The following is a 57,267-nucleotide window of genomic DNA, read 5'->3' as shown; positions in this document are numbered from 1 at the left end:
CCGCGCGACAGAGCGATGCCGCCGATCCTGAACCGAGCGATCGTGGCGACGGTGCTCGATCGCGCGACGCCCGCAACCATCCCCGCCGCGCGCGCCACCAGGACGACACCAACCGCCGTGAAATCAAGTCATGTCAGCCTGCAGGGAGCGACGCCAATGGACTACGGCAATGGACCACCATTTCCAGTGGAGGCGAGCGGCATGATCGCGCCACCGACCGCACCGGCGGTGACGCCCGCGGGCTGCAGCTGCGGTGGCGGCCGGGCCGACGACGAGTCGGCACTCAGCGGCTTCGTCTACGCAATCGGCACCGTCGATGCCGTCTATCCCAATCTCGCGATCGAACGCGAGATGCTGGCTCTGTCCAAAGCTCTCGGCATACCGTTTCCAGCCAGTCGGGCTCCGAACATCGCGCCGACCGAGGATCGGCTATGGCAGCATGCCGTGCTGTCGGCGAACCGCAAGCTGACCCGCTATCTGGCCCGGCAATTGCGCTGGCGCCTCACCATCGAGGAATTGCCGGTGTTCGTGCTGCAGCCGAACGACGGCGGCTTCTACGACGACCTGATCGATGCGCTGAACCGACCGCTCCATGGAGCGCCTCCGGCTCCGCCATCGCCCCCTGCCGCCCGCGGCAGGCAACGGGCTGGGGAGAAGGCAAGCGAGATCGCGCGGGATATCGAGGCGACCAGGAGCCCCCTTGGGCCCGTCGAGGATCTGGACGTCGTGGTTGGGGTAGTGGGACCGCGCACGGCCGACGGCACCGTGGTGGCAGTTGATCAGCTATTCCAGACAACTCCGGCGCTACTAGCCCCTGCCTCATTGGTCGGTCTGCCGCAACTCGCGGACAATCATGGCCTGACGGATCAGGAGCGGGCCTGCAACTTCCTGGCCGCACGGTGCAAACTGGGGCTTCCGCACATCTCCGGCTACAACCTTTCCGGCGTGCGCGTGATGCCATCGCGACTCGGCATTGGCTTCGGGCGCATCATGAGAGTGATCTTCACTTACAGCAACGCCAACGGAGCGATCGAGGAGCACTTCGTGCGCGTCGACGTCACCCACGAGTTTCCGATGATCGTCAGTGAACTCCAGCGCTATCTCGAAAGAGGAGAGAGAACATGAGCACGATGCCCGTCATCGAAAACGACATGATGGACCTGTTCCGGCGCATGGGGAAACGGCGCGGGACGTACCGCGCGGTAACTGCCGCAGCGAAAGGCGTGACATTGCAGCGTAGCAAGCAGTGCCATTTCGTCGGTCAACGTTGCTTCGGAAGTCACGGTGAACTCGCGATATGTGACCAGAATTTGGACTGCATCATTGATCCCTTCCCCGGAGGCGATCCGCACCGGCTGTAGCCTGATGACCATATGCCGGCTGGACGGCTAGTCATGGCGTCATTGCCAGCGCGATCCGGACGGCGGAGAGCGGTCCTGCCTCCCGACGGACGACGGGAAGCATCCGTGCCCAATCGCGTCAACTCCAAGGGCGCCAGCGCAGAGATGGAGATCATGCCTGAGCCCTGCGATGAGACCATGCTACGATCGTGAATGCATCATGATCCCGCGCTGATATCACCACGAGCCGCCGACTGCCTTTGACTTGGCGCAGCCGCGCTACTGCGGCGGCGGTATCAACTGTATCTCACGACTTTTAAGTTGATCGATCGCAACCAGCGCAAGCTGGGCAGCGTGGCTCGTGGCCGTGGCCGTGATGCGGTTCAAGACCAGGGTTTGACCTGCGCCTGCCTTGCCAAAGGTGACGCGCGGCCCTGGTAGCCCCGCACCTGAAAAGACAAATCCGGACAGCGACGCCACCGCCGCGCCGCCGGCGGGCTCCATGGCAAGCCCGATCGTGACCTGATGGGTATCCTTGCGGCCCAGCGACCCGGTCGCCGTGGCACTGGTCGGTCGGAATCCGCTCTTGAATGGTGCGAATGTTACGCTCGGCGTCGCCGAAATACTGACATCGGTGATGAAGGTCAAATTGTCGGCGAGCGGCGGAGATTTGGCAGACGCTTCGGCTGCGTTTTTGCCGGGCGACAGGTTTTCGAATATGCTCAGCTGAAAGAACGTATAAACTGTGTTGTAGATACCGATCTGGCCGGCGACCGGATACACGTAGTTCGGACCAGTGATACGCTCATCGCAATAGCGCCGACCGAACTTGTCCGTATTCAGTCTCGTCAGCAGGAACGAGAACTCGTCCGTGATCGTGAAGGCTCGCTGGTTTTGGCGCGATCTATCAGCGGTGCCGCCCAATCCCAGCGTAAATGGATTCGCCCAAGGCCCCAGGAAGCTGGCGCCCGCGTTGAGCTTATCGGCTTCATACATGGTCAAATCGAATGAATAGGCGATCGCGGTGGAATAGATCACCGTGAATAGGTTCCGTATCTGCTTGTTTTCCAGTCCGGGAAACGCGGCGTTGGGATCGAATCCGTCCATCGCCTCCGGGTTTTCCTCGAACTGCGCCAACAGGCTTTGCGCCGTCGGATTTCTTCCCGGCCCGGCAAGCCGTTCGAGCCTTTCACGAATGACCCTCCGCGCCGCATCACGCGTTTCGCAGCGGATCTGCTTGACAATATCGGCGGTATCGAGCCCCGTGACGTTTTCGGGGACAGGATGAATGGCACAGCCGCTGATCAAGGATGCGGCTACCAGGGCCGCTGCACATCGCACGTACATTGCGCACTCCCCACACACCCATAGGATGCAATAGACTTTACATGCGCGCCAATATCCTGGCTGTATCCCGTCTGCAACACAGCCTGAGATTCAATGTCGACTAATATGCACCCCTGAGACGATTCGATCAGTTCAGGGCCTCACGTCGATCGGCGAAATCGCCTTCATGCGGAACGCCATCACATATGGGCCAATCTGGCTGTGCCAGGTCTTCATGTGCTGGGCCGGATTGTTGCGGGATATGTTGTTCTCTCTCATCGCCTGCTCGATCTGCCGGGCGAAGACCTCCTTGACGGCGACGGCCTCGAACTCGTCGCGCTTGCCCTTCTTGAAGGAGACTGACATGGCAGTGAAAAAGAGTGAGAAGAGGGCAGTGCGTCCGACCGCCGAACTCACGACGCTCGACGACGTCCTCTTCAAATGCACATACAATGTGCAGTGGCAATCCGACTTTTGCTTGGGATTACAGTGGCCGTGCGGGGTTGGAATTTCATAATTGAGTGCACTGTCGCTGTAGTCCGGCGGACCGGCTGACTGAAGCCAGACATGATCAAGATCACAACACGCCCATTGCGCGACACGCGACGCCTACAAGCGCATCCAGCGACGGATGTGCGGCACCGCTCCTGTTTCTCTCACGCCTGCTTTTCTCTCGCCTGCCTCCCTTACTCCTGCCTCTCTCATTCCGGGACTGAACATGCGCAAGCTTCTGGCGATCTTGGTGATCTCGTGCTGGGCGACTTTGGCTTACGCACAAAAGGCCGACCTCGTTGTCACGAACGCAAAGATCGTGACGCTGGATGGCGCATCGACGATCGCGCAGGCAATCGCAGTGCGCGACGGCAGGATCGTTGCGGTCGGCGGCAACGATGCCATGGACGGCCTGATCGGACCCGCGACGCGCCGCGTCGACGCGGGCGGTCGCACGATCATTCCGGGATTGATCGATTCCCATATTCACGCCGTGCGCGCCGGCCTCACCTACGCGACCGAGGTCAACTGGATCGGTGCAAAGACGATTGGCGAGGCGATGGAGCGCTTGCGCCAGGCGGCAAAGGCGCGCCCGGAATCTTGGATCATCGTGGCCGGTGGCTGGAGCGAATTGCAATTTGCAGAGAAGCGGCGGCCAACGTTGGCCGAGGTGCTGTCGGCCGTTCCCGACAATCCGGCTTACATCCAGCTGTTCTATTCGTCCTTGGTGATGACGCCGAAAGCGCAGCAAGCCCTCGGGATGTCCGCGGATCAGTTGCCGGCCGGCATCACCGCCGAACGCGCCACATCGGGCGACAGCACGGGCTGGTTCAACGGCGCCATCGTCAGCATCTCCGCGCTGTTCGATCGGCTGCCGAGGCCGAATTTCGAGGAGAATGTCGCCGGGACCCAGCAGTTCTTTACAGAGCTCAATCGTCTTTGAATTACCGGGATCGTGGATCCCGGCGGCTTCAGCATTTATCCGAGCCATTAGGCCGCTTTGCAAAAGCTGTGGCGCGAGAAATCATTGTCGGTGCGTGGTCGCCTTCAGCCTGTTCGCCCAGAATGTCGGCGCGGAATTCGAGGAGTATAAGAGCCTCACGCCGTTCCTGCCGATGGGATTCGGCGACGACATGCTGCGCTTCAACGGCATCGGCGAGCGCATCACCGGCGCCATGTACAACAACAACGCGCCCGACGCAGCCGCCAAGGCCAAATTCCTCGAGATCGTTCGCTGGGCCGCCAAACAAGGGCTGACGGTCACCATCCACTGGCAGGAGGACAAATCCGTCCATGAGCTGCTCGACCTCTATGAGGAGGTCAACAAGGAGACGCCGATCGCGCCGCTGCGCTGGTCCATCGCCCATCTCGACAACACCACGTCTGAGACGCTTCTGCGGATGAAGGCCCTCGGTATCGGTTGGACCATGCAGGACGCCATGTATCTCGGCGGCGAGCCGGGCCCACCTTCTAAGGTGAACAAGCAGCCTGTCCGGCAGCGGAACTGGCGTCTGACGCTTTGTGCTGGCCCGTTTGCCGATCGCGAGCCGATTAAAGATGCCGCTTTCCAGATCAACGAACGATTTGCCTTCCGCACGAAGGGGTAGAAGCCGTCGCTATCGCCCCGGCTCGCGTGCCAGTGTAAAGGCCAATCAACGCGAACCGCGCCACGTGCCTTAGAGGCCGCTTGTCGGTCTCAATCTTCCGCCCCTTGAGGGGTCCGACGTGAACCGTTTGCGTCTCACGGTAACGCCAACACGCCCAAAGAAACTTGGCGGCCTCGTTGCGAGTCAACCACCGCTCACGCGGCAGCCCTTTCTCCGGCAAAACCACGCGAACTATTCCGCGGTGAAAGCCTTCCTTGGCGTGATGATTGATCGCGGCCCGAAGGTCTTCTAGATCACGCCGCGCCCCACCATTGTTGCCACGGGACTTAGTATATGCCCGGCAATTGGCACCGTTGACCTCCGAAAGCGTCTTACCGCCCCACCATTTGTTCAGGCGCGCTATTCGTTCGTCAAACTTTGATTTGTTCGCTTGCGTGTCGCGGCGGTCGTCATCATAGATCGAAAGCACATCCGCGATGTCGATTTCTTCAATGTCCTTGAGGCGCCGCACCGGGGCGTACTTCTCCCCGATGTGCGCGGCTAGGCGCTCCTGCGCCTTTCTATCTTCGCCTGCAAAGCATCCTGTGGCGATATGTTCGCGACCATCGATGATGATCCACGATCCTTTCGCGATGACCTTGCCTGCCTCGCGCCGTTCCCTTCGCCAAGCGCGAGCCGCATGAAGCGACACTCGCGGTGCTAATGAGCGAACTATCCGGCGCGGGAATCGCGTTCACCGAAAAGGGCGTTGAGTTTCGGAAGTGGCCGCCAAAGGCGTATGTCCCGACGGGGATTGCCTTTGCCGTCGCCGGGGTCATCGTCGCCAGAGAGTCGAATGACGCGTCTGTCAGTCCAATGCTCAAAGGCCTGTTCGTTCATCTGGGTGGCCTTGATAACGTCCGACTTCTTGAACGTCTGGTTGGCCTTTGTACGGGCCATATCGCGGCCTCCGGTGGTTGGGGTTCTTATTGGATGAAAAAAGAAGCAGCCCGCGCGGTGACACGGGCTGCATGAAAGTTGGTCATTTGAAAGTTGGAAACAGGGATGCATCCTGAACGCAATCTCTATTCTTATAATACAGCATCACCTAAGGGTGGTGTCGACATCTAGGAGACGGTAGGCGTAGACGCCCACGGGTTGAAAGGATGGAGAGTGTTGGATACGTCAATCGATAACTTCAATATACCAGCTAGATGGTGGGGGGTGTAGACACCCAAGGTTCAGATAACCTCACGGGCCCGCGGGCTTGGTTCAGATACGACTTTCCGCGCTGTGGGCAGGGCAGGGACGGACGCGATGGTGTGAATGTCCCAACCATCGGCCATACTTCCCGGGGGGATTCGCCGCTCCGCTCAATGCGATCCAGCTTATCGTAAAACCTCGTGAGTTGACGTAGCGCCGCTAGGATCGTGGCTTGTCCGTCTGCGCTCGCTTGCCCACGATCCTTGCGGCCTTGATCAAAGCCGAGCATTTGCGCTGACCAGCAATCGATCATGACGCGCTTCAGCACCCTGAAACCGTCACCCAAAAAGTCTTCTGCGAGTGCGGCCACCTCGCGGGCGTGGATATATCGCTCGGTGGGATGGGTTACTGTCGGATCATCCGCGAATGGATCGTACAGCGGCTCGCCTTGCGCAATCGCTAGATGTATTCGGAATAGCTCCGCGTTGGCCCAATTTTTCCGGTTTTCAGATTCGTTGCCGCCCAACTCTTGGCGGTCTGCCATACCCTTCAACGGGTATGGCAATGGTTTGTTTTCGTTTGCGACAGGCGGGAGCCGGCCATTGTCATAGACATTTACTATCGTGTCGACAGGCGGCGGCTTGTCAGGGCGGAAGTTGACGCGGGGGCTGGTTCGCTTGCCGTCCAAGGAGACAACGTTTTGATCCTTCTGCCTTGGTGCTGGCGCTGTAATCAATTCGCCCGTGTCATGATCGCGCTGTAGAATTGTTTCTTCGGACCGCTCAACGCGGACCACGTCTGAAATCGTTCTCATGCTTTCCAATTCTTCAAATGACAAATCCCGCCGCCGTTGATCGCCAGTCGGGTCGCAATGAATCAAAATTTGGTCGTCGCTCGCCAACGCCTGCGTTGTGTCTCCTTCAATGCGCGACAAAGCGCTAGCCCAAGCGAGGCGTTGTCCGACTGGTTTTCTTGCCGCTGTCCCGGCGCTAGGCAGCGTTGATCCAGTCGACTAGAGCCTGGCGCGCCTGAGGATGTTCATAGGCGCTATGAGCAAGCGTCGTCAGTTGGTCCATTTTCTCGTTGCGAGGAAAATGGAAGATGTCCCAAGGCCCCCCAGGCGGAGTCGTCTCGGTGGTGATCTCAATCGCAAGAGGGGTCGACAGCGCTATAATCCATTGAGAAACACGACCGATTTCAAGATCCCGCGGCGGCATCGTGCCAGTGGTGAGGACGCCTACTACCAAAGTAATCCAAAGACAGAGATAGGACGCTCCATATAGAAGATTGTCGAACAGTCTGGTCTTGAGACCGCCTCAGGACCAATATCGACAGAGATACGAGAAAACCTCCAATTCGCAACAGTTGGGGCGACTCAAACGTCTGACCGCAACCACCGAATATGACCGCAAATGCCGGCAAGATCCAAAACGATTTTGGAATAGGCAACCCACGCCAAGGATTCTTAAAGAACTGCAAGTCTTTTGCCTTCGCGAAATGTGAGGAGAGGCGAACAGATGCCCATGCAAGGATCTGACCCGCCGCTAAGCTCGATGAAGCTTCATCTCCTGTTATCCGGATCGAGCAAAGTCGCATGCCCGCCGGAACATCCGCGGTTATGACTGCTGCCATTTCTCTCGAACGGCTAGCAACGAAACTGCTAAGGGCCGAAAGAACCGCCGCGATCAGGCTGCACACTAAGCTGGTGCCGAATAATATGGCGATCCACCAATAGATGCTTACTCCTGCCGAAAGCCCGGAGAGAAAGGAGATAAAACAGAAAACACCGATCAGTCCTCGCTGAAATGACTTGTCAGTGAGAAGCGAGCCATCACGTTCGCGGGCATGGAAGAATGGTGTTGCTAAACAAGCGATACCGTCAATTTCTACGTCCCTAGTGGCATAAAGCGCGACGTTCCCGCCATGACTGTGCGCGATTACGTACTGAAAGGCCTCAGGATACTGCTCCTTAAGCTCCTTGATGTGCTTGCTAAGAATATGGCTCCCAGCTAGGCGCGCGTAAATGTCGTTGCCCCCCGACCAATCTACCCGAGTGAACAACGTACTCAGGTGAAGTCCACCCTTCAGTTCGCAGGTGAAGTCGGAGAAAAGCTGGGTCCAAGGTGCGCCTTTGGCAAACGTGCCATGGACAAGGGTAACTACCATTTGAGGATGCATCGCAATGCCTCCCACCGCCTAGTGATAGCAAAAATGAATCAATCGACATCGTGAGGTGTAGCTGAATTCGTGACAAATTTCTAGGCTGTTTCCACTTAGAGCCATTTCAGTCCTGCACTCCCATGCGCGCTAGGATAGCCGGCTTATTCCAAGACAATAGGTTCAAACTACCCGCTAGGGGATGTCCCGATCGGTGTTGAACTACGTCGGGCCGACGTTGCCGGAGTGAATGTTACGCGGCCCTCGTGACGTGGGCAACGGGCTTGATCGTCATGCGATCGTGGTGAGCTTGAAGGGCCGCACGCAGAACCGACAATTGCTTATGCGCCTTCAATCGTCGGAAGCCCTTGTTGGCCTCGATCATGCCGGCCGCGACCCATCGCAAGGCCATACCGGCATCCCGCCAGCGTTTGACGTTGCGCGTGACGCGGCGAATGGTGCCCATCATGTTCTCGGCGATGTTGGTACAGGCGAGCGATCGACGAAGCTCCTTCGGCAGCTTCAACCGGACGACAGTCAGGATTTCGTCGAGGCCTTCGAGGATGCTGGCCGCTACGCCGGGCCATTGCTGGTCGAGTCGACGCGCGAGATTGCGGATCAATTTTTCAGCCTTGTCGGCGTCATCGAGCTCCCAGGCCTGGCGCAGCACCCGACGGGTGGCCGCATGATGTTCTTTCGGCAGGCGTTCCACGATGTTGCGCGCCTTGTGGATCTGGCAGCGCTGGATCGCAGCGGCCGAACCGAAGGTGCGGCGGATCGCCTTCGACAACGCTTTCGCGCCGTCGGCGATGAACAGTCTTGGCACCGTCGGGTCGAGCCCGCGCGAGACCAGGTTGTCCAGCAGGGCCTGAACCGTTGCGGCATTCTCGGTCGCCCCTTCCACCAGAGCCAGCGGATGCTTGTTGCCTTCGCCGTCAATCCCGATCGCGGCGACCAGCACGAGATCGTCGCCGAGATGCAGCCCATCGATTTGGACCACTAGAAGGTCGAGCGCGGACAGGTCGGCAGCCATGAAGTCGGCCAGCCGCGCCGCCGACAGCGCTACGAACCTCCGCGAGGCCGCCGACTTCGAAACCCCCGATCCGGGCGGTGCCGGCACGTCACCCTCGGGCAGCCGGACAGCGCGGCCGAACCGGCGCGTCGACACATTGATCAGCATCAGGTTCATCGCCCAGCGACCGAGCCAATCCTCCTGCGCCGCCGTTTCCCAGCTCGGGATCGTGACCTCGCGGCCGTCCACGCCCCGGGCCCGCGGGCGCTCGACCTCGATCTTGCCGCCGTGGAAGCCGATCCGTCCCCGCGTTCGGCCCCAACGGTGCGCCCGCCGCGCCGCGTCGCGACCGTGGCGCAGCCCGCAGGCCGCCGTGACATCCGCCTCCATCATCGTGCCGAGCGCCTCGATCCCTGCCGCAAGGCAGAACCGATCGAAGCTCGCCCGCACTTCTGCAAAAGCTTCGTCCACAGCCCCGGTCGCCGGCGAACCAGCCAGTGTGATATCTCTCGTCATGGCGTTGCTCTCCTTTGTGGAATCAGCACCCCGAGCCTACCGGCTCAAGGTGGGCAACGCCGACCTCTTCAGAAATTCAACAGAACCCGGGACATCCCCACCCGCTACATCGCTACACCCTAAAGGGTGTGTAGCTGATGTAGCAGTGGATGGTCGCGGTACATACTGATACGTACCGAGACATGTAGCACTATGTAGCCGTAATCCAGCATCGCTCGCCCAGTTCGCCCACCTGATCGGCTTTCATCAGGTCGCTTCGCGCCCTTAATAAGCGCTGCTTCAACGTATTGTCGGATACGGCGGGTTCCTTAGCCCTGGCGTCGGCGTAAAACTGCCCTCGCCATTCCTCCCGACTGACCGTCTCAACGCCATCAAGGAAGCCCCTAGTCTTACTGAGTCAGAAAGTCGCGATCTTTGATCCTGGAATTGCTGGTATTTTCGGGAGATTCGTTTTTCGGCATGGAGAGCTGGGATGGGTCACCCAAGATCGGACGGGAGTGAATCGCGGTTTGCGGCCTATGTCGAGGGGCTTGTGAGCGTGATCGGCCATGCAGACCGGGCGAAGCCGTTACGGGATTACTGCGTTGGTCTGATGATGCCATGCGAACGCAAGAGCGTGGAACCGATGGCGGCGATCACCGCGCCTGAACGGACAGCGGCGCAGCATCAATCGCTGCTGCATTTTGTCGGTGAAGGGCGCTGGTCGGACGAGAAGGTCTTGACCAAGGTGCGCGAGATGGTGCTGCCGCGGATCGAGCGTCATGGACCGATCGAGGCCTGGATTATCGACGACACAGGTTTTCCCAAGCAGGGCCGGCATTCAGTAGGAGTGGCACGACAGTATTGCGGCCAACTCGGCAAGCAGGACAATTGTCAGGTCGCGGTGTCGCTGTCGATTGCCAATCACCACGCCAGCCTGCCGGTCGCTTATCGCCTGTACCTACCGCAGGAATGGCAAGATCGCGCACGCCGGCGAAAGGCCGGCATTCCTGAGGACATTGTCTTCAAGACCAAGCCGCAGATCGCGTTCGATCAGATTCGTAAGGCCTGCGAGGCCGGCCTGCCGCGCGGCGTCGTGCTGATGGATGCCGGTTACGGTGCCAACACCGAACTGCGCACGGATATCGCAACGCTGGGGTTGAGCTATGTCGCTGGCATTCTACCGAACACCACGGTGTGGGCGCCGGGCATGGTGCCGCTGCGCGCCAAAAGATGGTCGGGCCAGGGAAGGCCGCCGAAGTTGATACGGCGTGATCGCCATCATCAGCCAATCTCGGTCAAGAAACTCGCGCTCGGCTTGCCGGCAAAGGCATGGCGCACGATCGCGTGGCGCGAAGGTTCGGCCGAGCAGCTCACCTCGCGCTTTGCTCGGGTGCGCGTGCGGGTTGCCCATCGCGATTACAACCTCACCAAGAGCCGCCCGGAAGAATGGCTGTTGATCGAGTGGCCGAAGAACGAGGCCGAGCCGACAAAATATTGGCTCTCGACCGTTCCCGAAAAGATCGCCTTCCATCGGTTGGTCGACCTGACAAAACTGCGCTGGCGCATTGAGCGCGACTATCAGGAACTCAAGCAGGAGGTCGGGCTCGGCCACTTCGAAGGGCGCGGTTGGCGCGGCTTCCACCACCATGCCACACTATGCATAGCGGCTTACGGATTCCTCATCTCCGAAAGGGAGACGATTCCCCCCTCAGCGCCTCGTTCAGCCGGGCTATTCCAAACGCCTGCCCTTCCCGAAGGTTACAAACCCAGAGGCTCCGCCGCTGCGCACCGAACGGCACATTCCAAACTCGATTGCGACGATGCGTCGACGGCTCGTTCTCGCCCTCGTCAGAAGTCTGTCGCGATGTCCATGTTGCGCAAGAGCGATCCTGCGTCCGCGATCGCGCAAAAATTTATGACGCAGTAAGACTAGCAGTCTGCTGAAAAACCTTGGAATGGAGAATTTTCATTTTCCGCCGGTCGTTTTTGGAGCGGCGCGGTAGAGTTGGATGTAATTTCGAGCTTGTTATTGAGTGTGCCCGGCGCGGGGTGGCTATGCGGCGAGCAGTTTGGGAATTCGGATCAGGTTATAGGCGATCAGATTAAGCAGGAAGTCGGCGGCGACGCGAGCGATGCCCCGATGTTTGGTCTTGCGCATGGTGCCATGCTGCTTGCCCCATCCGAAAATGCACTCGACCATCGCCCGGCGCGATTGCGACATGCCGTATCCCGGATGCCGCGTGGTTCGTTCGTCGATCGCGCTGTTACGGTTGTTGCCGGTTTTGGTGATGGCCTGGTTCTGTGTCACATGCGGCGTCACGCCGATGGCGCGAAGATTGGCGACATGATCGGCCGTATCGTACGCCTTGTCCTCACCAGCCGTGATGCGGCGACCTGCGGCTTTGCGTCTCGCCTTCAGCATGACCTCCGCAGCCCGGCGTTCGGCGGTGCCATTGGCATGCGTGACCCTGCCGGCCACCGCCAGCCCATGCCGGTTCTCCATGGTGGCGTGGCCCATATAGCAAAGCTTGGCCTCCCGTCCGGCCGCCTTGCGATAAAGCCTGCTGTCCGGGTCACTGGTGCTCGCATGGGTGTCGTTCTTGCGTTTCTGGCCATGGAAGTTGGCGCCGTCATCATCGTCGCCGCTGCCGTCCTTGGGGCGAAAACTCTTCTGCGAAGCCCAGGCTTCGATCAGCGTTCCGTCCACCGAAAAATGCTCGTCCGACAATAGCGGCTTGACCTGAGAATGGTTCAGAAGCCTGGTCATGAACTTCGTGAACACATCGCCGTTCTGCAGCCGCTCCCGGTTCTTGGTAAAGGTGGTCGGGTCCCAGACCGGATCGTCCGGCGACAGTCCCACGAACCAGCGATACAAAAGATTGTAGTCCAGTTGCTCCATCAGCTGGCGTTCCGAGCGGATGCCGTAGAACACCTGCAGCAGCAAGGCGCTCAGCAATTGCTCCGGAGGGATCGAAGGACGTCCCTCGCTGGCGTATAGCTTTCCAAGGCTGCGGTTCAAATCACTCAAAACATCCCGGACAAGTTCCCGGACCTTCCGCAGCGGATGGTTCGCTGGCACTCGCTTATCCGGCGCGATGTACGAAAACAGGCCGCCCTGATCCGTAAACCTGCCGCGCATGATCGTCTCCGCCGATTCGAGATGACGAAGTGAATCATCAAGTCCCCTCCCTGGCGAGGCGGTTTTTCAGCAGACTGCTAGAGCCGTCTGGGGCGCATTGACCGTGCTCTTGGATGGCCCGCTCCAGCGAGTCGAACGCCTTGCCTGCGTTGCCCTTGAGGTTGGAGCCATCATGCTTGGCCGGGTCCACCTGTACGACGACAGGCGCCGTCGTCACGTTGCCATCCGAGTCGGTGCCGAGTTCCACCGACTCCAACCGGAAGGATGTTACCGGTCCTTCCTCGCCATCATTGGCGCCTGTGCATGACAGAGTGAACACCTTCGATAGCCCGCTGACTTGAACGTTGACCACGAATGAGACATCGATCGCGCCGTCTAAATCGATTGCGCCTTTACCCCGATCCCCCTCCCAGCCGGAATGATGGATCGCCGCCACGTGAGCACCCGTGGCCCGCGTGAGTTCGTCAACTGATTGGACGTAGCGTTGCATGTCACGGCTCTGGTGCTGGTCTCCCGGGCCAAAGGTACGGGTCACGGTGTCCAAGATAATCAGCACGCACTTATATGTGCTCCTTTCTTCAAGCGCTCCAATGGTCGCCGCTAACGCCTTGGCGTCGATCGCGCCGGACGTAAGATCAAGCTTTCCGCCGACAACCGCGAACGGAATGCCAGAGACGCCATGCGTCTTGCGCCATGCCGCGACGCGTCGCTCTGTCAGCTTACGGCGTTCCGCGGCGAAGAACACGACGAGCCCTTGCTTGACCTTACGGCCATGCCACTCCCGGCCGGCTGCGATGTGACAACCTATGTCACCAACCAGAACGCTTTTCCCTGTCCCGGGCTTCGCGACAAACAAACTGAACTCACCGGCCCCTAAGACCCCTTGGAGGATTTCTTCCTTGGCTGTCGATTGGTCCACGTCGTCGAACCAAGTGATTGTGAATCTCTCTTTCAGGTCCGCTTTGACGGCGTCAGGCAACTGCAGCGTTTTTGGCCGGTTATCGTTCGCAACCTTGGCATACGCGTCGATATCAGCCTTCGCCACTTCGACTTCGGCGCTGAAGCGCGGATGGATTTCTGCAAGGTTCACCACTACTGTCTCCGCTCCATATCCACCGCGACACGAACCCCGTGCCACCTAACCAAGCTCTCGTAATACGCTTGGATGGTGTGGGGCGTGTCGTCGATCTCGAATCGCGCCAACTCAGCTTCATTCGACTCGAATGCCCAATCCCACGCCTCTAATGCAGTCTCGATATCGTTGCATTCGATCGTCTTAGCTTTGGCCAGTTCTTTGAGCGCCTTCCGGCTAACCGGCGCGATGTGACAAACGCCGGTACAGCCGGACTCGATCCAATCCATTGGATGCGCGTAAAGCCGAACCACCGGCAGGGTTAGGTTTTCGCGACCAAGCCACGATGCACGGCACGTCACGGAAGCGAAATGCATTTGGTCACTGATAACCAGCAGATCAATGAATCTGCCATCTTCCATAACAGGAACGGCTAGCTCGCGCGGGTGCTTTGGACCTATGTGGCTGGAGTCATAGATTACAAACCTGTACCGGCCGAGTCCGGGTGTCCAAACCACGCCGTACTGAATGACCGCGGCTTGCGGCGGAGGCGATGTGTCGACGCCATGTTCAGTGAACCATGTGAGTGCCGATGCCTTGTCAGAGCCCCTTTCCTGAAATTCGCGCTCAACTTCTTCCGCCGTTGGCAGCGTGTCGTCAAAAGTCGATTCCATTTACGCGGCAACGCTGCTCAAGGGCGACAGGTTCTGAACAAGCGCTTCAATGAAGAAGGCCAGCTCACCGGAGCGATGATAGAAACCAACCTGCTTCGTAGATTGATTGAGACCGTTTCTCCAAGTCCCTGATGCCCAGCTATAGTAAGGCTTGAGGACTTCCCATTGTGCATCTGTCATATTGGCAACGTCTGCGGCGAGTTGATCGAGCCAAGCGGCAGCGCGAGCGTTTCGGGGGTCATCTGGCCAACGGGCCGTGAGCGACTGCCGCCACGCCGATGCACGATCCAAGGTCTTCGCAATCGTCTCAATGCAATCGTTCTTTTCGTTCAACATCATTTTTAGCTTCTATTCTTGAGATGGAAAAGCCCGCCGCTAATCTGCGACGGGCCGGCATGTCATCAGTTCTGCAACTCTGAGATCAGCAACGTGACGTATGACTCGAAGTCGGCCGCGGCTTTCTGTCCGGCGAGGATGTCGCTATTGATGTGCCGGACGGCCAATTGAAGTTTAGGCGCAAACGGCTCGTACAGAGGTTCGATCTTGGCCCAATATCCCGACGAGATGTCTTCCGCCGTCCGAACGATCTGATCAAGGCGACCGGCTGTGGCCGTGTTGGTTGGATTGGCGGCGAGTAGCCTTGTGGACGCCGCGGTGAGCGTGCCGGTTAGAAATTTGATAAAGTCGATCTTGGCAGACATGGTTTCCTTCATTACCGGGCAATTCCGGTGGTGTGGCACGCGAACAATTCCGCCGCGTGCAGTTGCGGGTTTAGAAGCCTTGACAAGGAGATCACGAAAAGGAGATATCGGCTACGCTCAACCTCTGAGAGAAAGGCTTCGCAATCCAATTGAATGAAGGATTGGCGTCGCTCGATACAAAGAGGCAGAGACTCAAGAGCATCCTGCTGCAGAGGGGCACAAATGGCTATGGCTGCTAAGCAAATCGTACCTGCACTAGGATTAGACTCGTTCTCCTGTCCGCATGTTAACTGCGGAGCGATAGCACATCAGACTTGGTACAAACTCTACGCTACCGGCTACAGTGAAGATGGCAGACCTTGGCTTCCCGATGCAGAGACGATTGAGGAGTTTAAGAAGCAAAAGTTTGGTGCTGAGGCTATTGAACATTTTGAGCGGATGCTGCGGAGGGAAGTCTTTTTTGAAGAAGGAACAGGCACCTTGTATTCAAAAATGGGACTGGTGAATGTTGCCTTGAGCAAATGCTACAGTTGCAAAGGTATATCGATTTGGCGGGCAGACGAACTTATTTACCCTTTGAATCAGGTAGCGATTACGCCAAACGAAGGAATGCCTGCGGATGTAAGAGAAGATTTCCTTGAGGCAAACGAGATTCTCGACAAATCTCCTCGGGGCGCCGCCGCTCTTTTGCGTCTGTGTATCCAGAAGCTTCTTGTTCATCTCGGTGAAGCGGGCAAAAACATCAACGACGAGATCGGCAATCTTGTGCGAGGGGGTCTAGATAAGAGGATTCAACAAGCGCTCGATGTTGTCAGGGTTGTGGGGAACAGCGCCGTTCATCCAGGACAGATAGACCTACGAGATGACAAAACGACCGCGAGCAAGCTTTTCGGACTGGTGAATGTAATCGTAGAATCACAGATCACTCAGGCGAAACACATTGCGGATATGTACCAGAACGTTGTTCCGGACACCGTGAAACAACAAATCGAAAAGCGCGATTCTCCTAAACAATTAGAGCCACCCAAGCCCGAACCGTAGCCTCGTTTTTCCCTTTCGGGTGAAGGCTAACCTGGATCGGTGGCTGGATGACCGATGAGTTCATTTGGAAGGGTGTTGGTGCGACGCAGACCGCCAACCAATCAATAACCAATACTACGGCGCAACCAAACGCGAACAAACGTCCTTATTCATCATCAAATTCATCGGTATTTTCAGCATCTTCCGGCTTCCCCTTCCCGCTCATAACGGTCTGGTTGCAGGTTCGAGTCCTGCCGGGCCCACCAATGAAACCAAGTGTTTCCTAGATTTTTGCATCACATATCTGGACCACCGCACCAGAAACCGCACCAGATACGTGCGGCTTTCGTTCGCCGATCGGATGGCCGGCTTCGTGCGGACCTGAGGGCATGAGCAAGCAACTCGGTCGGAACCGGAAATCGGTTGAAGGAGGTGAATGGTTCCTCGTTTTTCCGGTCGACCAGGATTAGGCGCTGTCGGAGAGATGCTCGTCCGCACTCTGCCGCAAGATGCGGTTAGCCGCTGCGTTACGTAGCGGAGGATCCCAGACTACGCCCTTGTCCGACGGCGCGGTGAGCAGGATCGTCGTGCAGGGAAGGCCGGCCGCGTCGAATTTGCGTGCAATGAAGTCGCTTTCTGCCCGATCATGGCTCGACATGATCAGCTGGTATCCTTCTAGCTCTACCATGTTGCGCATGACATCAACAAATGCGGCTGTATGGATGATGTCGTTATGTTGGAGCGGATCATCGAGGAGCAACGCACGCCAAGTGGACCACGGATAGGCAGTGCTAGCTGCACACAGGATGCTGAAACCGTTGGCGGCAAGCTGGCCCTCACTCAACACCAACTGCGGCGGCAAGTCCTTTTGGGTCTCGATGGCATGCTCGACCTGATCGCGATACCGTAGCGCCATGCCGAAGCTGGTTGCGTCGACGCGGGTGTCGGCTTTGAATTGTATCGTTTCGCCCGGCGTGCTTAACATTGCTTCGTTGAAATCATCGATGACAACGTTGAGCGGATCCAGCACCCGACTGGCAAAGTCATCCGCCTCAGTTTTGAGCTCCTCGCTATAGCGACCGACGGCGAGGCGCGTCGCGGTGGTTAGCTTCACCGCGTCACGCGCGGCGTCCGCCTTCGCCAGCAGCCCGGCAAGATAGGCCGCCGGATCGGCCACGCCACTTTCGCCTCCGGCTTGACGCATCGCTTCCTCTACCTGGACAATCTCCGCATGCAACAGGGTGCTCTCGTTGTCTCGCGCAAGGACGACTTGGCGCTCGGTCAGCACGCGGAATTCACCGACTAGATCGGCAAGCGTGGCCGTCGCCTTGTCCAGCACTGCTTGGCTCGGTTGCCCGTCGAGCCCAGCCCGCGTCCATCGCGTCACCATTTCACGGGCCGTTGCCTCGGCGGCGTTACGCGAGGAGTTCGCTACGGCAAGTTCCCGCTCTGCCCTGGAGAGCTCCGCACGTAATCCTGCGAGCGCTGTCTTGGTCGCGGCGGCAGCATCAGTTAGCCGCGCGAGCTGGGCACGTGCGATTTCAAGCTCCTCCCGCCGGTCAGTCAGGCGCTGGTTGACACGTTCGAGCGAGCTCTCCGCCCACCCCCGCGCTGCGATCCGGTCAACACAGGCTTTGTCTTCGGCACGGAAGACATCAAGCCGACCCTGCGCTTGGTTTTCGCGCATGATCAGGTCCTCGAGTTCGGTCGCGAGCGTCTCACGTTGCTGGGCGTATTGAGCGGCGAGCGCGGCCAGCGGCTCAAGCTCTTTCACTGCGTCAGCGAGGACTGCTGCCGCGTTGCGAGCCTGCGCATGCACGATCGCATGCAAATCAGCCGAGTCATCGACTCCAAGAACCCGGGCCAATGCCGCTCTTGCGTCTGTGAGGGCATTCGCCGCCGCGCCAGCGTCGCGCTCGCGCTGTATGGGCGCATCGACGACAGACTGGCGCGCGTCTATCGACGTCGCGAGCCGGGCATGTTGCGCGCGCAGTCGCTCCAGTTTCTCGTCGGCATCAGCCAGTTGTCCGTCACTCGTTGAAGCCGCCGTCTCGACGAGCGACTTCAGCACTCCGGGCGCGAAGGGGGTGCGGCAGACAGGGCAGTTGGTGTCATCCTCGTGGATATGGCTCGCTAGTCCGGCAAGAGCCTCGCTGATCGCGCTCGCATGGCGGACCGCCTCGGCACGGGCTTGGACTGCTTCGGCGATCTCGGCCTCGAGGCTCGTGCGCTCTGCGATCTGCGAATCAAGATCGCGGCGCGCCGCCGCAGCCGCATCGCGTGCGGTCGCGAGGGCCGCTGCCAATCTGCCAGATTGCTCCTCGAGGTCCATCAACGTTGGCAACGACTTTAAACGCCCGCCCGTCGTTTCCGCTTCTTGGCGCAGTCTGGCGACGTTCGCCGCTGCGTCGCCTTGCCGGTTGATCGCAGCATCGGCCTGCTCGAAGACTGCGCGCTTGGCGGCTATCATCGTCCCGGCCTCGGCCACGTCCTTTTGCGCCGTATCGATCTGAGCAGCGAGCTGATCGCGCCGGGCGATATCCGCTCTCACATTCTCGAGGAGTCCGATCTCCTGCTCGATCTCCGCGATCGCGGCGGTTTGGTTCACGACCGCCTTGTCCGCAGTTTCCAAGCTTGGGGCGGCGCGCTCGACAGCTGCCTGGGCTTCGCTTGCGGATTGTCGCAAGCGAACGAGAACTGGGTGATCGATCCGGCCTTCTTCGCTGACCCGGGTATAGGTTACAGGCAAATCGTCGAGTGCGGCGAAGCTGGCAAGGCGGGCGGTCCCGTTGCGCAGCGCATCGCCCATACGGTCACCGAGCGCCGCCAGCCGGCGGCTGGTGCTTTCACCAGAAACCGGGTTCGCGCTCTCGCCGAGCAACCCGTCGAGCTCAGCTTCAAGGGCTTGGGTTCGCTCCAGCACTTCGCCGGGCGTTAGTGCGCCGGTCGCGCGCGCAGCCTGTTGCAGTCGAACGAGGCGCGCGGTCCAGCCTTGCCAATCAGCGATTTGACGCTCAATCGTGCTCACGCTGAGCCGTTCCTGCTCGAGCCGTCGGTTGAACGCGGCGACGACGGGACGTCCGCGCAATCCCGAACGAATTTGCGCCAGACGCTCCAACCCGCTCGGTCCTTTGATCGCCTGCCATTGATCTTGCGGTTCACGGCTCGTGAAGCGCTGTTGTGCGGCTTGTCCCAGGAAATGGGTGAGCGCGAGATATGTGCTCAGATCCTCGATGGCACGGCGGTCGGATCGCGCGAGCTTCGCAATGATCGAAGCCGTTGCCGTTGCTTTGTTGATGCTACGCTCGATGGGCTCGCAATCCGAAAAAGTCAGCACGACCTTGTGCGATCCGGCTTCTGCCCCGCGTCGTGTCAGATAATCACTCTCGACAAGCCTTTTTCTGCCTTTATTGAGATAAGGCGCGAATCGGCGGATCGTCCCAGTCAACCCCCACTCGATGGCGTCGAAGAAGCTGCTCTTTCCTAAGCCGTTCGTGCCCATAAGCAGAACCAAGCCGGGGGCCGCTGGTAACTCAACATCGAACACGCCGAACGTGCGGAAATTGTGGATGCCAATGCGCGCGAGATAGATGCTCATGACTGGCCTCTCCGTTCCCAGGCTTTGACGAGCGCGGCGACGATCTGATCAGGCGCCTTGCTATCGTCGAGTGCGATGCTTTGCCATTCGGCGGCGGTCGTCCTCGGCAGCCCCGGCGTGGTGGCGGCGGTCGAACTGAGCTGATCGAGCGCCACGTCGTCGAACTCACCTTCTTTTCGGATCCAGGGGCGCGCGAGAAAGGTGCGTTTGAGGAAATCTGCGAAGCTTTCGTCGTCGCGCTTCGGATCTTCCGGCCGGAGCCAAGCCAGCTTGCGTGCGACCCGGTCGTCCCGTTCCACCATCAGCGCTAGCGCGCGCCAGACCTCTTGGCGCTCGCTTGACCGAGGTCCCAGCAACATCAACTGGAGGTCGAGGGTCTCGTTGGGCGTCAGATACGACCGCGCGACAACGCATTGATTGCGATATCGCCGCAGAGTCTCTCGCACGGCCTCGAGCGCGGCAGTGTCGGGAAGAACCCCGAGTATGATGTTGAACCTGTTGATTCTGAGCGCGTGACACTCGGTGGGAAGGTCGGTGGGGCTGAGCGATGTTGCGGCAGACGTCCCGCCACTGAACGAAGTCGTGGCGAGCTTGCTCCGATCCTCGACCGCAAGGTCCAACCTTAGCGCTGCGTATCGCAGGCGATTGGCAAAATCGGCCAGGTCGGGCGAGAGAGTGGTTCGGTCGTCGCTCATGCCTCGGCTCCTTTCACGATGGCTCGCTCGAGCGACGAGAAGTGACGTGCCTCGATTGTCGCCAGCAACGCGGCAAGTTGGTCGGTGCCGGCAGCCACGGCATCGATAAATTCGCGGCTGATCCACATCATGACTGGCCCCGAGCCGTCCGTCTCACTCAGCGACGGCTGCTGGGTCTCGACCAGGGCAAAAGCCCGCTCCGCAATGCGGGCAACCTCGATGGCACCTTGGACCGACAGGATCACGAACTTGAGTTTGCCACATGTAGTTCGCTGCGCACAGCGACATGGCGGTTCCGTCGATACGATCAGCTGCGCACCCGTGACCAGTCCATTCGGGAGCCTCGCCCCGCTGGCGTAATAGATTCCCGGGCTTCCCGGGCTTGGGATCGGTCCTCTGCCACACGGCCGCAATTGCCAGCGAAATTGCCGTACCTCGAGCGATCGCGCCAAACTTCGTCGGGCCAACGAGAATCTGTGCGGCGTCGCGGTCACCGTCGTCGTCGATCGCACAAGTCAGAAGGCGCAGGAAGTGGTTGAGGAGCGCTGGATCATCCTCGAATGCCACGCGCCATTCCGCCCATGTGGCGCGCATCCCTTCCCTTAGATCTTGCGCGACTTGAAAGCCGATCCGATGGCCAGAATCCTCGCGGTTAACCAGGAAGCGTTCGAGATGGTCATTCAAACGCCCGAGCATCCAGCTATCGAGCACGGTATGAACCTGGCGGGCGAACCGCGCGGGGTCATCGGTGATTGGATCCTGGGCGCCGCCGCCGGGATTACCAGCAACTATCGCCGGCATAGCCATGCCTTCAGCGTGCGGTGAGTCAACGCTCAGACGAGCGACATGGTCGCGCCATTGCGCGGGCGCTGCGCGCAACGCCGCGCGCTTGGCATGGCAGGCGACGCGAAGGATTGCACCCGCTGCAGCGCCAAGGTCGGTCGGGGCATCGGGGAGGATGATCTCGAACGGCTGGTCATTGTCCCATGAACGCACCAGGTCTTGCGGCGTCGCGCCGCCGGACCAGCGGATACGGTCGCCCACGCGGCGCAGTTGCACGGTAATCGGCACATGCGGGGCGGCCTGCCGTTGAACGCGGCGCGACAGCGGAATATCTGCTGAGCGCGCGGCTTCGGCAAACATGTCGCGTGCGGCACGCGAAAGCTTGGGGACCAAGGTCGCATCCCCGTGACGCTCGAGCCATTCTCGATGCGTTTCTTCGAAGCCGGCGAGATGATCTGCGAACGGGCGACGCGCATCGTTGCGCAGTGGCCCGCGACGAATGATCACTGCGTCGGCGCCGATTATTTCGTCGTCCGTGAAGTTGGGCTAAGCGACTGAGCCAGAATCGCATTTGTCTTTGTAGACTGATTTGGGATTGCAGGGATTTGATGCTTCGGGCATCGGAAGCTTGCGATTTCATTTTCAGGATTCCGTCGAATCGCCAGTCATGATTCCGTGGTCGCATCGGAGGTGGCGATGCGACCGAAGAAGCACAGGACGACGGGATCGGGCGATCTGTTCCGGGCCAGGCTGGACCAGATCATCAACATGAAGCACGAGCTGGTTCAGCTCGCCGGCAAGGTCGATTGGGACTGGATCGACGGCGAGATCGCGCCGCTCTATAGCGAGAACGGGCGTCCGGGCATCGCGACCCGCTTCGTGATCGGGCTGCTCCTGCTCAAGCACATTTACGGCCTGTCCGATGAGGGTGTGTGCGAGCGTTGGGTCCACGACCCGTATTTCCAGTACTTCACCGGCGAAGAGTTCTTCCAGCACGCGTTCCCGCACGAGCGCTCGGACCTGAGCCACTGGCGCAAGCGGCTCGGCGACAAGCTGGAGCTGTTGCTGGCCGAGAGCCTGCGGGTAGCGCACGAGGCCGGCGCGTTGCGCAGCCAGGACCTCAAGCGGGTCACGGTCGATACCACCGTGCAGCCGAAGGCCATCACCTTCCCGACCGATGCCAAGCTGCTGCACGCGGCGATCAAGGGGCTCAACCGCCTGGCGAGGAAGCACGGGGTCAGGCTGCGGCAGTCCTATCTTCGCATCGCCAAGACCGCGGCAATGATGGCGGGGCGCTACGCTCATGCCAAGCAATTCAAGCGGCATCAGCGGCAGTTGCGCATCCTGCGCAGCCGGCTGGGCCGGATCATTCGCGATATCCGCCGCAAGATCGAAGGGCAGGCGGTGCTCGAGAACGCCTTCGCCCTCCCGCTCAGCCGGGCTTCGCAGATCCGCTCGCAGCAGCAGCGCCAGCGCGGCTGGAAGCTTTACTCCTTCCACGCCCCGGAGGTGGAGTGTATCGGCAAGGGCAAGGCAGCCGCGCCTTACGAGTTCGGTGTCAAAGCCTCCATCGTCACCAACAACCGCCGTGCTCCCGGTGGCCTGTTCGTGCTGCACGCCAGGGCGCTGCCCGACAACCCGTACGACGGTCACACCTTGCGCGACGTCATCGACCGCACCGAGACGCTCACCGGCTGTGCGATCGAGCGGGCCTATGTCGACAAGGGATATCGCGGCCACGACGCACAGAATCCCCGTCGCGTCTTCATTTCGGGTCAAAAGCGCGGCGTCTTCGGTGTCATCAAGCGCGAGCTGCGCCGCCGCTCCGCCATCGAACCCATCATCGGACACCTGAAGACCGATGGTCACCTCGGCCGCTGCTACCTCAAAGGCCGCGCAGGAGACGCCGCCAACGTCATCCTCTCAGCCGTCGGCCACAACTTCCGCCGCATCCTCGCCTGGTTCAGGGCTCTTTGGTGCCTGATCCTGACCGCCCTCATCGCTGCTGCCAGCGACCGATCACCGCTTCAACCGGGTTGTTAACGGACGACTATTTCGCCATCGCAATCGAGCCAGAAGCGTGCGGGCTCTGGGCAGGGCACAGGTGGGTCGCCCCGTTTGACAGACCTGTTCTGGAGATGGCGGAAGCTACGTACCGGATCTGCCCCGCAAGCCTTGATGGTGAGATAGGCTGCGATTCGGTTGAGCGTGGAGGTCGTCACCTCGAACATTTCGGCATGAAGCGTTTGCAGGACAAGGTGGACGCCCGGTCGCAATTGCCGAGCAACCGCGTCGACCAAACCGATTGCGCGCAACCGGTCCAGCAACTCCCCATCATATGCCGCGATGAAGTCAAAACGCTGCCCGGCGGCGTCAGCTCCTCGCGCACGCATGTCTATCGCGGTGATGATCGGCGAGATTTCGGCTATGCCGGGATGATTAGCGATAAGCCGGATCATCCCAGCGTGATTGAAATCGGTCGAGCCTGCCGCGACGAAGTCGATCAGCCCGCCGTCGCCGTTCCCGCTAATGAAGAACCGCGGCGCAGGCCGGCCCTCGAACTCGCCGACTGGGACGCCGGCATCCGACCAGTAGCTGCTGTTCTGGATGTTCGGAACCGTCTCCTGCGGCTCTAGGCCGAAGCCGATCGCAAGGAATACCATGTCAAAACGGTCAGTACGCTCGCGATCTGATCCCACCGGAGCGTTTAGATCGGTGAAGGCGAGCTCGTAGCCCGTGCCGGCCTGTCGTATTTCATTGACTCGGTGCCGTAGACGCTGCTCAAGCCGGTCTCCAACTCGGACCGCGATGTCCTCAAATTCGACAACCACGTCGTCACGCACCGTCCTGCACGTTCCGGCCTGCCAGTCCAGTATCGGGAGGTCAGCGACGGGATCGGTCGTGTCCAAGGCAGGCCAATCGTAGATATGAGGATCGAGGTTTCGGCGGTCGGTCGTCGACTGCAACGACAAAAGATTCCCCGCGCCCTCAAACAAGACCACTTGGCTCGCTGACGCCAGCACGGCGCCCGCCGCACACGTCAATCCCGCGGCACCAGCGCCGATGACCGCGATGCGTGGGTTGGATCGAAGATAGCCTTGATCGGCCAAGGCGTGAACTAGAGATAGGGCGCGTACCTGCTGCGCATAAAATGTAATACGACGGTCGTAGCATCCCAGAACGAACAGATGTGGACGATCACGAACCCGGGTACCCGCGATGACATCGAGTGGCAACAGATCAGCCATGAGGCTTGCCCGCTCGATCAGACGTCAGGAAAGGCATCTGCAATCCGCCGCTCGGTTCTCGCCATTTCGCCGCTGCAAGATATCCCCCATGCACAACGCTGCGTTGTAGTCTTTGCGGCCGTTTATGGATAGGGCAAGGATCGACTACAATATTATGAAGGAACGGCCACCTTAGGATTGGGGCGTCACCTTTCCTCAATACGTTCAAAGCGTCACTCCCAGTCCAGCCGCTCGGCGCTCTCGTCGTGGCGATGTGCTTGAGCTTCGTAACTGTCGGCTAGCGTGTCGAGAGCCTTGGCGGTATGCGGATGGTCAAAAGAGATAGCCGTCGACCAGTTTCGGTACTTTGCCGCCTCTTGGCGCTCAAGATTTCCGCCGTCGCGCGGCGATCGCATCGTAACGCCACGTCGATTGCTTTTGCCTATCAAGAAGCCATCGATCATTGGTTTGCTGCGAAAGAGATCGATCGCGTCGCGGACCGCTTCGTGCGGCCAGTTTCCGTCCGTACCAAACGGGGAAGCAGCCAACACGTTGCCAATCCGACTGTCGGCGATATCTTCCCGGCCCGCTGCTTTGGCGAGCGAGCGAGCTTCCTTGATCCACGTCTCTAGAGCTGTGGCGTCTATTGCACCATCGTCCTGAGTCCCAGGAAGACGATCCCACTCATCAAGCAACCGATAGGCCTGGTTTGCGACGGCGCGGGCCCGCTCGGGGTTTTCTGGCTCTGCGTCTACGACGCCGCTCTCTTCTTTTGCCTTGAACACAACGCTGAGCATTTCGACGAAGAAGGATGGCTGTTCTGAAAGCGCCTTCAGCAGCACCTTCGGCGGTCGGCGTGAACGGGTCAAAACCGGCAGGTAGGTCCACTCGACCCTGGCCAGCACCTTTGTGTCTACGTCGCTACGATTATCCAGCTGCTGGAGGATCTCTGCGACGTAGTGCTGGAACATTGTCGCTTCGTTCCTGTCGGCATCAGTTTCGAAGGGCTGGCTGGCCGCCTCGAGCAGGACCTCGAGGAGAAGATCGGAAGGAAGGTCAGTCTGATTGTCGCGTCCCGCTAGCGGCAGAGCGTGACGGGCACGTCCGACGGAGATCAGCTTGCGGATTGCAAACCCCACCTCCTCGGTGTCTTCGCTCATCCAGAACACTGGCGTTTGACGCCAATAAATCTCTTCGAGTTCTGCGCCAGCTTGGGCCGCTTGGTTCCAGGTCCACCGCGCGACCAGGGAGTGCGCGCAGTATTGTAAGCAATGCTGTGTCGCCCCAAGCCTGGTCCTTTGCCTTGGCAATCAAGGCCGCAGCCCAAGGCTCTTTTCGGTCCGCAAAGGCTGAAATGATGAGGCCGTGAGCGACCGCGCGTTCGTGCGCGTCGTCGCTGCGAATAGCCGCGACCAGCAGTGATTCAAGATCGAGCTCTGACAGGCCGTTATCATAGAGGGCCTTGCCAATGTAGCCAGCCGTTCCGACCATGCGTGAGAGCGCTCGGATGGTTGAAACCCCGCCTTCGGAGAACAAGGCTTGGGCAGCCCGGCGCCTCGCCAGATCGACGTCACGCTGTTCCGTCTTCCAGCCCTCGGCCGAGGGGTTTGGCAGGGCGGCTTCCTGTTCGAAGAGCCATGCGGCGCGCTCTATCGGATCAGCGGGCGCGAAGCGATCGTAGATTGCTTCGAGTCGGTCAAGCACCCCGCTAGGCATCGACCACTCGGCGTCCGGAAACTGCCGATGGTGATGGAGCACACGACGCAGCGTCGTCCATATTGTCGCGCGATCGGCCTTTTCTGTAATCTTCGGTTCGGCCACCTCCAGTGCCGCAGACCCACCTTCCGGGTCGGGCGACAAGTCGGCGAACCGCTCGAGCAGTGCCGTCCACCTGCCGGCGTCGAGGCCAACGTCAGCAAGTAGACGTTCGGTGATCGCCGCGGCCCCACGGCCGATGAGGTTCCAGGTAACGACCTCGCTCTCATCAACTGTGAAATCACGCCACAGCGGCTTTGGCGCCGGCGAGGAGGTATCGTGACCCTGCGGAAGGATGCTCAGCATAAGCCTCCACGCGGAGTCGCTCTCGTGTTTTCGAATCGAATCGAGCGCTTTTAGCCGCAGATCGAGCGGCGCAAATGTTTGTGGGATCCAGAGAAGGTGGATCTCGCGGAGGCTGTTGGCTGGCCGATTGGCATATTGTCCCGGTGGACTGTCGATGGCGTCTAGGCGAGCCAGGACATGGGTCACTCGAGGCATTAGTTCGGGCGACCAGGCCAAGGACTCCAGAGCCCAAAGCAGGTCTGATAGATGTTCCGCACCGAACATGCCTTCACCTGATCTACCGAACAGGGCGCGGATGGGCGGATCGTTTAGATCAAGGCTATCTTCAACTGCGCTTAGGAAAGCGCTCGGTGACGCCTCAGCCAGCAGTCGGAAATCCCGAGAGAGCGACCACCATCGTTGTTGAGTGGCGTTGGCCAGCAGCTTGGCAACGATATTGTCGGCGCGGCGTGCGGCGTCCGGGACAATGCTCACCTCGTCGCCCCACAGTGCGAGCAGGATCAGTACCTGTCCGATTCCATGACGCAACATTCCCGAATAGTCAGGATGAATTCCTCGAACGTCCGCCATCCTGCGCTCGTCGGGATCCATTTCGAATCTTGGGTCCGCAGAGCCGAGCACAGCGTGCGCAGCGTCTTCGAAACGTTTGATGTCGACGCTCGTGAGGTGCCGTGCGAGCCAAAACCATGCGTCTGGCGGCGACGCGATGCGCCAGGTTGAGCCGATCTTTTGCAGTGGGCTGTCGAACTTGCCGACGTAGGGGACTAGATCGCGGATGATAGCGTCATACGGCTGATCGGCGAGTTCGGATAGCCGAGCCCGATCGTGCTCAGCGTTCTCGTCCCAACCGCCCGCGAGTAGTGCCGCCAGCAATGCTTGGGGCGGTGTATCTTCCGCCCATTGGGGCTGGCGTCCGGCAGCTGCTGGAATACGACGACGCAGGACAGCCAAGTTGCGAGCACTGTCGCGCGCGAACGCCTCGGCACGAGGCTCAGTAATGCCTGCCGCAACTAGGGCGCCGGAGATCCCCTCGCGTGATGGTCGCGCGAGCGAGCGGACTTCGCCCCGGGAGATCGGTCGCTCGTCATAAGCTTGCAGCACAAAGTGTCCGCGTTCTGCTAGCGAGTGTGCCAAGCCGGGGTCTGGTTCAGTCAACACGATAATCAAGGGGGCTGGCGCGTTTGCTAGTGCCCGCGCAGCGGCCGCAGTCGTTGCCACAAGACAGCGGGCTCTGTAGGCGGCTGCCATATCCTCCGGCAGCATCGCGAGCGTGGCGTAAAAAAAAGCCACCGCCTCGTCGGTCGTGGTCGCTTGGATGGAGAAGACGGAAGGTCCACCGCGAAGCCAGCGGAGAACGTCAGCAGCGTCTTGGTCCCGATCACTCAGCACCAAGTCTTCTGTCAGAGGCCATTTGGTGGCGAGCGACCACTCTTCCCAAACTTCGTCGAGCTCGCGTGTGCCGTCCGGTCGTTTCCCCAAACGAACCGCCAGCCATAGTCCAATCGCTGGTGTTTGTTCGATCCAGTGAACAAGGTCATCGGCGTCATAGACGCGAACGTTGGCCCAGGCGCCCTCGGCCTCGCGGGTCTTCGCCCACTTATCCTTGCCCGGCCAGTGGCGCGGAGTGACGAACACAAAGGTCGCGTTGGCCGGATCCAGCGGCGCAGGTTCGTCAGTTCGCTTACGGTAGTCCTCTGTTGCCTTCTTCTCGATATCGCGGCGCTGGCTGCCGATCTCCCAGCCGGCATCGCCTTTCGGCACGTAGGTGCGTCCGATCTCGGTCGACGTCCGTCCGTCCCAGCCCGGGTGGCGAACGCCCTCGTCCGCGGGGAAACGGAGGTGAACCGTCGTGCCGCAAGTTGCGCGGATCAGATAGGCGAGAAGAGTCGGCAGGCTGACGGCACCGTCGGTCCGGTTCGCCCAGTCCGAGAGATCCTCCGCGCTCACCCAACGGATGGGTGCGCCAGGCCGTTCGGATGTGGTGATAATTGGGACCGCGGGCCCGATTACCGCTCCCGTTGGCAGGAACCGGATGCCAGCGCCTTCGAGTGCGGTGCGAATCGCTTGGGCGTTGTTGGCGACCGGGGTCCGTTGGCCCCTCTCAAAGTCCGCCACAGTCGAGGTCGCTACACCGGCTTGCTTAGCCAGGTCCTGTTGAGACCACGCCAAAAGAGCCCGGGCAGCCCGCACGTGCTTAGGAGTCAGGTCGGATGGGGAACTTTGTTGGGCCATGGTCATAAGAAATATATGACATCAGTTGAGTTTTCCCAACTGTCATTTTTTGTCGACAAATCTAAATTTTTGCCGACAATAGATAACAACATGGCTGGAAATCGTATGACCCATCGCGAGACCGCCCTTCGTCTCATCCGAGACCGCGGGATCGCGCGTGCCCGCGACTTCACGGCGGCGGGCATCCCGCTCAGCTACCTGAAGCGCCTTACCGACGCCGGCGATATCGTCCGTCTTGGACGCGGTCTCTACCAAGACCCTGAACGAGTCGGCGAAGACACCGCACACGATCTCGCGGAAGCCGCACGCCTTGTACCATACGGCGTCGTCAGCCTCGTTAGTGCGCTTCGCCGTCATGAGCTGACGACTCAGCTGCCACACGCCGTGTGGATGACCATACCACACAAGGCACGTACGCCGAACGCCCAAGGCCTGCGACTCGAGATCGTTCGGGCGACTGGAGATGTCCTGACGGCGGGGGTCGAGCACATCCGGGTCGAAGGCGTCGATGTGCCAATCTATGGCGTCGCGAAAACAGTTGTCGACTGCTTCAAACATCGCCGTCACGTCGGCGAGGACGTCGCAATCGAAGCGCTCCGAGACGCTCTGCGGCAACGAAGGACCACGCCAAGTGAGCTCATGAAGTACGCTGGCATCGACCGGGTTACAGCGCGGATCGAGCCCTACATCAAGGCGATGCAATGATGGCCAAGATTCTCAAGAATCCTGCCGCTTCAATCAGGGGACCGCCTGCTTCAGCATACCAAGCAACATGGTGACGTCTACCAGCGCATCCTGACGCGTTACGCGATCGAGCGCCTGCTCTTCCGCCTCAGCCTGACGGAAGCGGCCGAGCGCTATATGCTCAAGGGCGCGATGCTGTTCGTGACTTGGCCTGAACACGTCTTCAGGCCAACCGGTGATCTCGACCTGCTCGGCCACGGCGACCCCGAGCCCGGCGCCATCGTTGAGCTCTTCACCCGCATCTGTCAGGTCGAAGCGCCCGATGACGGCATCATCTTTGATCCGGCCACCCTCACGGTCGAGCAGGTGCGTGAAGATGACAAGTACCAGGGCGTTCACCTGAGCCTGAAGGGAGAGCTGGCCAAGGCAGTGATCCCCGTTCAGGTTGATATCGGCTTTGGCGATCATGTCTACCCACCGCCGGAGCGCAGGGTGTTCCCCTGCCTTCTGCCGAACCTTCCGGCGGCGAACATTCTCATGTACCCGCCCGAGACTGTGATCGCAGAGAAATTGGAAGCGATGATCCGCTTCGGGGCAGCGAATGGGCGGATCAAGGACTTCTACGACATTTGGGTCACGCTCCGCACATTCGGGTTCGAACTGCCCGAGCTGGTGGAGGCCGTCGGCGGTACGCTCCGGCGCCGAGAGACTGCTATCCCGACTGAGATGCCTGTCGGTTTGACCGGGGCATTCGCGGCGATCGCCGCCGATCGCGGTCTCTGGACTGGCTTTCTTCGTCGGAATCCGCCGACTATTCAGCCGCCTTCTTTCCCAGAGCTTCAGGTGGAATTGCAACGTTTTCTTGGCCCTGTGATCGCCGGTCTCGCGGTGCCCGAAGGTGCCAAGGGCCGATGGGACCCGGATGGCGGGGCCTGGAGTTGAAGGTGCCATTCGGCGTTTCCAACCAGGTCCGGTTCAGCGCGCGTTGGCAATGGATTTTACCAGCACTGCTGAACCGGCCGCGATCGTACTGCTCTGACGCGCTATCGCCATGTTGAGCTGCCGGACAGGGCGTTCATCGACTGTATGGTGCAGACTCACGCTCCCGTCGCCTTGGCCGACTCCAACAGCAACATCCGAGGCGATCGGAAGCCACATCTCCACGTTCGGATCGTTGAGGTCGGTGCGATCGTACCCGGTGAGTTTCACGACCGGCCGACTACCGATGATGAAGCTTTTCTTCGGCTGCGTAATGCGCAGTATGGCGATGCCGCGCCGTTCGAGCACCCGCATCACCTCCGCGCTGGGTTCTCCCAGTGTCTGAACTCGAACGTTGCGCAGTGTTCGAGCCTTGGCTTTGGGTGTCGCCAACGCTTCGATTTCGTCAAGTCGATGGGGCACAGCCTGGCGCAACTCGTCGAGTATTTCCTCGACCATTCGTAGCGCTTCGGCATCGGTGACGTTAGCACGTTGCGTCTCCGGAGTGCGCCGCCACTGGGTCAGGAAAAACATGTACCAAAGGCGCTTCTGCTCGAGTGAGAGAACAGGGAGCCGGCCCTCTCGTGTCGGTACCAGAATGGATTGCACAACGCCAACGGCTTCACTCTCGAGGAGCGAGAGGGCGCGCTCCATCGCCGGATCCTTGGTCCCGGTTTGAGAAAGCGTGCTGTACAGATGGTTCTGGTGGAACAACTCGCTCGGCCTTGCCCGCCGGATTGTGGCGGGCCGTTCGCGGTGGCGGCACCAGTGCAACCATCCATCCGAGTCCGTGAACCCATTCAGAATCATCTGCGGCACATAGTGATGGCGCTTGGGAACTGACATCGTGCCGGTCGCCCTAGGTGCTAGATGCGGCGGCCGGTGGCGCCATCAGCAAGTCGCTGTCAATTCGGCGCGGATCGAGAAACTCGGGCCGTCGGATTATGAACCGCCCCGGGTTTGCCGGAGGCCACTTGGTTTAAGTTATGCCGCCATGGCGGGGTGTTCCATCATGGCGTAGTAGCGTTGCTCGGCTTCGGCCGCCGGGATGTTGCCGATGGGCTCGAGGAGCCTTCGGTTGTTGAACCAGTCCACCCATTCCAGCGTCGCGAACTCGACGGCCTCGAAGCTGCGCCATGGTCCGCGCCGATGGATCACCTCCGCCTTGTAAAGTCCATTGATCGTTTCGGCGAGAGCATTGTCATAGGAATCTCCGACGCTGCCGACAGAGGGCTCCACGCCGGCTTCGGCCAGGCGCTCGGTGTACTTAATGGATACGTATTGGCTCATACCCCTGTCGCTATGATGCACGAGCCCGCCACGATGGACCGGCCGTCGATCATGCAATGCCTGCTCCAGCGCATCGAGCACGAAGCCTGCATGCGCCGTGCGCGAGGCTCGCCAGCCCACGATCCTGCGGGCATAGGCGTCGATGACGAAGGCGACGTAGACGAAGCCGGTCCAGGTCGCGACATAGGTGAAGTCGGAGAGCCAGAGGACGTTCGGCCTCGGCGCCTTGAACTGGCGGTTGACGTGATCCAGCGGGCATGGCGCGGCCTTGTCGCTGATCGTGGTCTTGACGGGCTTGCCGCGGATGACCCCTTGTAGACCCATGTCCCGCATCAATCGCGTCACGGTACAACGGGCAACATCGAACCCTTCACGCTTGAGCTGCCGCCAGACCTTGCGCACGCCGTACACGCCGAAGTTCTGATAGAAGACGCGCCGGACCTCGATCTTCAGCGCAGCATCCTGCCGGGCGCGCGCCGACAGCCTGGCGGGATCTCGCCGCTTGGCCATATGGGAGTGGTAGGTCGAGGGGGCGATCGGCAGCACCTTGCAGATCGGCTCGACCCCATGCGCCCCACGATGATCCTCGATAAAGGCGATCATGGCTTGGACCGGCGGTCGAGCTCCGCCATCGCAAAATAGGCGCTTGCCTTGCGCAGGATCTCATTGGCCTGCCGAAGCTCGCGGTTCTCTCGTTCGAGCGCCTTCAGCCTCTCGGCCGTGTCGGTCGGAACGCCGGCCCGCTGCCTGCTATCGATCTCGGCCTTCTTGACCCAGTCATGCAGCGTCTGCGGCGTGCAGCCGATCTTGGCCGCGATCGACATCACTGCCGCCCAGCGTGACGGGTGCTCGCTGGCGTGATCCAGAACCATCCGAACCGCTCGGGTCCGGACCTCGGGTGAAAACTTGTTTGTCGTCCTGCTCGTCATGGCTCCATCCTCTCAGGAGTTGGAGCCTCCGGCAAACCCGGGGCGGTTCACTTTACGCCGTACCGTCGAAAGCCGACCCGCCGGCGCTTACCGCCGGCCGCGACAATTTTGGTCCGAGCAGGAGGCGATCAATCGTGGCTGCGCTGACGCCGAGCACCAGCGCTTGGTCGCCTGATCGAGATTGAGCCGGCCATGCTGCTCCAGCGAAGGCAGCAACGTGGAAATCATGACCTTGAGCCGCTTGCCGCAGATCCGATCCGAAGCTTCCCACAGCGCCACCAGCGCATCCCTGACGGCGCCATAGGTCGGCCTTCGGCTGCCGCCGGGCCTCCGGCGAAATCGCGACATGGCTGGCAAGCGCCCGAACTGCGTGCTTGCGATGCCAGCCCGTCACCGCGCAAAGTTCGTCGAGAGTGCGCCCCTGATCTGCCCGCCCTGCAGATCGATAGCGGTCTACCACTGCCGCCGTGATCTCGCGCCGCGCACCCATGCTGGTCCGTCCTGCCATCGCGACACCGATCCGATTCGAAATCGCCCCCCAATCCTGACGGTCTGTTCTCCGGTAACGTTCCTGATGAGGCAATGCGGGGGCAAATTTGCAATCGATGACGTAATTGCGGTCAGCGCTCGGGGCACGGAAGCTCGGTTATCGTCGAACTCTCGCAATCAAGCGCTTCGATTGACACGAGATTCAGTTGTTCTGATACAGCGTGCGCCGAACGCTCGTAAGTCATCCATTTTATCGACAAGTGATTGCCGTCTGCAAGCACGTCTCCTGACTGGCGCTGCTGCCGTGAGGGCGAGAGCTGGATACTACCGGACTTGGTGGGTTTGGTGTTCCTCGATTGTCAGCTAAGTGCTTGGGCCTTGTTGGGAGACGCGCCTCCTGCGCGCCAAGTGTAGCCGGGCCGAAAGTGCGCCGGGCGGGAGAGACTCGATGGACTTCGATAGGATCGTGCTGCGCCGCACCGCTGTTGCGCTGGCCCTGTTTGCCTGTGGCACGATGGGTAGCGCTTTCGCCGACAATCCGCCGTCGGGCCCCGAGGCCACGACGCTGGCCGACCAGAAGGGCAGTCCCGGCGCGCGCGCCGGCCAAACACCTGGCACGCCGTTAGCGGCCGAGCAGCATCGCCTTCCGCCGGACTCCACCACCAGGCAAACGCTCGAGCTGCCGGGTCGGACGCTCGAATTCGCGGCGACCGCAGGTTCCATTCGCCTGCTCGACGACAAGGGCGAGCCGCAGGCCGACATCGCATACACCTCCTATCAGCTCGACGGTGGCGACCGCGCCACACGCCCCGTCACGTTCTTCTTCAACGGCGGGCCTGGTGCATCGTCGGCGTGGCTACAGCTCGGCAGTGCCGGTCCTTGGCGGCTGCCGATCAATGCCGACGAGGTCACACCATCGACCTCTCCGGAGGTGAAGCCCAATGCGGAGACTTGGCTCGATTTCACCGACCTCGTCTTTATCGATCCGGTCGGGACCGGCTATAGCCGCTTCGCAGCTACCGGCGAGGATGTCCGCAAGCAGTTCTTTTCCGTGGACGGCGATGTCAACGCGCTCGCTCTGGTGATCCGCCGCTGGCTCGAGAAGCACGACCGATGTTGTCGCCAAAATATGTCGCGGGCGAAAGCTATGGCGGTATTCGCGGGCCAAAGGTGGTGCGCCAGTTGCAGATGCAGCAGGGCGTCGGCGTCAAGGGCCTGATCATGATCTCACCCGTATTTGACTACGGCGAGTCTGGCACGAGTCTTCTTCAATACGTCGCAACGCTGCCGAGCTATGTCGCGACGGTGCGCGGAGCCAAGGGACCGGTGGAGCGGACCGATCTCGCCGACGTCGAAGCTTACGCGCGCGGCGAGTTCCTGACCGACCTCGTCAAAGGCAAGGTGGACAAGGAGGCGACCACGCGGCTGGCTGACAAGGTCGCCGCGCTAACTTGCATCGACCAGGCCGTGAGCCGCAGGCTCGCGGGCCGCTTCAATGTCGGCGACTTCCGCCGCGAGCTCGACCGCAACAACGGCTGGGTGGCCGGCCGCTTCGATGCTTCCGTCCGTGGCTTCGATCCCTATCCGGATTTCGGGAGCCTCCGATTCGGCGATCCCTCCCATCACAGGCTTCTGGCGCCCCTGACCAGCGCCGCCGTCGATCTCCTCACGCGCAAGCTGAATTGGCGGCCGGACGGCTCCTATGAGCTGAGCAACGCCGGGGTTCGGCGAGCCTGGGATTTCGGCGTCAGCCCCCCGCACTCTTTGTTTGAGTTGCGCCAGATCCTTGCGACGGACGCGAAGATGACAGTGTTGGTGGGACACGGCCTGTTCGACCTCGCCACGCCCTATTTCGCCTCGCAGCTTGTGCTCGATCAGTTGCCCGCCTTTGCTGCGGCGCCGCGCATCAAGCTCGCGGTCTATCCGGGCGGCCACATGTTCTACTCGCGTGATGCGTCGCGCCAGGCTTTTCGCGCAGAAGTCGAAGCGATGATGAAGCCGGTGGCGAAATAAAGTCACAAGTAAGCGCTCGGGTGTGTCGTATGTCACCGCTTTCTCAGCGGGAGACCGCAACTGAAATCCTAGCGCCAGCTTGCGATTTTTCGAGATTTTGGGCTGACCGGTCTTTGCCGGCTTCTTTAGCGGCGTCACCGGGGGGCAAATAGCCAGCTGGCAGTGCTCCACGCGCGCGGCCACGTTCTTCATCCCAGATTGCTTCTTGGCCAACTGAGCGCTTCCTCTTGGAAGCGCTGATAGTGAGAATCCATTCGGAACGCAGGAGCATCTGGTCTTTATCGGCGCGAGCCAAATCCAACGCGTGCGCGTTTCGCAGGATCGTGAGCGCGGATTTCAGGGGATCGTGAGCAGAGGTTTCAGACGATGGTGAGCAACGATTTCGCGGGATCGTGAGCAAGGTTTTCGGAGGCTTGCGCCGCTTCGGCCGACAACTCTACGGCTTAGGGATGACCTCGTCGTTAACGAGGAAGCCCAATGCCTACCCGAGAGATTGTCGATGCGCCGGATCAAGGAAGTCCTTCGGTTGAAGCATGTTCAAGGCGCACCGGAGCGGGCCTTCGCACGGAGCGTCGGCGTCAGCAACGGCGCGGTGTACGGCTATCTGAGCCGCGCCCGCTCTGCTGGGTCAAGTTGGCCGCTTCCGGAGGGGATGACCGATCCTGCTACTCGACCGTCTCGACGACACGCAGCTTTTCTTCCCAAACACGCTCAAGCGAGCGCGCCACAAGACGGTTCCGCTCGGCCTCGTAGCGGGCGCGCTCCACCCGAAGCGCCTGGCGCCCGAGCTGACGGCTCTCCTGTTTGCCCGCCGCCGCGAGTGCGATCTCAATCTGATCCGGCACCACGGCATCGAGGACCACCGGCTCAACCAGCGGGTCAACCGCCAAAGGTCCGGACTTCCTGGCAAAGTGCACTGCCTTGCTGATCCCGATCTGAACGGCAGCAATAGACCGGATAATCGGCATTCGGGCCCGTGTAGCGCATGCTCATGCGCCGTCCGCAACGGCCGCAGATCGCAATTCGTTGTAACAGGGCTGCTCCTTGCGCGGAACGCCAGAGTGTCCCGCCTTATAGGGGCAGACGTTATCTGCCAGTCGCCCCTGGTCGGCCATGAACTCCTCCCAGCTGACATAGCCTGCTGCTGTGATCACGCGGCCCAGATAGCGTTTGCGATCGGTGTTTATATGTCCAGCAATTCAGCTGCGATTTGATCTATCTCAACTGAACTTTCTTGGACTGCTATTTCACGGCGCGGGTGCAAGAAGATTGAAGCAATCACCGCCTTTTGCAAGAGCGTTGGCTGGAACGGTCGATCGGCGGAGCGACCCATTATAGGAATGAAGGCAGATCTCCGGAAGAGCGCGGACGACCAATCGCCGGGCTTGAAGCACTTCCGGAGAAGCGCACCGCTTTGGAACCAGCAAAAAGTAGCCGATCATCGGCGCCAGGCAGATATCAGCTAGCCAACTCATTGCCGTCTGCTCGATCAGAGACAAGCCACGATCGAAACTTCTCTTTCGCCTGTCACGTTTCAAACGCATTCACCGTGTGTTCGCTGTCACGATCGGCGCCAAGAGCAGGACGAGGCACATGAGCCCGGCTAGGACCCCAAATGCGGCCGGCAGTCCCACGTACTTGGCCAGGAACCCCATACCAGCCGGTCCGATGAGAATTCCGGCATAACCAATCGTCGTGATCGCGGCAATCGCCGGACCAACGGGCATCGCCTCCTGCGTGCCGGCGCGCCGGAACAGAATCGGGGCGACATTCGATAGGCCAAGACCAATGAGCAGCAAGCCGATCATGGCGATGACGGCTACCGGTGCGGCCAGCAGAGCTCCGAAACCTGCCAAGGCCAGTAGACTTCCGAACATAAGTGTCGCGCGGTCCCCGGCGCGTTCGACGACGGCGTCGCCAGCAAGGCGTCCCACCGTCATGGCTATGGAGAACAGTACATACGCTAAGCCGCCCTGCGTCTTTGGAGCAAGACCAGCGCCGACGACCAACAAGGCAGCCCAATCGAGCATCGCGCCTTCGATAAGGAAGGCGATCGCCGCAATCGTGGCTAGAAGGAGCACGATGGAACGCGGCAGAACGAACGACGGTCCCTGGTCCGCCTGCGCCGTTGGTACCAATCGCGGCCACGCCAGCATGATCGCGATCACTATCAATCCCGAGCAGACCACCGTCGAAACAAATGCGTCAATCTGCAGCGAGAGAAAAGCGGTCATGGCTGCAGACCCTACAAGTTCCCCAATGCTGAATTGAGCGTGGAAGCTGGACATCAGCGGGCTCCCCGCCGTGCGCTCCACCTCGATCGCATGAATGTTCGCGGCCACGCTCATCGAGCCTATCGAGGCGCCTAAGGCGAATAGCGCGACGCCGAACGCCAACCTGCTAGCTGTCGTGAGGCACGGCAGGATGAGCGCGAGACTAAGCCCACCCACAAGAATGATCAGCCTGACGCCGTAGCGGGCGCTCAAAACACTGGTCAGAAGCATCGCGATGATGGATCCAGCACCCAGGCAGAGCAATAGTAGGCCAAGCACGCCGTCATCGGCCGCCAGCCGGTCTTTCGCAAATGGTACGAGCGGGGCCCAGGCCCCGAAGCCAACCCCGGGAACGAAGAATGCAAGACGCGTTGCTAACCGCGAGGATGATTGACCAGCAGACGCCATGACAGGCACCTTATTGATAGACGACCCGCGGGCGCTGTACCAGCAACGGACTCCCGAGCGACAGAGAGTGCGCAGGTTCGGCGGTCGAGAGGACATCGTTTGTTGGCGCGATCCGCCATGCCGGACGGTTCAGCGCGTGATATCGGATCGCGTCGATCGTCACTCTAGTTCGATCCGCGACGACATCTTTGATTGCAAGTACGATGCCACCGCGAAAACGCACGTGACATCTCGATCCGAACTCAATACGATCGGGCAACTGTGCCGGCTAGGCACGGAGCGTTGGGAGCTCTCAACAAGCTTGTTACTTGCTGAGTGATGAGCGCGGTCGCGCACTGAAGGAGCACGAAGCACCCGAGTGCGCCTCGAGACCGCGTATTACGATTCCGTGGCGCCCTTCAGCGCGCCAACGCGGCCTCGCCTTTCCTAGTCATATCCGCGACAAATCAATATGGCTCAGTCGCAAAGATGACAACGAGATGAATTCCATCTGCCGACCCCAATCGGTCTCAATGCGAGGCGATGGGTTTGCAACCCGGTTACTCTGGGCTTGCGTAGCCTGCCAAAGCTTGTGGCAACCGACATCGCGGTGTAGACGCCGACATAAGCACTTTGATCATGGAAGGCACGCAGAGGCTTATGTGCCTGCTAGGCTCATCGTCTTTGTCAACGCCCCCGCCACTGCTCGCGATTGACGACTTCTTCATCGAATTGGCCGCGCACATGGACCGGCATTGATGCTTCTCCGTGTGCGGGAGGGATGCGCGGCTCGTTGCCCCAACGTCCATCGAGAAACTGCCCCGCCGAGATCGCGACCCGCTCCTCCGTAAACAGCGGACGAATCCGTTGCTTGGCCCGCCGCAACAAAGAAGCCCACAGCGTTGCGTATCCTCGACCGACGCTCCACCAATCATCAAGTCCCGAATCATGGTCGCCCATAGAGTCAGAACCACCCCGAAAATTGCAACTGTAGTGCTAGACACGGTGGCCAAATGCATCGAACTCCGTCCGGATCGCTTGTCCGGTGTTCGGTTACGCGCATATTCCCTCCTTCAAGAAGCATCAGTGCAAGATCGGCGAAAACGCCCTGCCCCAGAAGTCGTGCGTCATTTTCAGTCGGAATTGATCGCGGAAGCCCTGGTCGACGCGGGCTACGTGCGCATTAGTTTCGACCACTTCGCCCTACCCCGGCGATAAATCTTGCCGTGGCGAACGCGAGGGGCGGCTGCGTCGGAACTCCCAGGGTTACACGGACGACGCCGGCGAAACGGATAAAAAGAAAACAGTTTATCGATTTGGTTTTGAATTGCGCTACAGAGTTGGCAACGCGAGCAGTACATTGTCGATCAGCCGGGTCGAACCGACGTAGGCCGCGGCACAGAGCGCCGCCGGAAGCCGCAGCGGACTCGCGGCACGCTTCAGCGTATCACCATCGACAAGTTCAAGGTATTGCAGCCGATCAACTGTCTCAAGATGCCGCTTGGCGATCGCAATCAGCTTGTCCACGTCGCGCGCTCCTGAGCGGAACTCATCCGCCGCGGCGAACAGCCCACGACTGATGGCAACGGCTCGCCGACGTTCTTCCTCGCTGAGATACCGATTGCGACTGCTCATCGCGAGCCCGTCCGGTTCCCGAACGGTTGGCACGGTGACGATCTCGATGGGAAGATTGAGATCAGTTGCCATGCGGCGCACCACCGCGCATTGCTGAAAATCCTTTTGCCCGAAAAACACGACGTCCGGATGCACCATGTTGAACAGCTTGCATACGACGGTTGCGACGCCGCGAAAATGCCCCCGCCTGAAAGCCCCGCATAGTGGCTTCCCCAATTCGCCCGGTTCGACGAAGGTCTCGAATTGAGCCGGATAGACTTCCTGCGCACCCGGCGCGAAGACAATCGCAACGCCGACATCGCGGCACAATTTTTCATCGCGCAGGAAATCGCGAGGATAGCGGCTGAGATCCTCGTTTGGTCCGAACTGAGTCGGATTGACGAAGATGCTAACGACGGTGACGTCGCATTGCGCTCGGCTCGCCTTGACCAGGGCCAGATGGCCATCGTGCAAATAGCCCATTGTCGGCACGAGCCCGACGCGTTTGCCCGCGCTGCAAGCCTTCGCGAGCTCACGACGAAGCTCGGCGACCGTCATAATCGTCTGCATCATGGCACCTTACATCAGGTTGGGTTGGGAGGAGCCCAGTTTGCGATGATGTTGCCCAGGCTTTCAGGAAGCCGATAGGACTCTTGCGGCGCCGGGAACGCTCCACTGCGGACATCGGTAGCCCAGCGCGACAGCGCCTCCTGCAACAGCTGAAAACCATCTGCATAGGCGCGAACGAATTTGGGCCGATGACCTTCGGTCAGCCCCAGCACGTCATGGAATACGAGCACTTGGCCCGAGCACCCGGGACCCGCGCCGATTCCAATAGTTGGTATCGACAGCGATTCGGTCGCTCGCTGAGCCAGCTCGGCCGGAATGCCTTCAAGCACCAACGCGAAGCATCCGGCCTCCTGCAGACGGTGAGCGTCATCAAGCAGCCGCAAAGCATCATCGGCTTTCCGGCCCTGCACCTTGAATCCGCCCAGGATATTGACGCTCTGCGGGGTGAGGCCGAGGTGGCCCATGACGGGAATTTCGCAATCGACCAGGGCACGCACCATTTCCACGCGCTTGGCTCCGCCCTCGAGTTTCACTGCATCTGCGCCTCGCTGCAGGAACCCTCCGGCGTTGCGTATCGTCTCCTCCGGACTGAGGTGAAAGCTAAGAAACGGCATATCGGCCACGAGCAGGGCACGGGGCCTTGTGCGCGCAACAGCTTCGAGATGATGATTCATCATCGCCATGCTGACTGGCAACGTGTTGTCGAATCCGAGGCAGACATTGCCAACACTGTCGCCGACAAGAATGATGTCGACGATGGGGTCAGCGATGCCTGCCGTAACCGCATCGTAGGCGGTGGTCATGGCGACACGCCGCCGCTCCTGCTTCCACCGCTGCAGGATTGGAATCGTGATCCGCTCAACTGACACTTCCGAAGCGTGGCTCATTTTCGATCCGTTCCGTCAGATGGCCTCAGGTCGATTTCGCAGCTCGAAGCGATACTGATTTGATCTCACCTGGTCGCCTACGATTTTGAAGCCACGGCCCTGCGAGGTTCCCGCGTCACCGAATAAGCTAGGCGAACGGTAATCCGATTCTTGCGACCGAAGCCGTTGAGTATTGTGCGCATCCCCGGGGGACCACCCTTTTTCTATGGCGGACGAGTGAAAACTGTCAACCATGAAAGGGAAACATACGTCTCCAAAGTAGCGGGCGCGTGCATAAAAAATCCAATGGTCGCCCGACCATCAAGCAAGAACTCCCCAGATTCAAACTGTCATTTGGAAGCGCCTTGCGTCACGCTGGGCCTCAGGGCGCGCCGATGCGATCATTCTGACGCAATTTGCGTGCGGCGTTGTCTTAACCGCAACTCCTGCATGTCGGACTGGCTGGCTCTGCCCCGGAGGCAATACTCTACCCGAGCGAGTTCGTTTCCGAGTCTCATCAAGTTCAACTGCAGCCAGAGGATTTGTTGCCGCTCACACCTGCTGCGCTGAATCAACGCTCCGGCATACTTCCCCATACAGAGCTGATAGAAATTGCGTACCATGCCCTGCTCCAATCCCTTCTCCAGGATACTTGGCATTTTCCAGCTCCCGAAACAGGCCTCGCGCTCACCCTCTGTTGTAGCGGCATATCGCGATCGATTGGCTCGATGAACCATTGCCTGTCGGCCGAAAATTGCGTTTGGGCGTAATTCCGCGATGAAATCCTTCAAACGAGCTCGGAGGGACCGCCCCGCCTTCGTCAAATGCAAGCATGGGAGTGCTTTCCAGCGCGGCAGATCGTGAAAGCTATGCAGACGCGCGTCTGCCGCCGCTAATTCGATGGCGTGTGGATAACCCGAGCGTACAGACTTGTCAGGCGAGCCGCTTAGAGGCGTCGCTGACCTGAGGCGCCGGTGCGCTGGCCGTCCGCTTGCTGCTCAATTCGCAGCAGCCATGGCACCCCAAGCGTCAGGCCATCGAAGCGTCGAGGGTTTGACACGGCCAGCCAAGTCATGCGATGCAAAAAGGGCTAAGCGGGGTTAAGGAGCAGTAGTGCGGTCGCAATCTAACGGCGGCCGCCATTGCGGGGTCGGCAGCTTCTGCTGCACACGTTCAAAGACCACTACTATTCGTCGAAGACACGATTTTTCGTAACAACACCCCGCATTCCCGTTGTGCGCCTTTTCGTGGCATCTTGTACTGGTTGTCAGCGCGATCGTTCTACCCGCCGCGCTAATGCGTAGGTCAGGTCGATACCGCAATACCTCCGTGCCCGATGCAGTGGCCATGCACTGACAAAATGACGAGAACTGGCAGTTGCCAGGATACCCCAGATACGGTCTTTGCAGACAATGAGCGTCCTGCCAAGCGGGTCGTAGGACGTACACTCGAAGGCGAGACAAAGCCAACTAGCATGGCAAGTGCTAGCAGCGACAAACAGCAGATTGCGCATGACTTGCCTCCGCTAGGCTTTGCTTAAGGATAGACCATCGAATTACATCTATTGATGTTGATCAAGCAAATGGCAGCCGCGCTTCCCTGGGCGATCGCATCCACCGAAGTACCAGCGCGTTGGGCTTTCACGCGCATGCAAGCGACGCGGTTCAAGTGAAGGCAGTCTAAGAGTGCTCGATCAGAACCGCGGCACCTGGGGCGGCCATTTTGCCAGAACTTCGGCGAAGGCGGAGCAGCATTTCAGCGACTTTCCGGAAGGGAGCGCAGCCTTCCGGTGCGATGCAGTTGCGCGCTGAAAGCGCCTCCAGGCAAGTATGTGCACCAGGTACTACCTTTTCTTCGTTGCTTCGCGACGAGCAGCGCCGCAACGATAAGCTCCTCCCAGGCGCCATGTATGGCTGAGACTATCGCCACGTTCCGCGATGAAAGAGTTTCACGATCGATCTCTCTGCGGTGATCAGCCGAAGAGCGGATTCAACCTTGAAGTCACGTGTCGATGTCAACGCTTCAGGGGCTGGCGGCGGCCTTCCCCCTTCTGTTTTATGACCCAGCCTGTATTCAACGAAAGAGCGCATTTTGCTGCAGTTCTTATGCGGCCATCCTGCAAGTGAGACCGTTTCGTGCACGAGATCCGCGCGAAGCTAATGACCGTCGACGGAAGCTTCTAAGTTGTCCTAGCGACTGATAATCAGGCGGTTCCTTACTTCGATGCAGAAATTCGTCTCAGACATGTCTACCTTGCGTAATAGCGGAGGAAGAATCGAGCTAAACACCCGCCAGCGCGATCGTGCAGGGAGCCTGCCGTGCAGTGGCATCTGAGCGGCTACCCGAGCCTTGCAGACTTTGCGATGGGGCTTCTGTCGCTTTGGGCGAAGTCAAACCGCAATGTTCGCGATTACCGACGGTCATCTATGATTCGACACATCGTATTCTTCACCGCAAAGGATAAGGCGCATGTCGACAAAATAGTCGACGGCCTTTCCGTTCTCGCCAAAATCCCGCACGCACGCCGGCTTGAGGTCGCTCGCAACCGCAAGAGCGACCGGCTTGGCAACGAAATTGACGTGATCGTCTACGGTGAATTCGACGACGAAGTCGAACTCGAAGCCTATAAAGCGCACGAGCTTTACCAGGAGTCGATCCGGCAGGTAAGACCGCTCCGAGAGCTACGTCTCGCGGCCGATTATAGCATGTCAACAGATGCGGAGCCATTTGGCAGGCCCTACCCGCGGGCGTAATTAACCTGGCAGGCACGTAGGGGTTTTTGGGTGCCCATGAGGCACGCCTTCGCCGGACGGGATTACAATCGGCCATGTATCGCTGAGCGACAGACTAATGCATGTATTGGAACTGCAGTGGATTGAGCCCGTCACAGCCATGCGACGCCTCGCGCATCGGAGGCACCTCACGTTCCTGGATAGCGCATCGAGACACGCGGTGCTCGGGCAGTACTCGTATGTGACGTGCGATCCCTTCAGCACTTACATAATCGCGGACGGGAGAGGTATTTGCAACGGAGAGTCCATTGTGGGCGATCCGTGGGCGGCACTTCGCGCTCTGCTAGCCAACTATCCGCAAATATATCGCGCCGATCTCCCGACATTCCAGGGCGGCGCCGCCGGCTTTTTTGGATACGAGCTGAACAGGACGCTGGAGCGATTGCCGGTGCCGACCATCGGGGGGCATCGCTTGCCTCAGGCACTGCTACATCTTTACGATGTCGTGATAAGCTTCGATCACCGCCATGATAGATGCTGGATCCTTTCTACCGGGTGGCCGGAGCAGGATCCAGTTCGCCGGCGTGAGAGAGCTCGCCAAAGAGCCGAAGAATTTGTTGGGCTGCTTACAGTCTCAGCCCCTCCTCCTGATTTTACACCAGGCGAGGCCGGCTCATGGCATTCAAACTTCAGTCGCCAGGGATACATCGCGGCGGTACAGCGCGTGATTGATCTCATTCTGTCGGGTGACGCCTTCCAGGTCAACATTGCGCAGCGCTTCAGCGCTCGCCTGGCGAACTCGTTCGACCCGATAGCCTTCTATTGTCAGCTGCGGAAAATGAATCCGGCTCCCTTTGCCGCCCTTCTTCGGTATGGCAAGCTCACCATTGCATCGAGCTCGCCCGAGCGTTTCCTAAAGCTTGACGGGCGACAGGTCGAAACGCGACCTATCAAGGGGACGGTGGCGCGTTCCGCTGATTGCGAGGAAGACCGGCGTCGCGCTGAGACGCTGGTAGATTCTGAGAAAGACCGCGCCGAGAACACCATGATCGTCGACCTCCTGCGCAATGATCTCTCGCGCGTTTGCACGCCTGAATCAGTCCACGTCCCGTCCTTATGCAATCTCGAGTCCTATGCCTCGGTGCACCATCTCGTGTCCGTCGTTACGGGTGAGCTAGTACACGGAGAGGATGCCGTGGGCCTACTTAGGGCCTGCTTTCCCGGCGGCTCAGTTACCGGGGCTCCCAAGGTACGCTCGATGGAAATTATCTTGGATATCGAGCGTGTGGCGCGAGAGGTGCATTGCGGGGCCATAGGCTACATAGGATTCAATGGACATATGGATGTAAATATTGCCATTCGCACCGTAACGATCGACGACGGCCAGGCCGTCTTCCATGCAGGTGCCGGGATAACGGCAATGTCCGATCCGGCCGCCGAATATGAGGAGAGCCTTGCAAAAGCAGAGCGCATTTTTCGCGCATTCATTGCTGAAGACGCCGGTGCATCTTGATTGTCATTATCGACAACTACGACTCTTTCGTCTTCAACATTGCGCGATATTTTCGCAAGCTTGGTGCAGCAACACGTGTCGTCCGGAACGACGCAATGGATGTGAGCGAACTTGCTGACCTCAGGCCCCGCGCGGTTGTCATCTCCCCCGGTCCGTGCACTCCAATTGAGGCTGGAATATCGACAGCCGTCGTTCGTGAACTTTCGGGTCAGGTGCCAATTCTCGGGATTTGTCTCGGACACCAGTGCATTGGGACCGTGTTCGGCGCACGCGTAACGCGCGCACGTCATCCTATGCACGGTCGGCCCTCGTATGTCACACATGAAGGCGGCGGGCTGTTCAAAGAACTACCGTCTCCACTTTGTGTGGGGCGCTACCATTCGCTTATCGTCGAATTGGATCCGTCATCTGCCCGTCACCTCACGGTGACAGCGCTCTCGGATGATGGGGAGCTCATGGCCCTCGCCCATCGCGATCAACCAACATATGGCGTGCAGTTCCATCCGGAGTCGATACTCACCCCGCAAGGGGACGTACTGTTCGCAAACTTCCTACGGCTTGCAGAGCTTTCTTAAGGCGGCCGTAGAGGACTGGTGCAGCCATAGCGTGGCGCTTCCGGTCGATCGCTGGCCCGACGACATGCGGCTGTCGGACATCGAGCCGCGGTTCATTTGCGGCGTCTGTGGCCCGGCTCGGCGCCGAGGTTCGGCCGAACTGTACCAGCGGACGGTATCATCTTCAAAGAGAGCCGGTCCCGGAAATCTGCACAGGACGGTAAGTGGAATTCTGCCCGACAGGAGCGAGTCGTACAGATTATCGAAGAGTTTTCCGACGACCGCCTGAAGAATTGGTGCATCCATTGCGGCGGCTGGCTGGCTGGTCAACCTCCATGGTTTCGCGCGGCGCGCGCCGCCGCAACAATAGTCTCCCTATCCGTCGAGGGAGGAGATGTCTGGTGATTTTGCTATCCCGGTTGATGGATACCCTATTTGGTCGGGCGGCCCGGTATTAGGACAAGGCGAACCAATCGCGCTGCCTGCCCGAGCCGCAGACCGCCAGTCTGCGGCACGCAAGCGCATGTCCCGCTCTTGCCACTTCCCAAGGAATCTCGTCGAGCTCGACGGCCACCTCCTCCGCGCTACGCAATTTATGCTTTCGGAGCGCTCCGAGAACCCGGCGTTCGATCGCCGCGGCTTCATAGCTCGGCTCGACATTGCCTTCTTCGAAGCGATCGCACCAGAGAACGTGGCCGCGCCAGACTATGAAATGACTTCGGCAGCCTCCGTCGCGCCAAACCGAGGGATATAGGCGAGCTGGCAGACGATGGCCCTGCTCGCATGCGAGTCGGTGCAGAGAAAGATGAAGTCGACGCCGGTCAGCTCGTCCGCGCTGCTCTGATCGACTACGTCGGCTCTCACGCCGTGCACCCGGGCCTTGGGCGAGCATGCCCGGATTTCCCTCTCCGCGACAGCTATCTTGGCGGCGCCAACGTCAGCCGCGCCGACTCCTGCCAGCCGGTTCAGGTTCGTGCTTTCGACCGCGTCGGGATCGATCAGGACGTAGTCGCGGACGCCGAGGCGGGCCAATTGTTGGATCAACACCGATCCCGTGCCGCCCAGGCCGATCACGCCCACCTTCAGCAAGGAGATCGCGCGCTGCCCGTCGGCGCCGAAAGCGCGAACCTGACGGTCGTAGCGAGCTTGATCGGGCTCCGCGGCTCCGCCTTGCGACAGCAAGACCAGTCGCTCACCGACTTCCCAGGTCGGCACCTCCTCGGTCGTGCCGATCCGGCGTGCGCGACAGCCGCCCGGGCCCGGCACCAGCGTCAGGTGATCGCCGGCAGGAGCCCGACGCCGCAGATAGTCGGCGAGCGCCACCTCGCCTTCGTCATCGACCTGGGAGAAGCGTGGATGCCCCGACTCGAAGGGATGCGTGTGCATGATCACCACGCTGCGGCCCTGGCCTTCGTCTCTTACGATGTCGAGACCACCGGTCTGAACAAGCGCTTCGACCAAATTCTTCAGTTCGCGGCCGTGAGGACGGATGTCGATCTCGTCGAGACCGAGCGGTTCGAGACGCGATCGAGGTTGATGCCTCAAGTCGCACCGTCGCCGAAAGCGCTGCATCTCACGGGAACATCGCTCGCGAACGCGACGGACATGTCTCGGCAAACCCACTACGACATGGTCTGCGAGATCGCCCGCGTTCTCTCGTCGTGGTCTCCCGCCGTATTCCTCGGCTTCAATTACATTTCATTCGACGAGGAGTTCCTTCGCCAAGCGTGCTACCAGCGCCTGCATCCGGTATTTCTGACCAACACGAACCAAAACGCTCGCGCGGACGTTCTCAATCTCCTGCGCGCCGCGGGAACGCTTCACCCCTCCGTGATCCGTCCCGGCGTTGGCACAGACGGCGCGCACGTCTACAAACTCGGCCCGATCGCCGCCGCCAACGGCATCGCGCCCCGCAAGGCGCGCGACGCCGCCCGCGACGTCGATGCGACGCTCGGACTATGCCGACTGGTTCGGAGCGGCGCACCCGAACTGTGGTCGGCCTTTCTCCGCTTCTCGTCCAAAACTTCCGTGGTCGATTTCGTCAGAGACGAGGAGGCTTTCGCCTACTTCGATTTCCGCGGCTCCTCGACGTCCCGGGGGCCTTCGATCGCATCGTCGCCAACCGCGATGAGGTCGCGCAGATTCGCAGCAGCGAAAAGGCGTCTCGATCTTAAAGTAGGCGAGGTTCTCAATCTCTTTAGCCATCCGGGCCAGGAACGCCGCGGACATCTGGTTCCGCTGGCCGGCGCATCCTGCACCATGATCGGAATTGCGATCTTGTCGGAGACGCTCTGATAGAAAGCGAAAATTCCTAAGGTTCCTCATCCCTCTCGACGACCTTCGGAGCGACGCTCTTCGTCGGAACGAAGCCGATCTGAAATCCGAATGCACGACCGATCTTCTGAAGCGTTTGCGACGTCGGGTTGGCTTGGCCGCGTTCGATGTCGGCCACCTGCCGTACGGTCAGCTTGAACATTTTCGCGAACTCCGGCTGCGTTAGCCCGAGCGCGTGGCGCATCTCCGCCACCGCGTGCGGCAGCCTCAATTCGCCGGACCGCGCCTTCGCGGCGACCGCGGCTCGGCGTTCACGTATCTCGTCTCTAGTCGGTTTGCGCCATCTGGACATGTGTTTCACCCCTAAGTGGGAACGTTCTTCAGCGCCGCCGCGCCATCCGCCATCTCTTCGTGCTTGACGATGACGTGCTCGATCACCGAATCCGGCACGCCGGCTCGCTTCGCCATTGCAGGAAGCATGCGGAGCGCGGCTTCCTTCGCGGCAAGCGCTTCCATCAGATCCTCCGCGGGGACCGCCGGCAATGCGACGGCCTCGCAGACTTCGCGCCAATCGGGATTAGTGTCCCGGTTGACCATCCTCATGCATTCCCAAATGGTCGCCCGGGGAATGGCGGCCGCATCGATCCTCATCGGCGCGAAGTCGAACAGCGGAGAAAGACGCACGGTACCGTCCGGAAACTTCCGCAGCGCGGTGTTGCGGCCATGATTGTCTGGATTTCCCATCGCGAGATTCAACATATCGCGCAAGATGTACTCGACCGTGTCCAAAAAAGGCTCCGCGGAGACGTCCTGTATCAATCGCAGGTACGTTTCGTGGCGGCCTCTCACGCCGAACTCCGCGATGCCGAGTGCCGAGATGAGGCTTTCCTGCCCGAACCGGACGAGACCGTCCTTTCCGACTTCGCGGTCGAAACGCGGAATCACGAGGACGCCGTCGCCATAGACGTCGGTCCCGTGCACGTCCAGTCCGAATTCCTTGGCGACCTGCGAGTAGCCGGCCTCCGCCTCGAGAATTCGTTTGTCGGTGGCCTCGCTGCTTCGCAGGAGCTTCGCGATGACGAACTCCCGCGCGTCCCCATCCTCGACCATCGAGTTCGGATACCAGAGCCCGTCCGCCGAACGCGTCATGGCCACTTTCGGCCAGTCGCCCTGAAGACCGTTGGATCCGGAGGCGAGCATCGAAAAGTGGTCAGCCACTTCCAGGAAGGTAGGATCGCGCGAAAGGATTGCATCCATCGTCACGCCTACCTTTCGCATCTTGCGGACGCGTTCGGCTTCGAGCGCGTTAGCTTCCTTGATGCGCAGATTGCCCACCGGAGATCCGGCCGACCTCTTGAGAAGTTCGATTTGAGAGGACGGGGCGTCAGGAGGAATCTTCAGGAATTCGGCGATCCGCTTCGCCTGCCGGCCTTGCGGAATCAAGTCCAGAAGGAAGGCAGGCCAAGTGTCCGCGGACCGGTCGTTGAGATCGATCGGAGCAACCACCGAGTAGGCACGAAGGTCCCGCACCGGCCTATCTTCGGCCAGTGGAATGGCTCCAAACTCCCCGAAATACTCGATTTCGTATCCGGTCCTGGAAGGCGATTTGTAGCCGCTATCCTCGTGGGCGAGGCTCACGATCGCCGCGTCGTGCCATTCCCTGTCGAAGTAGATCTGGATCGTAAGGTCCATGTTATCAATCCATTCTATGGGCTGTATAACTTAACTTCAGCGAGATATCAACCCAATTTAATGGGTTTATAAAAGCAAGTAGCGCCCTAACACGCCCCTTACAGTGGTATGATTGAAATAGACACGGAACTGATCCACTCCCTCGCTCTAGAGGTGCCAAAGATTTTTAGAAATCATGCAGGGGACGGGCAAGATGCGCTTCCTTGCCTTGGCTCCTGACCACCCATGCCACTAGGTAGCCGGCACTGAAGGTGGCGAACAGGATTCCTTGAAGCGTCGCGGCTACCGCTGAAGCGACGCAGCCGATGATGGCGCCGGCGTCGTTGCGAACTATATCTGTGGCTTATCGCCCCATTGCGCCGACCTCCGTTGAAGAAGCCCTTGCTCGTCTTTCTATTCCTTATCTTTGCGCCGATCGCAGCATCGGCAGCGCGCTACTTGTTAATCGGCGTGGGGTCCCGACGCCGATCGACGAGCTAAGCTGTTGATCTGCATAGCGGTGGCGGGGTCACTCTTGGGCTCTGACGCATATTCGATGATCGTGATTGTTTTTATGGCGCGCCAATCAGCCTTGCCTGAAGGAGATCGAGCTTAGCGCGCCCGTACATCTGCCGTTTGACCAGCTTGAGCTTAGTGATCTGCGCTTCCACTTGGCCGTTGGACCATGCTTGCGTAATAGCGGCGTGCACCGCGCCCTTATCGTTGGCGATTCCATTCGCGAACGAGGCAATGAGGCTCCGCTTGGATTCCTCAATCCAAGGTTCGAGCTCCATCTCGGCCTTTTTTCGGATCATCGCGTGGAAGCGGCCAACAAGAGCTTGGGCATCGGCCAGCATAGGAACGTTTTGTTCGATGACCGCAAGCGTGACGGTCTCCGCCCTGGTTAGGTGGTCGCGCTTCGTCGTCATCAGCTGCGCTATGGTCCTGGCGGCGGGCACCTTCTGCAATTGTTGATGGTTGATAGTCTCGGCACGCCGCCGTCGCGTCGCCCATTCCGCCACCACGCGCAGCGATCCCTTGAAGCCTTGTCCCTTCAAACGGCGCCAGAGTTCGGCACCGTTGCGACAGCCGCCTGACCACTGCGTGTCCAGGAACGGCAGATGCCCGTCCAGGGTGCTTTGACGGGTGCGGAACATATCCGTACCGCCGCCGCGGCTAATTTGGCGAACCAGATTGCGACTATGTCCTGTGCGGCGGACGATCTCCTTGAGCGGCACACCGTCGCTGACGAGAGCCGTAACTACGGCATGGCTGTCCTGGCGCCGCAGATAGCCCTGATAGCGCAGCTTTTCCGCACAGGTCAGCAATTCCGGGTCGATCGTCGTCGCTCCGATTGCGGTTCGGATTCTGTTCATGGAGCGTCGCACCGCATCAAGGAAGGCCGCGCTCGCATTTTCCATCAGATGCCAGCGGTCGGCGACTTGGATGGCGTTCGGCAGCGCCTTGGCTGCTGCCTCGCCGTATCCACCACCGCGATCTCGCGATACAATGTTGATCGCTGGGTGCTTCGATAGCCACGCCCGAACGGTCGCAGTTTCCCTGTCGGGCAGCAGGGTAACGATCCGCCGACGCTCCAAATCGCACACGATCGTCCCGTATCGATGGTTTCTCCGGAACGCCCAGTCATCGATGCCCACAACAAGCAACGGATCTGCCGAGATCGCCGCCCGCCGGCGGACCACCCGTAGCAAGGTATCGTTGCTGACAGGCAGCATGAGCCGCTTGGCGAAGGTTGCCGCCGGCCGGCCGCCGAGCGCCAACCCCAAGTGATGGACGATGTATTCCAACCGTGCCGTCCGGCGCCATCGAAGCGAGACGATGTCTTCTCCGAACCGCTCTGCGAATATCCGCCGGCGGCAATGCGGCACCTCACATGTGAAGCGCCGCGTGAGCAATCGGAGGCGCACCTTTCTGCCCGCTGATGGCAAATCGGCCACGTGCCGGATGTAACGGCTATGGATTCGGCGCGATGCTGTCGTGCACAAAGGGCACTGGGCCTCCGTAGCCTCTGACCGAACAGCCAGAATAACCGAATCCTCTGAATCACTTACGCCATCAAACACCAAACCACTCGGTACGAGCGATGAAATTCGAAAGCCTGTCCGCATGGCGCCGATTCTCCGTTGAAGAACCACAGTCGCCGGCGAACTTCATCAGAAATGAGTCAGAGCCACTCTTGGACGCTTAGTCACACCCAGCCTTCCACGAGGCGCTCCGCGCCATCGCCATCCGCTGCGTTCGGCAGCTGGTCGGCCAGCCGGCGCTCGTGGCCAGTGAATTCGCAAGCGCAAGGACGAGGAGATCTTCGGCGAGGGCCCACCGCATCGCGGCCGAAGCGATCCTCGACACCACGGTGCGCCTGGTAAACCGGCGAGCCCGCACAAGGCGGCCAATACAGACATTCAGGTCGCGCGCAAGCTCTGGACCCTGACGGTCGGCGAGCTGAAGCACACGGAGGACCACATGCTGCTGCTCGGCCGCAAAAACGCCATGGAGGGTCGCGACCTTCCTGCTCGAGACGGACACCCCGCACCGCGGCCGCCGGCCCGATGGCCGTCCGAGTGCGCCGTGACATCGGCGACTATTTCGGCCTCATCCTGGAGACGGTCTCGCGAGCGCTGTCAGAGCTCACGCCCAAGGCCTTCTCGGCTTCTCGGAGCGCGCCAGATCGTGCTGCGCAATCGCCAGCATTTGCCGGACATGGATGTCGGACTCCCGCCACGCCGCCGGTCGGTTCAGTTGCGCCGCCTTCGATTGGGAACAACGCCCCCCATGCGGTGACACAACCTGGCGTCATAACAAACCTGGTCAACCCTCTATGAACGACGACAGGGATGCTCTCCCATTCACTGGAAGTCCGCCGCACCTCGTGCGGAAGGCAACCGCTTTACAGCTTAGCCGGCGCCTCCTGGGGCGGATCGTCATCGGCAATCGCACGCCAGGCGGCGCCGTCGAGATCGTCATACTGGCCGCTCCGGAGCGACCAGAGGAAGGCGACGAGGCCTGCACCTCCGAGTGCCAGCGCCAGCGGGACTAGGATCACCAGGATTTCCATCACGCAATCTCCCGCGACGCGCTACGCGCCCGCAGCGAATTCAGCATGACCACGATTGACGAGCCGCTCATCGCGGCTGCTGCGATCAGGGGCGTCACGACGCCGCTGATCGCGATCGGCACCGCCAGGACATTATAAGCGATCGCGAGCCAGAGGTTTTGCCGCATCAGGCGCAGCGCCTTGCGCGCGGAATCGATGGCCGCGACGACCGGCGCCAACGGCCGACCGAGGAAGACGAGATCGGCGGTCGCCTGGCTGAGATGCGCGGCCGAGATCGGTGACATCGAGACATGAGCGGCCGCAAGTGACGGCGCGTCGTTCATGCCGTCGCCGACCATCAGCACCTTGGCGCCGCGCCGCTTCAATTCCTCGATCCGCGCGATCTTGTCGGCCGGCGTGACGCCGGCGCGCCACTCGGGAATGCCGAGAGCATGGGCCGCCGCCCTCACCGCCGGCTCGCGATCGCCGGAGAGAATTTCGACGCCGATGTTGCGCGCCTTCAGCGCCGCGATCACGGCTTGCGCATCCGGGCGGAGGCCCTGACGCACCGAAAGGATGAATTTTTCATTCCCCTTGCTGAAGGCCACGATGGACGCTTCGGGATCTAGATCGACACCGTCGCCGACCAAGGCCTCGGCGCCGCAGAACGAGGGACGGCCAAGGCGAATCTCGACGCCGTCGACCACGGCCCGCACGCCCTGCCCGGCCTCCTCAATTGCACCGACAATCGGTGATCTGGCGCCGGTGGCCTGCGCGACCGCAGCGGCCACTGGATGATGGCTCGGCAGTGCAAGTCGACCGGCGAACTCGAACATGTCCGCGGGGATGTCGGCCGCATTCGTCACCTCTAAATCCGGAAGCGTCAACGTGCCGGTCTTGTCGAAGATGACATGATCGGCTTCGGCCAGCCGTTCAATGGCGTCGCCGGAATTGAGCAGCACGCCGGATTTGAACATCGCGCCCGACGCCACGGTCTGCACCGTGGGAATCGCAAGCCCGAGTGCACAGGGACAGGTGATGATCAAGACGGCGACACCGGTCACGATCGCATCATGCCAGCCCGCGCCGGCGATGACCCATCCGAGGATGGTGAAGAGCGCGGTCGCATGCACCACCGGCGCATAGAGCCGCGAGGCGCGGTCGGCGAGCCGCATGTAGCGCGAGCGGGCCTGGTGCGCGTTGTCGAGCAACCGCGTGATCTCCGCGAGCAGCGTCGCCTCGGAGGCCGCGGAGACCTGTACCCGCAGCGTGCCCGAGATGTTCATCGATCCCGCATAGACCGGCGTGCCCTGCTCGGCCGTGATATAGAGCGTCTCGCCGGTGATCAGGCTCTGGTCGATCTCGGAGCGCCCCTCGATCACGGCGCCGTCGACCGCGCAGCGCTCACCGGGCCGCAACAACACGATATCGCCGGGATGAATCGCCGCCACCGGCACCTGCGTGATCTCGTCGGCCCCGACGAATTTCGCCGCGGTCTCCGCCTTCAGCGCTGCGAGATTGCCCGCGACCGCGCGGGTCCGCCGCCGCATGTTCTGGTCGAGGAAGCGGCCGACCAGCAGGAAGGTGAGCAGCATGATCGCCGCGTCGAAATAGGCGTGCTCGGCGTGATGGATGGTCTCGACCACGGACATGCCGAGCGCCAGGATCACCCCGATCGAGATCGGGACGTCCATGTTGGTGGTCTTGGCCGACAGCGCGCGCCAGGCCGAGCGGAAGAACGGCTGCCCGGCATAGGCCGCCGCCGGAAGTGCGATCAGCGCCGACAGCCAGTGGAAGAAATCACGCTGCTCGGGCAGCATGTCCGAGATGCTGCCGGACCACACTGGGATCGACAACATCATCACGTTCATGGTGGCAAACGCCGCGACGCCGAGGCATCGCAGCAGGAAGCGCGATTCCGCAACCTCGGTCGCCTCCGCGCTCTCGGTCTCGTAAGGATAGGCCTTGTAGCCGAGCTCCTTGAGACGATCGATGAAGCGGGCCGGATCGAGGGTGCCCTGCTTCCATTCCAGCGCGACGCGCCGGTCGGTGAGGTTCACGCGCGCCAGCGTGACATCGGGAATAGCCGAGAGTCCACGCTCGATCTTGGCCATGCAGCCGGCGCAGTGGACGCCTTCGACCGCGAGATCGATGTGCTGGAGGCCTTCGCCCGCAGCCCGAACATAATGGGAGAAATCGCGCGTCACCTGCATAGCGAAGCCCTCAGTTCAGGATCACGCGGCTGCGCGACAGGAACACGCGCATCCCCCGCGCCTCGCCCTCGATCACCAGATCCCACTGGCCCGGCGCGACGGCCGCGGCGTTGCCGCGATAGATGCCGATGCCGGCTTCGGAGAGCTCGACCGGAAGGTCGGCGCGCTTATCGGCCGGCCGCTCCAGGCGGCCACCGAATTTCAGCCCGGTCATCGGCCGGCCGCCGGCGTCGCGCGCCTCGACCTGGAGCGTCGCAGCGCCATCGGCGCGGCGCTCGATATGCGCGTTGACCTGCCATTTGCGCGCCACCTGGTCCTGCGCTGCCGAGATCTCCCGGTCATAGGTGAGGCCCGCCGCATACGGACTGTCGACATCGGTGCCGGGCAGCGTCGCGATCGCAAGCTTCGCCATGGTCACGTTGACGCCGATCACGACGCCGAAGAAGGCGACCAGAATCAGGAAGACCTTGGTTCGGGTCAGCGGCTTCGGTGCGGATGCCATGGCGGTCTCCTGATCTTATGGCGAGACGAAATTGTCGGTGGCGGAGGCAACTTCGCCGAGACCGATATCCGTGACGTGGAAGCGGACCGGGATCGATTTTTCCGGATTGCTGTCCGCGGGCGCGGTGACGAGCAGCCGCAGTTCGCTGGTGGAGTCGCGGGGGATCACGATCATCGGCCGGTCCGGCATCACGGAATCCACGCCGACGACATGGACCGTCAAATTGACCGGACCGTTCGCGTCGATCGCGATGACGCGGTTATAGCCGCTCTTATTGAGCAGGCGCACCGTATAGGCGTTGCGGATCGAGCCGTCGCTGAGCTTGACCGCAACCGGATTGCGGTCGTGCAGCACGTTGACGTCGAGCAGGCTGCGCGTTGCCAGCATATAGAGCATGATGCTGCCGACGGCTGCGATGATCGCGCTGTAGACGATGGTGCGAGCCCGGACGATGCGATGGACCGGCGTCTTGCCTTCCTGGCGGCGCTGGATGTTGATATCGTTGTCGTAGCCGATCAGGCGGGTCGGCCGGCCGATTTTGGTCATCACGTTGTCGCAGGCATCGATGCAGAGCCCGCACTGGATGCATTCGAGCTGCGCTCCGTCGCGGATGTCGATGCCGGTCGGACAGACTGCGACGCACTGGTAGCAATCAACGCAGTCGCCGGCGTGCTCACTGAGCGCGCGCAGCTCGGCGGCCTTCTTGACCGACGTCCGCTTTTCGCCACGGTCATAGCGATAGGTGACGTTGAGCGCCCATTCGTCGGTGAGCGCGGCCTGGATCCGAGGCCAGGGGCACATATAGACGCAGACCTGCTCGCGCATATAGCCGGCGAGCACGTAGGTCGTCGCGGTGAGAATGCCGACCCAGATATAGGCGATCATCGGCGCCTGGAAGGTGACGAGTTGCTTCACCAGCGTCGGCGCATCGTTGAAATACAGCACCCAGGCACCGCCGGTCCACCAGGCGATCAGCAGCCAGATCGCATGCTTGAGCACGATCTCGGAGATGCGCTCGAGCTTCATCGGATCGGACGACTTGTCCTTCTTCATCCGCTCGCGCCGGTCGCCTTCGATCAGGCGCTCGACGGCATAGAACAGATCCGTCCAGACCGTCTGCGGACAGAGATAGCCGCACCAGATGCGGCCGCCGACCGAGTTCATCAGGAACAGCGCCACCGCGGCCACGATCAACAGGCCGGTGAAGTGATAGACCTCCTGCGGCCACAGCTCGATGAAGAAGAAGTAGAAGCGGCTGTTGGGAAGATCGACCAGCACCGCCTGGCTGGGCGCGCCGAGGCCGCGGTTCCAGCGCACGAAGGGCAGGAAGTAATAGACCCCGAGGCAGAATGCCATGAGGCCCCATTTGATCCGGCGGAAGGTCCCGGAGATGCTCTGGGGATACACCTTCTTGCGGGCGGCGTAGAGCGGCCCGTAATCGTCGTCCGATGTGAGCTCGTTCGGGTTCACGGCCTTGTTCATCGCCTGACGTTCTCGATAGGTGCGATTGAACCTAGACCCGACGCCGCCGCGTCAATTGATCCAGCGCAAGCGAGCGTGTTTTTGTTCGCCCCGGTTTTTCGCCGATCCGCTATTTTCCGCCGCCCAGAGAGTGGACGTAGACCGCCATCGCCTTGATGGTGGCGGGATCGAGCCGTCCTTCCCAGGCCGGCATGACACCGGCGCGGCCATTGGCGATGGTCTCGACGAGAGTCACCTCGTCCGAGCCGTAGAGCCAGATCTTGTCGGTCAGGTTCGGCGCGCCGAGCTCCAAATTGCCCTTGCCCTCGTCGCCGTGACAGGCGACGCAATTCTCAGTGAAGATCTTTTCACCCTTGGCCGCG

The 57,267-nt window shown here is 60.6% G+C and carries 49 protein-coding genes, 7 pseudogenes and 1 other annotated feature (2 of these 57 cut by a window edge); of the genes and pseudogenes, 17 read left to right on the top strand and 39 right to left on the bottom strand.

All coding sequences use genetic code 11. From position 1 onward, the window contains the following. Positions 1–1,125 carry the 3' portion of a S8 family serine peptidase gene (locus ACVWW3_RS38395; protein WP_456651254.1) on the top strand. It extends 735 nt beyond the left edge of the window, so 1,125 of the gene's 1,860 nt are visible here — the last part of the coding sequence; the start codon falls outside the window, past its left edge; the stop codon is at positions 1,123–1,125. After that, complete coding sequence (locus ACVWW3_RS38390) at positions 1,122–1,361, top strand: hypothetical protein (protein WP_456651255.1); 240 nt, start codon at positions 1,122–1,124, stop codon at positions 1,359–1,361. The genes ACVWW3_RS38395 and ACVWW3_RS38390 overlap by 4 nt, the downstream gene beginning before the upstream one ends. Before the next feature lie 258 nt (positions 1,362–1,619). On the opposite strand, the gene ACVWW3_RS38385 is transcribed toward ACVWW3_RS38390, so the two are convergent. After that, positions 1,620–2,687 carry a hypothetical protein gene (locus ACVWW3_RS38385; protein ID WP_456651256.1) on the bottom strand — a complete coding sequence of 356 codons (1,068 nt, stop codon included), beginning with the start codon at positions 2,685–2,687 and terminating at the stop codon, positions 1,620–1,622. Between the two features lie 132 nt (positions 2,688–2,819). Continuing rightward, complete coding sequence (locus ACVWW3_RS38380; RefSeq protein ID WP_456651257.1) at positions 2,820–3,032, bottom strand: hypothetical protein; 213 nt, start codon at positions 3,030–3,032, stop codon at positions 2,820–2,822. Positions 3,033–3,384: 352 nt separating this feature from the next. Between ACVWW3_RS38380 and ACVWW3_RS38375 the strand changes: the two genes are divergently transcribed. After that, complete coding sequence (locus ACVWW3_RS38375) at positions 3,385–4,101, top strand: amidohydrolase family protein (protein WP_456651258.1); 717 nt, start codon at positions 3,385–3,387, stop codon at positions 4,099–4,101. A gap of 94 nt (positions 4,102–4,195) precedes the next feature. Next, positions 4,196–4,765 carry a hypothetical protein gene (locus ACVWW3_RS38370; RefSeq protein ID WP_456651259.1) on the top strand — a complete coding sequence of 190 codons (570 nt, stop codon included), beginning with the start codon at positions 4,196–4,198 and terminating at the stop codon, positions 4,763–4,765. Here the strand turns inward: ACVWW3_RS38370 and ACVWW3_RS38365 are convergent. Then, positions 4,731–5,456, bottom strand: coding sequence for a hypothetical protein (locus ACVWW3_RS38365; protein WP_456672375.1), 726 nt, complete (start codon positions 5,454–5,456; stop codon positions 4,731–4,733). The two genes, ACVWW3_RS38370 and ACVWW3_RS38365, sit on opposite strands and share 35 nt — an antisense overlap. Positions 5,457–5,467: 11 nt before the next feature. Between ACVWW3_RS38365 and ACVWW3_RS38360 the strand changes: the two genes are divergently transcribed. Further along, complete coding sequence (locus tag ACVWW3_RS38360) at positions 5,468–5,779, top strand: hypothetical protein (protein ID WP_456651260.1); 312 nt, start codon at positions 5,468–5,470, stop codon at positions 5,777–5,779. A gap of 175 nt (positions 5,780–5,954) precedes the next feature. On the opposite strand, the gene ACVWW3_RS38355 is transcribed toward ACVWW3_RS38360, so the two are convergent. The 3 genes from ACVWW3_RS38355 to ACVWW3_RS38345 form a co-directional block, all read right to left on the bottom strand. Then, on the bottom strand, positions 5,955–6,848 hold the full coding sequence (locus tag ACVWW3_RS38355) for a hypothetical protein (protein ID WP_456651261.1): 894 nt from the start codon (positions 6,846–6,848) through the stop codon (positions 5,955–5,957). A gap of 296 nt (positions 6,849–7,144) precedes the next feature. Beyond that, a complete protein-coding gene (locus ACVWW3_RS38350) occupies positions 7,145–8,125 on the bottom strand; it encodes a hypothetical protein (RefSeq protein WP_456672374.1) in 981 nt (326 codons plus the stop codon). A gap of 232 nt (positions 8,126–8,357) precedes the next feature. Next, a complete protein-coding gene (locus ACVWW3_RS38345; RefSeq protein ID WP_456648077.1) occupies positions 8,358–9,632 on the bottom strand; it encodes an IS256 family transposase in 1,275 nt (424 codons plus the stop codon). Positions 9,633–10,104: 472 nt separating this feature from the next. Between ACVWW3_RS38345 and ACVWW3_RS38340 the strand changes: the two genes are divergently transcribed. After that, a complete protein-coding gene (locus ACVWW3_RS38340) occupies positions 10,105–11,541 on the top strand; it encodes an IS701 family transposase (protein WP_456651263.1) in 1,437 nt (478 codons plus the stop codon). A gap of 126 nt (positions 11,542–11,667) precedes the next feature. Here ACVWW3_RS38340 and ACVWW3_RS38335 read toward each other — a convergent pair whose 3' ends face one another. From ACVWW3_RS38335 to ACVWW3_RS38315, 5 genes are all read right to left on the bottom strand, one after another. Next, entirely contained in the window at positions 11,668–12,753 is a 1,086-nt protein-coding gene (locus ACVWW3_RS38335; protein WP_456647433.1) for an IS5 family transposase, read from the bottom strand. Positions 12,754–12,790: 37 nt separating this feature from the next. After that, positions 12,791–13,846, bottom strand: coding sequence for an AAA family ATPase (locus tag ACVWW3_RS38330; protein WP_456651264.1), 1,056 nt, complete (start codon positions 13,844–13,846; stop codon positions 12,791–12,793). Then, positions 13,846–14,499 (bottom strand): hypothetical protein, encoded by a 654-nt coding sequence (locus ACVWW3_RS38325; RefSeq protein ID WP_456651265.1) that lies wholly within the window; start codon positions 14,497–14,499, stop codon positions 13,846–13,848. Before ACVWW3_RS38325 ends, ACVWW3_RS38330 begins: the two co-directional genes overlap by 1 nt. Then, positions 14,500–14,838: a hypothetical protein gene (locus ACVWW3_RS38320; protein WP_456651266.1), complete on the bottom strand. Its 339-nt coding sequence runs from the start codon at positions 14,836–14,838 to the stop codon at positions 14,500–14,502. A gap of 62 nt (positions 14,839–14,900) precedes the next feature. After that, complete coding sequence (locus tag ACVWW3_RS38315) at positions 14,901–15,200, bottom strand: hypothetical protein (RefSeq protein WP_456651267.1); 300 nt, start codon at positions 15,198–15,200, stop codon at positions 14,901–14,903. 222 nt (positions 15,201–15,422) lie between these two features. On the opposite strand from ACVWW3_RS38315, the gene ACVWW3_RS38310 reads away from it, so the two are divergent. After that, positions 15,423–16,241, top strand: a complete 819-nt coding sequence (locus ACVWW3_RS38310; protein ID WP_456651268.1) for a DUF4145 domain-containing protein — start codon at positions 15,423–15,425, stop codon at positions 16,239–16,241. Positions 16,242–16,686: 445 nt separating this feature from the next. Here ACVWW3_RS38310 and ACVWW3_RS38305 read toward each other — a convergent pair whose 3' ends face one another. From ACVWW3_RS38305 to ACVWW3_RS38290, 4 genes are read right to left on the bottom strand one after another with little or no spacing between them, the layout of a single operon-like run. After that, on the bottom strand, positions 16,687–19,818 hold the full coding sequence (locus tag ACVWW3_RS38305) for an AAA family ATPase (RefSeq protein ID WP_456651269.1): 3,132 nt from the start codon (positions 19,816–19,818) through the stop codon (positions 16,687–16,689). After that, on the bottom strand, positions 19,815–20,513 hold the full coding sequence (locus ACVWW3_RS38300; RefSeq protein ID WP_456651270.1) for an ABC-three component system middle component 1: 699 nt from the start codon (positions 20,511–20,513) through the stop codon (positions 19,815–19,817). Before ACVWW3_RS38300 ends, ACVWW3_RS38305 begins: the two co-directional genes overlap by 4 nt. Then, positions 20,510–20,758, bottom strand: a complete 249-nt coding sequence (locus ACVWW3_RS38295) for an ABC-three component system protein (RefSeq protein WP_456672373.1) — start codon at positions 20,756–20,758, stop codon at positions 20,510–20,512. The genes ACVWW3_RS38300 and ACVWW3_RS38295 overlap by 4 nt, the downstream gene beginning before the upstream one ends. Next, positions 20,667–21,803, bottom strand: coding sequence for an ABC-three component system protein (locus tag ACVWW3_RS38290; protein ID WP_456672372.1), 1,137 nt, complete (start codon positions 21,801–21,803; stop codon positions 20,667–20,669). Before ACVWW3_RS38290 ends, ACVWW3_RS38295 begins: the two co-directional genes overlap by 92 nt. A 189-nt stretch (positions 21,804–21,992) precedes the next feature. Between ACVWW3_RS38290 and ACVWW3_RS38285 the strand changes: the two genes are divergently transcribed. Next, on the top strand, positions 21,993–23,339 hold the full coding sequence (locus ACVWW3_RS38285) for an IS5 family transposase (RefSeq protein WP_456648401.1): 1,347 nt from the start codon (positions 21,993–21,995) through the stop codon (positions 23,337–23,339). On the opposite strand, the gene ACVWW3_RS38280 is transcribed toward ACVWW3_RS38285, so the two are convergent. The 4 genes and pseudogenes from ACVWW3_RS38280 to ACVWW3_RS38265 all read right to left on the bottom strand — a co-directional run. Further along, positions 23,336–24,544: a hypothetical protein gene (locus ACVWW3_RS38280; RefSeq protein ID WP_456651272.1), complete on the bottom strand. Its 1,209-nt coding sequence runs from the start codon at positions 24,542–24,544 to the stop codon at positions 23,336–23,338. The two genes, ACVWW3_RS38285 and ACVWW3_RS38280, sit on opposite strands and share 4 nt — an antisense overlap. Positions 24,545–24,756: 212 nt before the next feature. Next, positions 24,757–25,683 carry a hypothetical protein gene (locus ACVWW3_RS38275; RefSeq protein WP_456672371.1) on the bottom strand — a complete coding sequence of 309 codons (927 nt, stop codon included), beginning with the start codon at positions 25,681–25,683 and terminating at the stop codon, positions 24,757–24,759. Continuing rightward, positions 25,580–28,531 (bottom strand): XRE family transcriptional regulator, encoded by a 2,952-nt coding sequence (locus ACVWW3_RS38270; protein WP_456672475.1) that lies wholly within the window; start codon positions 28,529–28,531, stop codon positions 25,580–25,582. Before ACVWW3_RS38270 ends, ACVWW3_RS38275 begins: the two co-directional genes overlap by 104 nt. A gap of 159 nt (positions 28,532–28,690) precedes the next feature. After that, positions 28,691–28,816 (bottom strand): annotated as a pseudogene (locus ACVWW3_RS38265) (transcriptional regulator); the annotation flags it as partial. Positions 28,817–28,831: 15 nt separating this feature from the next. On the opposite strand from ACVWW3_RS38265, the gene ACVWW3_RS38260 reads away from it, so the two are divergent. Beyond that, on the top strand, positions 28,832–29,521 hold the full coding sequence (locus ACVWW3_RS38260; RefSeq protein WP_456672370.1) for a type IV toxin-antitoxin system AbiEi family antitoxin domain-containing protein: 690 nt from the start codon (positions 28,832–28,834) through the stop codon (positions 29,519–29,521). A gap of 18 nt (positions 29,522–29,539) precedes the next feature. Then, on the top strand, positions 29,540–30,442 hold the full coding sequence (locus ACVWW3_RS38255) for a nucleotidyl transferase AbiEii/AbiGii toxin family protein (RefSeq protein ID WP_456672451.1): 903 nt from the start codon (positions 29,540–29,542) through the stop codon (positions 30,440–30,442). Between the two features lie 33 nt (positions 30,443–30,475). Here ACVWW3_RS38255 and ACVWW3_RS38250 read toward each other — a convergent pair whose 3' ends face one another. The 3 genes from ACVWW3_RS38250 to ACVWW3_RS38240 all read right to left on the bottom strand — a co-directional run bounded on the left by ACVWW3_RS38250 (position 30,476) and on the right by ACVWW3_RS38240 (position 33,045). Then, complete coding sequence (locus tag ACVWW3_RS38250) at positions 30,476–31,324, bottom strand: DUF4238 domain-containing protein (RefSeq protein ID WP_456651274.1); 849 nt, start codon at positions 31,322–31,324, stop codon at positions 30,476–30,478. 138 nt (positions 31,325–31,462) lie between these two features. Beyond that, positions 31,463–32,697, bottom strand: a protein-coding gene (locus ACVWW3_RS38245) for an IS3 family transposase (protein WP_456651275.1) whose coding sequence is annotated in 2 segments (ribosomal slippage) — positions 31,463–32,406 and positions 32,406–32,697 — 1,236 coding nt in all. Because the reading frame shifts where the segments join, the coding sequence is not laid out codon by codon here. Beyond that, positions 32,297–32,413: a sequence feature (AL1L pseudoknot), on the bottom strand. Its footprint overlaps the gene before it by 117 nt. A gap of 87 nt (positions 32,698–32,784) precedes the next feature. Then, complete coding sequence (locus tag ACVWW3_RS38240; RefSeq protein ID WP_456651276.1) at positions 32,785–33,045, bottom strand: hypothetical protein; 261 nt, start codon at positions 33,043–33,045, stop codon at positions 32,785–32,787. A 589-nt stretch (positions 33,046–33,634) separates the two neighbouring features. Between ACVWW3_RS38240 and ACVWW3_RS38235 the strand changes: the two are divergent. Beyond that, a pseudogene (locus ACVWW3_RS38235) lies at positions 33,635–35,199 on the top strand (S10 family peptidase). 499 nt (positions 35,200–35,698) lie between these two features. Continuing rightward, a pseudogene (locus ACVWW3_RS38230) lies at positions 35,699–35,878 on the top strand (IS21 family transposase); the annotation flags it as partial. Between the two features lie 200 nt (positions 35,879–36,078). On the opposite strand, the gene ACVWW3_RS38225 reads toward ACVWW3_RS38230, so the two are convergent. From ACVWW3_RS38225 to ACVWW3_RS38200, 6 genes and pseudogenes are all read right to left on the bottom strand, one after another. Continuing rightward, positions 36,079–36,186: a hypothetical protein gene (locus tag ACVWW3_RS38225; RefSeq protein ID WP_249812805.1), complete on the bottom strand. Its 108-nt coding sequence runs from the start codon at positions 36,184–36,186 to the stop codon at positions 36,079–36,081. Positions 36,187–36,743: 557 nt separating this feature from the next. Continuing rightward, entirely contained in the window at positions 36,744–37,880 is a 1,137-nt protein-coding gene (locus ACVWW3_RS38220; protein WP_456651278.1) for an MFS transporter, read from the bottom strand. 762 nt (positions 37,881–38,642) lie between these two features. After that, positions 38,643–38,809: pseudogene (locus tag ACVWW3_RS38215) on the bottom strand (IS701 family transposase); the annotation flags it as partial. A gap of 382 nt (positions 38,810–39,191) precedes the next feature. Next, positions 39,192–40,043: a pantoate--beta-alanine ligase gene (gene panC, locus ACVWW3_RS38210; RefSeq protein WP_456672450.1), complete on the bottom strand. Its 852-nt coding sequence runs from the start codon at positions 40,041–40,043 to the stop codon at positions 39,192–39,194. A gap of 14 nt (positions 40,044–40,057) precedes the next feature. Next, positions 40,058–40,930 (bottom strand): 3-methyl-2-oxobutanoate hydroxymethyltransferase, encoded by an 873-nt coding sequence (gene panB / locus ACVWW3_RS38205; RefSeq protein WP_456651279.1) that lies wholly within the window; start codon positions 40,928–40,930, stop codon positions 40,058–40,060. Between the two features lie 1,079 nt (positions 40,931–42,009). Further along, positions 42,010–42,357, bottom strand: coding sequence for a DUF3551 domain-containing protein (locus tag ACVWW3_RS38200; RefSeq protein ID WP_456651280.1), 348 nt, complete (start codon positions 42,355–42,357; stop codon positions 42,010–42,012). Positions 42,358–43,335: 978 nt separating this feature from the next. On the opposite strand from ACVWW3_RS38200, the gene ACVWW3_RS38195 reads away from it, so the two are divergent. The 3 genes from ACVWW3_RS38195 to ACVWW3_RS38185 all read left to right on the top strand — a co-directional run bounded on the left by ACVWW3_RS38195 (position 43,336) and on the right by ACVWW3_RS38185 (position 45,729). Next, complete coding sequence (locus ACVWW3_RS38195; RefSeq protein ID WP_247302589.1) at positions 43,336–43,662, top strand: Dabb family protein; 327 nt, start codon at positions 43,336–43,338, stop codon at positions 43,660–43,662. 97 nt (positions 43,663–43,759) lie between these two features. Next, the gene (pabB, locus tag ACVWW3_RS38190; protein ID WP_456651281.1) at positions 43,760–45,154 is read left to right on the top strand and encodes an aminodeoxychorismate synthase component I; all 1,395 of its coding nucleotides are present in this window, start codon (positions 43,760–43,762) and stop codon (positions 45,152–45,154) included. Beyond that, complete coding sequence (locus tag ACVWW3_RS38185; protein ID WP_247439017.1) at positions 45,151–45,729, top strand: anthranilate synthase component II; 579 nt, start codon at positions 45,151–45,153, stop codon at positions 45,727–45,729. Before pabB ends, ACVWW3_RS38185 begins: the two co-directional genes overlap by 4 nt. A gap of 433 nt (positions 45,730–46,162) precedes the next feature. Here ACVWW3_RS38185 and ACVWW3_RS38180 read toward each other — a convergent pair whose 3' ends face one another. Further along, positions 46,163–46,474: a DUF6527 family protein gene (locus ACVWW3_RS38180; protein ID WP_456672449.1), complete on the bottom strand. Its 312-nt coding sequence runs from the start codon at positions 46,472–46,474 to the stop codon at positions 46,163–46,165. Further along, positions 46,414–47,094, bottom strand: a complete 681-nt coding sequence (locus tag ACVWW3_RS38175; RefSeq protein ID WP_456672369.1) for a ThiF family adenylyltransferase — start codon at positions 47,092–47,094, stop codon at positions 46,414–46,416. The genes ACVWW3_RS38180 and ACVWW3_RS38175 overlap by 61 nt, the downstream gene beginning before the upstream one ends. Here ACVWW3_RS38175 and ACVWW3_RS38170 point away from each other — a divergent pair. Then, a pseudogene (locus ACVWW3_RS38170) lies at positions 47,065–47,526 on the top strand (exonuclease domain-containing protein); the annotation flags it as partial. The gene ACVWW3_RS38175 and the pseudogene ACVWW3_RS38170 sit on opposite strands and share 30 nt — an antisense overlap. A 263-nt stretch (positions 47,527–47,789) precedes the next feature. On the opposite strand, the pseudogene ACVWW3_RS38165 reads toward ACVWW3_RS38170, so the two are convergent. From ACVWW3_RS38165 to ACVWW3_RS38150, 4 genes and pseudogenes are all read right to left on the bottom strand, one after another. Next, positions 47,790–48,017 (bottom strand): annotated as a pseudogene (locus ACVWW3_RS38165) (dihydrodipicolinate synthase family protein); the annotation flags it as partial. A gap of 2 nt (positions 48,018–48,019) precedes the next feature. Beyond that, the gene (locus tag ACVWW3_RS38160; RefSeq protein WP_456672368.1) at positions 48,020–48,226 is read right to left on the bottom strand and encodes a helix-turn-helix domain-containing protein; all 207 of its coding nucleotides are present in this window, start codon (positions 48,224–48,226) and stop codon (positions 48,020–48,022) included. Between the two features lie 119 nt (positions 48,227–48,345). Beyond that, complete coding sequence (locus ACVWW3_RS38155) at positions 48,346–49,674, bottom strand: type II toxin-antitoxin system HipA family toxin (RefSeq protein ID WP_456651283.1); 1,329 nt, start codon at positions 49,672–49,674, stop codon at positions 48,346–48,348. Positions 49,675–50,225: 551 nt separating this feature from the next. Further along, on the bottom strand, positions 50,226–51,782 hold the full coding sequence (locus tag ACVWW3_RS38150) for an ISL3 family transposase (RefSeq protein WP_456651284.1): 1,557 nt from the start codon (positions 51,780–51,782) through the stop codon (positions 50,226–50,228). A gap of 197 nt (positions 51,783–51,979) precedes the next feature. Between ACVWW3_RS38150 and ACVWW3_RS38145 the strand changes: the two are divergent. Continuing rightward, positions 51,980–52,380 (top strand): annotated as a pseudogene (locus tag ACVWW3_RS38145) (helix-turn-helix domain-containing protein); the annotation flags it as partial. 181 nt (positions 52,381–52,561) lie between these two features. On the opposite strand, the gene ccoS reads toward ACVWW3_RS38145, so the two are convergent. The 5 genes from ccoS to ccoP form a co-directional block, all read right to left on the bottom strand. Beyond that, the gene (gene ccoS, locus ACVWW3_RS38140) at positions 52,562–52,729 is read right to left on the bottom strand and encodes a cbb3-type cytochrome oxidase assembly protein CcoS (protein ID WP_456651285.1); all 168 of its coding nucleotides are present in this window, start codon (positions 52,727–52,729) and stop codon (positions 52,562–52,564) included. Next, complete coding sequence (locus ACVWW3_RS38135) at positions 52,729–54,921, bottom strand: cation-translocating P-type ATPase (RefSeq protein ID WP_456651286.1); 2,193 nt, start codon at positions 54,919–54,921, stop codon at positions 52,729–52,731. The genes ccoS and ACVWW3_RS38135 overlap by 1 nt, the downstream gene beginning before the upstream one ends. 10 nt (positions 54,922–54,931) lie before the next feature. Then, positions 54,932–55,423, bottom strand: coding sequence for a FixH family protein (locus ACVWW3_RS38130; protein ID WP_456651287.1), 492 nt, complete (start codon positions 55,421–55,423; stop codon positions 54,932–54,934). 15 nt (positions 55,424–55,438) lie between these two features. Further along, positions 55,439–56,905: a cytochrome c oxidase accessory protein CcoG gene (gene ccoG / locus ACVWW3_RS38125; protein ID WP_456651288.1), complete on the bottom strand. Its 1,467-nt coding sequence runs from the start codon at positions 56,903–56,905 to the stop codon at positions 55,439–55,441. Positions 56,906–57,014: 109 nt separating this feature from the next. Further along, positions 57,015–57,267, bottom strand: the final stretch of a protein-coding gene (gene ccoP / locus ACVWW3_RS38120) for a cytochrome-c oxidase, cbb3-type subunit III (protein WP_456651289.1). Its footprint extends 620 nt past the window's final position; the window shows 253 of its 873 coding nt (coding positions 621–873); the start codon falls outside the window, past its right edge; it ends in the stop codon at positions 57,015–57,017.

It is taken from the genome of Bradyrhizobium sp. LM2.9, from assembly GCF_054056555.1.
The sequence above is the reverse complement of the archived record's forward strand: the minus strand, read 5'-3'. Positions and strand labels throughout refer to the sequence as shown.

Bases quoted from the DNA above. Each gene is read 5' to 3' on its own strand.
- ACVWW3_RS38195 (WP_247302589.1), top strand. From the start codon at position 43,336: ATGATTCGACACATCGTATTCTTCACCGCAAAGGATAAGGCGCATGTC.
- panC (WP_456672450.1), bottom strand. From the start codon at position 40,043: ATGCAGACGATTATGACGGTCGCCGAGCTTCGTCGTGAGCTCGCGAAG.
- ACVWW3_RS38375 (WP_456651258.1), top strand. From the start codon at position 3,385: ATGCGCAAGCTTCTGGCGATCTTGGTGATCTCGTGCTGGGCGACTTTG.
- ACVWW3_RS38310 (WP_456651268.1), top strand. From the start codon at position 15,423: ATGGCTATGGCTGCTAAGCAAATCGTACCTGCACTAGGATTAGACTCG.
- ACVWW3_RS38340 (WP_456651263.1), top strand. From the start codon at position 10,105: ATGGGTCACCCAAGATCGGACGGGAGTGAATCGCGGTTTGCGGCCTAT.
- ACVWW3_RS38130 (WP_456651287.1), bottom strand. From the start codon at position 55,423: ATGGCATCCGCACCGAAGCCGCTGACCCGAACCAAGGTCTTCCTGATT.
- ACVWW3_RS38360 (WP_456651260.1), top strand. From the start codon at position 5,468: ATGAGCGAACTATCCGGCGCGGGAATCGCGTTCACCGAAAAGGGCGTT.
- ACVWW3_RS38155 (WP_456651283.1), bottom strand. From the start codon at position 49,674: ATGGACCTTACGATCCAGATCTACTTCGACAGGGAATGGCACGACGCG.
- ACVWW3_RS38175 (WP_456672369.1), bottom strand. From the start codon at position 47,094: ATGCACACGCATCCCTTCGAGTCGGGGCATCCACGCTTCTCCCAGGTC.
- ACVWW3_RS38390 (WP_456651255.1), top strand. From the start codon at position 1,122: ATGAGCACGATGCCCGTCATCGAAAACGACATGATGGACCTGTTCCGG.
- ACVWW3_RS38320 (WP_456651266.1), bottom strand. From the start codon at position 14,838: ATGATGTTGAACGAAAAGAACGATTGCATTGAGACGATTGCGAAGACC.
- ccoS (WP_456651285.1), bottom strand. From the start codon at position 52,729: ATGGAAATCCTGGTGATCCTAGTCCCGCTGGCGCTGGCACTCGGAGGT.
- panB (WP_456651279.1), bottom strand. From the start codon at position 40,930: ATGAGCCACGCTTCGGAAGTGTCAGTTGAGCGGATCACGATTCCAATC.
- ACVWW3_RS38305 (WP_456651269.1), bottom strand. From the start codon at position 19,818: ATGAGCATCTATCTCGCGCGCATTGGCATCCACAATTTCCGCACGTTC.
- ACVWW3_RS38250 (WP_456651274.1), bottom strand. From the start codon at position 31,324: ATGTCAGTTCCCAAGCGCCATCACTATGTGCCGCAGATGATTCTGAAT.
- ACVWW3_RS38335 (WP_456647433.1), bottom strand. From the start codon at position 12,753: ATGCGCGGCAGGTTTACGGATCAGGGCGGCCTGTTTTCGTACATCGCG.
- ACVWW3_RS38220 (WP_456651278.1), bottom strand. From the start codon at position 37,880: ATGGCGTCTGCTGGTCAATCATCCTCGCGGTTAGCAACGCGTCTTGCA.
- ACVWW3_RS38315 (WP_456651267.1), bottom strand. From the start codon at position 15,200: ATGTCTGCCAAGATCGACTTTATCAAATTTCTAACCGGCACGCTCACC.
- ACVWW3_RS38135 (WP_456651286.1), bottom strand. From the start codon at position 54,921: ATGCAGGTGACGCGCGATTTCTCCCATTATGTTCGGGCTGCGGGCGAA.
- ACVWW3_RS38280 (WP_456651272.1), bottom strand. From the start codon at position 24,544: ATGGCTGATCTGTTGCCACTCGATGTCATCGCGGGTACCCGGGTTCGT.
- ACVWW3_RS38275 (WP_456672371.1), bottom strand. From the start codon at position 25,683: ATGAGCGAAGACACCGAGGAGGTGGGGTTTGCAATCCGCAAGCTGATC.
- ACVWW3_RS38300 (WP_456651270.1), bottom strand. From the start codon at position 20,513: ATGAGCGACGACCGAACCACTCTCTCGCCCGACCTGGCCGATTTTGCC.
- ACVWW3_RS38380 (WP_456651257.1), bottom strand. From the start codon at position 3,032: ATGTCAGTCTCCTTCAAGAAGGGCAAGCGCGACGAGTTCGAGGCCGTC.
- ACVWW3_RS38225 (WP_249812805.1), bottom strand. From the start codon at position 36,186: ATGCGCTACACGGGCCCGAATGCCGATTATCCGGTCTATTGCTGCCGT.
- ACVWW3_RS38285 (WP_456648401.1), top strand. From the start codon at position 21,993: ATGCGACCGAAGAAGCACAGGACGACGGGATCGGGCGATCTGTTCCGG.
- ACVWW3_RS38240 (WP_456651276.1), bottom strand. From the start codon at position 33,045: ATGTCGCGATTTCGCCGGAGGCCCGGCGGCAGCCGAAGGCCGACCTAT.
- ACVWW3_RS38325 (WP_456651265.1), bottom strand. From the start codon at position 14,499: ATGGAATCGACTTTTGACGACACGCTGCCAACGGCGGAAGAAGTTGAG.
- pabB (WP_456651281.1), top strand. From the start codon at position 43,760: ATGCATGTATTGGAACTGCAGTGGATTGAGCCCGTCACAGCCATGCGA.
- ACVWW3_RS38345 (WP_456648077.1), bottom strand. From the start codon at position 9,632: ATGACGAGAGATATCACACTGGCTGGTTCGCCGGCGACCGGGGCTGTG.
- ACVWW3_RS38160 (WP_456672368.1), bottom strand. From the start codon at position 48,226: ATGCGCCACGCGCTCGGGCTAACGCAGCCGGAGTTCGCGAAAATGTTC.
- ACVWW3_RS38350 (WP_456672374.1), bottom strand. From the start codon at position 8,125: ATGCATCCTCAAATGGTAGTTACCCTTGTCCATGGCACGTTTGCCAAA.
- ACVWW3_RS38150 (WP_456651284.1), bottom strand. From the start codon at position 51,782: ATGCGGACAGGCTTTCGAATTTCATCGCTCGTACCGAGTGGTTTGGTG.
- ACVWW3_RS38385 (WP_456651256.1), bottom strand. From the start codon at position 2,687: ATGTACGTGCGATGTGCAGCGGCCCTGGTAGCCGCATCCTTGATCAGC.
- ccoG (WP_456651288.1), bottom strand. From the start codon at position 56,905: ATGAACAAGGCCGTGAACCCGAACGAGCTCACATCGGACGACGATTAC.
- ACVWW3_RS38260 (WP_456672370.1), top strand. From the start codon at position 28,832: ATGACATCAGTTGAGTTTTCCCAACTGTCATTTTTTGTCGACAAATCT.